The organism is Paracoccus benzoatiresistens (assembly GCF_026913015.1).
GTDB lineage: Bacteria > Pseudomonadota > Alphaproteobacteria > Rhodobacterales > Rhodobacteraceae > Paracoccus > Paracoccus benzoatiresistens.
Window position 1 is genome coordinate 1 of sequence record NZ_JAPTYD010000024.1, and the last position, 53,852, is coordinate 53,852.

Sequence of the window (53,852 nt, forward strand, 5' to 3'; positions counted from 1 at the left end):
CCCGTGAACGGCGAGCGCTCGATGCACTCGATGGTATCCGCGGGAACAGGTAGCAAGCGTCAGATTCAGAACACTAGCGCCCCGCCCGAAGACTGAAGGGCAGATAGCTCGAAAGGCTCACGTCATCGCGGATAAAAGACCAATGTCAGGTCAAGGTCATGCACAAGTAGTTTGGGTTCGTCTGCCCGAACGGGGTGAGCGCCCAGGCTCACCCCTAGGTTTGGAATATTCAGGCTTGATCAATCAAAGAACGCAAAATCATTCTTGGTTAGACCGTTTATGGAGTTAAGCGTTCCGATAAGAACAGCGTCGATGTTGGTGTCGATGAGCCCGTCGCCATCAGTGTCCTGACCTCTGCCGTCCTCATCAAACCAGAGCCGGTGCGCATCCGTTTCGAACACGAAAGTCGGGCCGTTCGTGGCGGCAACATGGCTCATTTGGTTGAGAAGCCTGAAGTTGAAAGAGTCCACATCAAATTCCGACTCCAGGACCGCAAGCTTGTCTACACCCTTCTGGAAGTCCGTAATGACATCATGCGGCCAGTACGGGTCATGCGAAAGGAAGCCGTCATCTTGTTCGAGCACGAAATGATCTTGGCCAAGCCCGCCCGTCATGTTGTCGGCGCCGGCGCCGCCTTCCAGAACGTCATTGCCGCCGCGGCCGTTCAGAACGTCGTCCTGGCCTCCGCCACGGAGCGTATTGGCAGTGGCATTCCCAAGAAGGTAGTCATCATGGCCTGAACCGGTGATGTCCTCGATATTGAAGATCCGGTCGTTGCGGGCTGCGCCGGCGTTCGCGGCTTGGCTGACCAAGTCGATGTAAACCGACAGATCCGCATCCGTGTAATCAAGCTGGTCATAGCCAAGCCCGCCATCCACGGTGTCGCCCAGATAGTCCTCCTCCCGGAAATAGGAGCCAAGATGGAAGACATCCTGGCCTTCATTCCCGTAGAGCTTGTCTGCGCCATAGCCGTCGTTGAACACGTCGTTGCCCGCTTCGCCATAGGCGGTATCGGACATCCGCAAGTCCGTGTCGTCACTGTCGTTGAAGGTGTCATCGCCTGCACCGCCCCGGAGAATGTCAACGCCGCCTTGACCATCCAGAGCGTCGTTGCCGGCACCCCCGACCAAGACATCGCCGCCGCCGCCGCCGCTGAGGATGTCATTAAGACTGCCGGCAGTCACCCGGTCCACCCCGTCACCGCCATAGAATTCCAGAACTTCGAACCCATCGACTTTCGTGCCATTGGCCAGGGTGGTCAGGGTCTGACCCTGGGTCGCCAGGTTGTAAGTGACGCCGATATTGCTGTTCCACACATAAGCGAAGGTCATGCGGATCGTGTCCACGGTCCCTGCAAAGTCTCCCCCAATCGCTCTGTCGCCAATACCCGCCCAGATGATGTCGCTGCCGGCCCCGCCCTCCAGGTTGTCCCATTCAAGGGTGTTGTCAAAGTCGAGGAAGGCATCAGAGTACAGTTCGTCTGCTTCTGCTCCACCAAGAATGGTGTCCGACCCGGCTCCCCCCTCGAGCGTGTCGCGGCCTCGGGCCCCGTCAAGAAAATCATTGCCGGTTTCGCCCTTCGCACTGTCGTGGCCGTCTTCTCCGAAAAGCCGGTCATTCAGGGCTCCGCCGGCGATGGCGTCGTCTCCCAGGCCGCCATGGATCACGTCATTGCCCCTGGGATTCCAGTAATAGTCGCCCTCGTCCCAGTCGATATAGCCCACGAGATCGCCATAAAGGGAGTCGTTGCCATTGCCGCCCTGAAGCGTGTCGTTTCCATGGCCCCCGAAAAGACTGTCCTCCCCGCCGCGACCATTCAGGAGATCCGAGCCCAACCCGCCCTGAAGCTCATCCTTCATCTCCCCGCCGCTCAGCTGATCGTTGAAATCCGAGCCGCGGATTTCATAGCGCTCAACATTCTGTATGATGATGTTGCCCGGCGCAGTGTAACTGGTAAGATAGTCCTTCGCATTGAAGACTATTCTGCTCGTCGCCAGCTTGTAGCTGGCCTCGAGCAGGTCGATGCCTGCGCCTCCGTTGATTCTGTCGCCCGACATCTCGCTGAACGACCCGACAATAAACGTGTCATCGCCGTTGCCGCCGTCCAGAATGTCACCGCCGGATCCGCCATAAAGGCTGTCGTTGCCCTCGCCGCCATAGAGTGCGTCGCCAAGATCTGCCCCGGACGAATAGTATCCATCCCCGTAAAGGCGGTCATCACCATAGCCGCCATAGAGCGTATCGGCACCGGCTTGCCCTTCAAGGTAATCGTCGCCAAAACCACCGCGCATCGTGTCTTGGCCCGCGTCACCTTCCAGGCTGTCGTTGCCATATCCGCCGTCGACGACATCATTGCCGGTTCCGGCATTAGCGTAATCGTCTCCATCGAGAAGATTTATGATGTCATTTCCGGTCGTATTGTTCCCGTAGTACTGGCCGATTGCATCTCTGTCGGACCAGCTATTCTTACCTGTAAACACAGCCATGGTGCACCTTTTGATCTGTGGATGTTACTTCAACATGTATTCAAGGCCCTGACCTGCCGCCCGCTTGACAGGAAGTTCGGCCAAGTAGAGGCGTCGGCATTTGCTCCGCGCGAGTAGCGCTGCAAGACTGTGGCTGGCAAAGATGAGCGCCCTGCCATTGATCGCTACTGGCGATTAAGCGGGATCATCGGCAACTGGGCCGTAGCCTCCTGCAGGCGGAGATTGCTGGTGTGGCCTGCAGCCACGGACATGCAATAGCCGAAGTTGAAGCTCGTTTCGGGAAGGTTGGACAAAGACAGCCAACCAGTTCCGGCAGTTGGCCGCTGCTTTCAGCAAATGAAGAAATTGGCGGGACAGTTGACCAGTTCTGACTCTCCGGACCCGCGCCAGGGCTCCCGAATGAAGGCTGCAGATGCCAACCCAAACGTGCTGAATTGCTCGTCGTGATCCGTCCGAGCCGATCAGTTGTTGGTCGGCTCTCTGCCCCAAGCCTGGCACATAGTTGGCACCTTCGAACACGTGGGACCTAGGTCCACATCCGGGTGTTGCGCCAAACGGACTGAAGAGGATTTGCGACAGGTGCAAATCTTTTCCGTGGAAACCTCCACTGCTCTGCCGGATTGCACAGAATTCGTTTGGACAGATGACCCCGGACATATCCGAGCTTGTTTGGGTGCCCTTCATCCCTGGATCAACACGAATGACCAAATTCACCGCCTGAACCGCCGCTAAAGGCTACCCTGAAGAAAAGAATCACATTGCGATCAAATATCACGTAAAAAAAACATTTGTGATCAGTCTTCGCAGTAACTTAACTATTTTTTCCTGATCCTGAAGTTCAAGCGAGAAGTAAGAAGAGTAGCCTGTTACTTGAGGTGGTCGCGCTGTGATTGCTTTATGACGGGTGACGGTGAACCTATGCTGACCGTGCCGCAGATCATGTCAACTTAGCTGCCCACCACCCGGCAACAGTGCGGCATGCAGACGAAGAGGGCATCGAGCGACGGCACCTGACCGAACTCGCCATAAAGGTTGGTGGTATCCAAATACTGCTTTGGCCCAAGCACCCTAGATGCTCTGGGACCAACGCTGTTACCGCCAGCTTCAACTGCTTCAATCAGCCGTTGCAGAGCCTCGCTCACTGCCGCCCCTCTTCGACCCACCGGCGCGCGGCTTCGTCCTCGGGATGCTTCCTGTCTATCATTCCCCTGCCCTCCAAGGCGCCATAGGCGGCAGCGCGTCCGTCAGCTCGATCCCATGCAGGCAGCCCCGCAGGCTGGCCTGCAGGTGCAGCAAGGCGCCCACCCAATCCAGGTAGTTGCGGCGCTTGGCTGCGATCATGCGAGCCGTGCCGGTGTAGCTGACCGGGCAGACCTCGCCGGTCTTCACCCGCTTGCGGCTGCGCTCATCGCGCCAAGTCCAGATGCTGCCGGTCTTCTCCGTGGCGGCGGTGAAGATCGCCGCGCGCTTCTCCAAGTCCCATCCGCATGGCTCCCACCCACACGGCACGATGGCCAGCCGCTCGCCCTGTCCCCAATCGGGCACGCTACGCAGGCGCGCCAGCTCGGCTACCTGCGTAGCCATGCGAGCGCCGCCGAGACCAATCGGCAGGGTCTCAACGTACGAGGCGATGATCTGCGCATCGGCTGCCGGGTCGCTGGTACCGCCGCCGTCGACGGCTGTGCCGAGGATCGCCATCTGCATGCCGCGCCACAAGGGGTCCAGGCCCACGCGGTCGAATTCGTGGGCGCCGTACTGGTCAAAGTCGATCTGCGCCTTCTCAGTCAGGAAGGCCCATTCCAACGCGGCTTGGATCGACATGACGCGCGGGCCTGCCTGGTCCGAGCGGTCGCTCGTGCGGATCCGCGGCGCGTTGGTCGTGGCCTCGGCCTGCGGCTCGACCTGCGCAGCCCTGCGACGGGCTTTCCGCGCCGGCTGCCGGAACTGCGACGGGCATACCGTAACCGGGTGCCTTTCGAGGTACACGTCGATCAGCGCGCGGTCGGGATCGTTGATCGGCCGGTGAATGCTCATGCCTGCACCTCAATGATATCGACCGGCCCCCCAGCGATAGCGTCATCGAAAACTCCGATGCAGAGGCGTCCGAAAAACACGGCCCCACAATCAAGATTGGTCCGGTGAATGTAGCGCTCAGGGCCGTGTCGCTGCGGTGTGTGCCCGTGAACAACATGCTTGCCGCGATAGCCAACATCAGCACCCTTGGGATAGCGGGTCCAGAGCACAGTGCGATCTGGCGCTTCCGCAAGGTCGTATTCCTCGGGAGCGAAGGCGTGGACATAGACGCGGTGCTTGTCCTGGTGGAATGTTGGCAGTGCTTTCATCCAAGCAGCGTCAGACATCATGTCCTCGTCACCGTAGCTGTCGATCGTCTCGGCTCCGCCATTCATCAACCAGCTTCCCGCCATCATCTGATCTTGGTCGATGAGAGCTGCAGCCATGAAATCCTCATGGTTGCCCTTCAAAGCCACCCACGGCAGACCGTTCTCAACACCGTTGCGAATGCGCTGGACGACCTGCGCCGATTGCGGCCCTCGGTCGATATAGTCGCCCAGAAAGATGATCTTGTCCGCACGACCCGCAGAGCGCACGGCAAAGAGGCCGTCGCAAAGAAGGTCAAAGCGGCCATGAAGGTCCGGAAATACATAGGTTCTGCTCATGCGTCCTCTAGCCCCATTTCGCGGTTGGCGCTCACCCGTGGGGCGGGCGGGTTTTCGATCAGGTCTTGCAGGATGGTCAGGCCACGCGGCTTGCGGATCTGATAGCGGCCAATGGCAACTACGGTTTCCACGCCACACCTCTTGCACTGCGCGTCCAGCCCTTTGCCCCACTCCGGCTCCTCCCGGGCGATGCCTTCGGCGAGATGGCGGCAGGAGCAACCCTTTGACTCCATGCGGACATACATGCCGATACACGGGCAGCCCTTGCCGTCATGCTCAACCCAAGGGCCCCACTCCTCACGCTCACTCATCGCTGGCCCCCGTGCTGGCTTTCGCAGCTGCATCGCGCCGCGCTTGTTCGCGGCGAACCGCCGCCATGATCGTCGTGTGATCCCGCCCGAAGGCCCGGCCGATCATCGAGAGGGACATGCCGTTGCGGTGCGCGATGAAGCAGACCAGGTCGCGGACGCGGCAGTCATCGGCGCGCTGGCTGCGGCCCATCACGGCGAGATAGCTGTGCCCGGTCCACTCGCAGACCTCCTTGGCAATGGTGCGAACAGTGGCGCGGGTTGGGTTGAGCCGGCCGGCCGACAGCTTGTCGGCGTCAGTCATGAAGTTGGCGACAGGGGCGGTCATTGTGGGGTTCCTTCTGTCAGGCGGTGGTCAGGCTGTGGGGTGTGGGTCAGGCGCTGCGCATTTCGGCTTGGATGGCGTTGATCTCCTCGGCCGAGGCCTGTTCCTTCAGCGGCTCGATGCGCTTCACGGAGAATCCAAGCTCCACCAGGATCGCGTTTGCGCGCTCGGCGCTGATAGGCTGACGCTTCTCAGGTTGAGTGCTTTGCTGGGCGGCCCGTCGTGCCATTTCCGCCTTGCCGCGCTCGGCCTTGAGGATGGCCAGCACATCGGCTGCGTTCGGCTTGCGGCGGGGATTCTCGCGGCGCCATTCGCGCAGGCCCCAGCGGACTTGCTCGAGGTGCCAGTCTTCCAGTTCATCAGCCCAATCGGCCAGGACCGCGGCTTTCATCTGCGGCGCCAGTTCTGCCTGCCAGTAGCCCTGCAGGATCACCTCGACCTCAAAAGCAATCCTTGCTCGATGGTCTGCGCATTGTTCCGGCGACATGGAGCGCGTCACGCAGGGCGTCGGATGCGGCAGCTTGACGATTTGTGCGGGTAGGTTGGACATCTTGCCCTCCTTCGATCGGTGTCAGCTTGGGTCGAGATTTCAGTTCGCCAGCGAGGCGGGCGAGGGGTTCGGTGAAGTAGGCGAGGGTCTTGGGTGGACCGTCCCGCTTGGATCGGGTCAGGCGATCAACCTCGGCGACGACTTGATCCTCAGTCAGCTCCAGGTCGTCGCGCCATTGCATGACCAAGGCGCATTCGGCTTCGTCCGGCAGGAATGTCTTTCCGCGGACGGAGACTGATCCGAGGGGTTTTCCAAAAGCTGCGCAGACCCGTTCGAGATAGGTCTGATCGGCGGCTTTGTTATCGCCCCCATCACCACCACCACCACCACTACTGTTGGGTTGTTGGGAAGGATGGTTCCCCGGTTCATCCGTGGTTATATCCGTGGATGATGGCGGCTCATTATCTTTCAGTGGGTTACAGGATTTTTCGCCCGTTTTACGGTAGGACTGTTGCTTAACCTGGCGTTCGACGTAAGTGGCTTCTTCTTGTAACCGCTTTGAGAAGACGGCCCCATCCTCGGCGATCAGAAATTCCCGAATGACCGGGCCAATGCGTGATTTCCAAAGCCGAGACGACACGCGAGACACGCGCGCAAGGCGGTTGTCGTCGTCGGGGAAGTCGCAGCTTTCCCGAGTCCACATCGCCATGAGAATGAGGAAGTACGCGCCAATCTCGTCGGCCTCCAAGTGCTGCGTGTCACGCTGGAACGCGTCCACCCAGATCGGACAGGGGCGCTTGGCGCGCGCGGCTTTGGCGTTGAAGCTCACCCCAGTGCCTCGACCTGCACATAGGTTTCGTCGTACCGGCCCCACCGCTTCACGCAGCGCACGTCGGCGACCTGGCTGTCATCACGCCAAGCGATGCGGTTCAGGCCGTCCTTGATGGCTTTCGCGAGGTTGTCCGAGTCCGGCTTCTGGATGTGAAAGCCGCCCTCCAAGGCAGCCTTCTTTTTCTTGCTCCACGATGCCGAGACGGCGAACACGGCCACGATGCGCAGCTTCACTGGACCCTCGATGGGATCCGGGAAGTGCGGCCGCGCAATCTCTGCGACCTTGCTTTCGAAGCTGACGGTTTCCTTGGGCGTATAGACCCGTGCCCGGCCGGCGACGATCGCCGCCTTTGGACGCTGCTTGGCAAAGGGCCGTCCCGGTATCGTGAAGTCTGCCATCACTCGAAGTCCTCGGGCTTCGGCAACTGGCAAGGCTCGTCTTCCTCCGCGGACTCGCCCTCATCATCCGGGGCGCCGGCGAACATATCGCCTTGGTCGGGCTGGATGTCGGCAGCCTCGCGCTCGCCCATGAACTTGTCGCTGTCGATCATCACGATCTGAACCATCTCGCCGACATGATCGCCCAGGACGTTGCGGTTCAGCTCGATGTTCGGACAGGTGATCTTGGCCTCGATCCCCTTGGTACCGCCGATCTTGACCTCGCCGAGGGTAACGACGGCATGCGGAAACTCGTGGGCGATCAGCTCGCGCACCACGCCGCGCACCAGGTTCTTCGCGGCAAGCTCGAGGCCATTGACGATTTCGGCCTGCTCGGCCTCGGTCAGGAGAGCCCAATTGGTTTTCATGTGCCGGATGCGGCTCAGCATCGCGTCGCGGATATCGCCGCGTAGGGTGTCGAGCTGCAGGTCGGCTTCCTCGCCTTCCATGTCGTGGTGAATTTCGGCGTGTGCATTCATGGGAATTGGTCCGGTGCAGGTTTGCCGCTGGACGCCGCGGCCGCGTGGGGCGCGCGAGGCTGATTGCCCCGCGCAGGGGGTTCACTTTGCCGCCTTCATCAGCCGCGCCTTGGCGGCCCTGATTGCCCGCTCAGCGTCCTCGAGCTGGCAGATCGCATCAGCCCGCAGGCCTGCGCAGTCCGACTGGCCCGCCTGGATCAGCGCCGCGATAGCCTCGCCGTTTTCCTTTGAGATCACGGCGGCATCGTTGATCGGGCTGATGTTGTTGCCGGTCACGGCGGCGGCGATGTTACGGCGGGCCAAGGCCTGGGAAACCGGATCGCATCCAAGGGCATCCTCCAGCGCGACGACGTCGAACACGTCCCAGTTTAGCGTACCGTTGGCCTTGCGGCTGATCGTGCCCTTGACGGTGTGGCAGCCCCAGCGTGCGTTGATGGTTTCGGCTACGGCATCGAAGCAACCGAGGCGGCCAACCATCGCGCGCATGTGCGATCCAACGATCAACTTGAGGTCAGCCATGGGAAACCTCGATTTCTTTGAGCAGCCTCACGCCCGTGGTACTTTCTCGGCGTGGGGACTGGAGGTGTTCAGAGTGGAGTGGGTGGCGTGTCATCAGTCTCGCCTGCGTGCCGTGTGGGGCGGATGTGGAAATGCGAGGAAAGGGCGCGGCGGCGGTTAGGCTGCTGCATCCTCTTGAGATTGGTCGGCGGGCAGAAAGTCCGGGAAGAAGTGGTTCGGAGTCAGGGGAAACCCGCGCCTGATGGCCTCAGTAAGCAGCTGAGCCTGAATGTCCGCGGGAATGAACCCTCCGGTTCCACCCCGATCTTTCGGATAGGTCCAGCGATGGATGCGAGACACATCGCGACCCGTCATGTCTGCCACGGCTTGAAAGCCGCCGCAGAGCTTGATGATGGTTTGTGCAGGTTCCATACTCGTAATTATTGCGATTATCGCAAATTAAGGCAAGGGCATAGTTTGCGGTTATCGCAGTATTATGCTGTTGCGATTTGCGCAACATAGCCCCATGGAAACGATTGACGCTAAGTGGATCATTGACCGGTTGACCGGTAAGCGCGGCGAGAAGAGCGCCTTGGCTAAGGCCATGGGCGTGAGTGCCGCTGAGGTTAGTAAAATACTGAAAGGCGAACGGCGAGTTCAACCAGAGGAGATGGCTAAGGTTAAAGCATTCTTTGACGGTCCCGATGCTCCTGCCAGGCCAGCAGAGAAGCGGTTAGCGGACCGCCTGAAGCTGCTAACCGATGAAGAGCTTGATCTGATGTCAGGCGCTGTAGACGGGCTGATCGCTCGTCGCCGTGAGGGAGGTTGATGATAGCCTCTACCTCCACCAAGACAGCTTCCGCGTCATCGTTCATCTTTCCTCGAATCCCTTTCGTATAATGAGAACAATACAGGAACATCGCGAGCGTTGGAACACCCCTTGAAGCCCGACTTTTTGCGCGTTTGTGCCTTAAAATCATGCGTTACCAATATCTTGTGCTTAACCATACACAAAAACGCTTTAGTTGACCGCTATGCTAGCAGCTCGCGCGTTGTTAGTTGTTCTGCAGGTCAATTTTGCAGGTGTTTTGCCCGTTGATAAACGTCCGAAAACTAACTCTTTGGACAGGTCAAGACTTCCGGTCGCTCCATAGATCTCCGCCTGACGACACCTTTGCCGGCTGTGGTGCGGCCACGCTGTGATAGGCATGGCAGGAAGGGCCAGCACCGGTGGGAACGCTTCATCGAGATTGCGGGGATAGACCCTGGTCCATCAGCCTTGCTGCCCTTCGCTGGCGCAGCAGGTTGCTCTGTGGCACTCAAGTAGACTTACCACTCCAGGGATGTAGGGCTTCTCATCTCCCATCATAAGCGGCCTTCTGGCCGTTACGCAGGAGGATGTCAGGCGAGTAGTGTCACAGCAGCCCAATCTCCCGATGCCCAAGCAATACCTACTTCAACCCTTCGAAGTGCGGGGTGTCTTATGCCAAGACCTTAGTCTGATCAGACGGGCGCGGTCATTGCATGATACGCGGAATGAGCATACCAGCCGGCTGCAATGCAATCTTCACTTACCCCAGATTGCATACTCACCCCCGGCGCCACGACACGCCGGGGGTTTTTCCATGGGGCTTGTTAAAACTTCCCAACCAGCGCTAACATCTTGGTGCCCTACCTATGACGGTAGGGTTGTAGTACTGAGTACGCCCCGCCACGAGCGGGGCTTTCTCATGCGTTGACGGCTAGTTTCTCGGTCAGTGCCTCCAGACCCGCAATCGCGACGTCATAGCTGGACCCGGCCTTCGGGAAATCGGCTCGCTGCTTGCGGTAGAACGTCAGCCATTCGTCCAGTTTATTTAATGGTACGTCCCTGCCCACTGCTGGCCGGTGACCGTGAATGTCTTGTTGTCGTGCGTGATCTTCATAGCGCCGTGATGGCCGGATCGGGACCGAGTCGCAAGCGCCGCCGTTCGACGCTGACATGAGCAGCATGGCAGGCTCGAATCATGAGTGCGGCATGTTATTTGCGATTATCGCAATATTTAGGCTTGCGCTACTTTTGCGATTAACGCAATATTTCTCTCAACAGCACATCCCGTGCTGGATGGAGAAAAGCCCCAATGCTTTCGCATGAGACGTTTCAAAACCCCATCACGAACGAGGCCCTCGGCCAGACCATCCTGCACCTGATTTACGCCCAGCTTGTTCTGCTGGCCTCGGCTGAACTGACGAGGTTGCGCTGATGGGCCGCCTCGATCCCCTCAACTGCATCGCGTGGGGCAGCATCGGCCTCGGCATCATTCTGTTCTGGGTCTGGCTGGCACTGCCTCTCCTGCCCCCGAGTGCGGAAGCGCTGCAGGCCGCGTGGGAGGCTGTGGAAGCAGCTGGCACCCTCAACGGCTGCAAAACACTATCGCTTCTACCGGGCGAATGCGTCGCCTGGGCTCAGGAGGCGCGCTGATGTCTCCCGAACGCCTCCACGAACTCGGCAGCGCGCTTGAAGCGGCCGCCACCATGGCCCCCCGGCAGCCCCATCAAGATGAACCCCCTCGAAATCGCCCACGCGCTGATGAGCGCCGTGGCGCAGCTCAAGGAGATGCAGCGCCATGGCTGATCTTCCCCGCATGATCCGCACCCCTATGCCCCCGATCCTCTACCTGGTGGTGCAGGACTTCGGCCCCGGCTTTGGCATCGGCAGCGGCGACGTAACCGGCTGCCGCGACACGGCCTATGACAATTTCGCGGACGCGGCAGAGAACGGCCGCCCGGTCGCAGTCTGGGAAATCGCCACCCATGGTGGCCTTCCGGTCTGCCTCAAGGACGACACCGACACCTTTGAACGCGAACTGCAGGAAGTCTGCATCGCCCGCGATCTCGACTGGCCGACCGTGCGCCGGATTGAGGACGCGCCATTCCCCATCGCAGCGGAGTAATGACTATGAACCAGATCGTGGGAAGGGATTTCCTGGCGCGCCGCCGCCATGGCATCGGCGGGTCGGACATTGCGGCCATTGTCGGCCTGTCCAAGTTCGCCACGCCCTATGACGTTTGGCTGTCGAAGCGCGGCGAGGCCGTCGAGGAAGATGGCGACAAGCCCTGGCTCTATTGGGGCTCGATCCTCGAGGATGTGGTCGCGAAGGAATACGCCCTGCGCACCGGCGCCAAGGTTCAGCGTGTCAACGCGCAGCTGATCCACCCCGAGCATTCCTTCGCCATGGCGAACATCGACCGCGCTGTCGTGAACCCGAATATTCGCGGCAACGTCCGCTGGATCGACGGGCGCCTGACCACCGACCGGATCCTCGAGTGCAAGACGGCCAACGGCTTCGCGGCCAGTGTCTGGGGCGCCGATGGCACCGACGAAATCCCCGAAAACTACCTCTGCCAGGTGCAGTGGTACATGGGGATCACCGGCGCGCGCTACGCCGACTTGGCAGTGCTGATCGGCGGCAGCGATTACCGCAGCTACACGATCGAGGCGCACCCTGAACTGTTCGCGGACCTGCTGACTGAGGCCGCGGTGTTCTGGAAGCTGGTCGAGGAAGGCATCGCACCTGACCCGGAAACCGTGGCTGACGCGCAGGCCCGCTGGCCGCAGCACCTGAAAGCCAAATCGCATATGGCCAGCGGCGCGGCCGCGCGCGCCGTCGATGACCTTGCCGAGATCAAGGAACAGATGGCGGACCTTAAGCGCCGCGAGGACGAGCTGAAGCTGGTCATCATGGCCGACATGCAGGACGCCGAAGTCCTGACCGACATGGGCGAGCCGATCGCCACCTGGAAGATGCAGGTGTCCGAGCGGATCGACACCAGGGCGCTGCGCAAAGACCACCCCGAAATCGCTGCTCTCTACAGCACCGAATCCACGACGCGCGTCCTGCGCCTCAAATCCAAGAAGGACTGACTATGAATACCATGACGCATCAATCGAGCGCGCTGGCGATGGCACCCGAAGGGCAGGCCATCGCGCCGCAGAACCGCCCTTCCATGGGCATCCTGAACCCGACCAACTTGGCCGAGGCAATGGAAATGGCGAAGCTCCTAGCCGACTCCTCGATCGTCCCGAAGGACTTCGTGGGCAAGCCAGGCAACGTGCTGGTTGCCGTCCAGTGGGGCGCGGAACTCGGCCTGGCACCGCTGCAGGCCATGCAGTCGATCGCTGTCATCAATGGGCGCCCGTCGATCTGGGGCGACGCCATGCTGGCGCTGGTCCAAGGGTCCGGCGTGCTGGAATCCATCGATGAGGTGATCAGAGAAGACGGACAGATTGCGACCTGCACCATCCGCCGTCGCGGTCAGGCCAACCCGGTTGTGCGTCAGTTCACCATGGACGAGGCCAAGAAGGCGGGGCTGGTTGGTAAGGCTGGCCCTTGGCAGCAATACCCGCGCCGGATGCTGCAGCTCCGCGCCCGTGGCTTCGCGCTGCGGGATGCCTTCGCAGACGTGCTGCGCGGCGTCGCCATCGCCGAGGAGGTGCGCGACACGCCGGTCATGCGGGACGTGACGCCCGAGGAAGGTGTGATCGAAGGTCCCGCCACAGCGAGCGCCAAGGTGCGGAACAAGATCGCCGAGAAGAAGGCACCGGCTGTCACCCTGAGCGACGTGAAGGACCGGATCGCCGCGGCCAAGACCGAGGACGAGTTGCAGAAGGTCGGCGCTGACTGCACGAAGTTGTCAGGCGATGAGAAGGCCGAAGCCCGCAAAGCCTATTCCGACCGGCTGGCGGCACTCAAGACGCCCGCCGAGGAGCCCAAGGCTGGCACGTCGCTGACCGACCTGATCCAGAACACCGACAAGGGCATCCGCCGCGAACTGACCAACGGTGCGCCCTACAAGGCCACGCTGGATTTCTACGGCACCGAGCTGGCGCAGATCCTCGAAGGCGCGCCGGATGAACACGCCGCGATGATGGCCGAATACGAGCAGATCGCCGCGGAGCGCGACGGCGCCGACGCCTGATCCTCCCGCCGCAACCCGCCGTCAGATCGGGTCGCGGCCACCTCCCCGGCTGGTCCTGCACGCCAGCGCCAGCCGGGGCTTTTCCCCAGACCAGGAGCGATGACATGAATAACGATCGCGGCATGATGCGCGTCCTGATCGGCTGTAAAACCTCCGGCATTGCCCGCCGCGCCTTCGCCGCCCTCGGCCATGATGTCTGGTCTTGCGACATTGAGGCAGCCGAGGATGGCAGCAACCGCCATATTCGTTGCGATATCCGCGACGGGATCCTGAACGAGGGGTGGGATTTGCTCGCCGTCATGCACCCGCCCTGCACGCGCCTGTGCCGATCCGGCCGCCAGTGGATGAGCGGCCCCGACAAATGGACAGAGCCCTAGAAGCTGCCGCAGGACAGGACATGGGACGATATCCGGGTCGAGTTTGAGCTTGGTGTGTCGATCTTCACCGCCTGCTGGACGGTGCCGATCGAGCGCGTGGCTGTCGAGAACCCGGAAATGAACGACCTGGCGCGCGACCGCATGCCAATCGACCTGCCCAAGCCGCAGATGGTGCAGCCCTTCTGGTTCGGGCATCCCGAGTACAAGGCGACGGGTTGGTATCTGCGCGGCCTGCCGAAGCTGTCGGCGACCGATATCCTTCCTGAGCCAGAGCGTGGATCTGGTGAATGGAAGCGCTGGAACCGCGTGCATCGAATGCCGCCTGGTCCCGAGCGGGCTCGCCTGCGCAGTCGGTCGTTCCCGGGGATGATGCAGGCCGCTGCGGTTCAGTGGACGGGCTATGCCCTGCGGAAGGCGGCAGCATGAGCGCCCCTGCCCTCCCCAAGTCCAACACCAGCAAGGCGCTGTTCCGCGCGCAGGCGGGACGCAGCCGCGCCTCAGCACCGACGCTCTGTGACGACCTGCCGACGCAGCGAAAGCCCGACAGCGACCGCCGCGCCCATGACTACTACCCCACGGGCCAGCCCGAGGCGATCCGGGGCTTGCTGGACCGCGACGGCGACGTGATCCGGGCGTGCGGGTCGTTGTGGGAGCCGGCCTGCGGCGAGGGCGCGCTGGTGAAGGAAATCCGGAACGCCCGAATCCCCTGCTGCGCGTCCGACCTGATCGACCGGGGATGCCCCGACAGCTGGATGGCCGACTATTTCACCTGCATGTGCAGCCGCGCCCGAGCAATCATCACCAATCCGCCTTACAACCTGATCAACGCGCGCGATGGGCACGGCCGCTGGTTGCGCCATACGCTGCAGATGCCGGGTTGGGATTATCTCGCCCTGCTGCTGTCGTGGGATTGGCCGGCGGCCCGCGCCAATGGCCTCGGCAATCTGCTGGACTCGCAGCCCTTCTCATACTGCTACCTGATGCGGTGGAAGCTGGACTTCACCGGCGAAGGCTCGCCCCCGCAACGCAACGTGTGGTTCGTCTGGGACAAGCGCGATCCGCGCGGCCCCTCTCACCCAAAGCAACACCCTGATTTCCGGTGGATGGACCGGATCGGCGCTCGGCAGGAGGTGCTATTTTGACGGCACATCCACGAATCATAGACACCGGCGACAACGGCAGCACAATTGGCCCCGATTTTTGGCAGGTAGCGCGAGCCTATGCCGCGAAATGCAAGGCCAGAAAGGCCGCACAGGACAACGAGGATCCAGAATGCCCCGCGCCGCGCTCTACGCCCGCTTCTCGACAGACATGCAAAGCGACCGATCAGTCGATGACCAACTGTCCCTCTGCCAGGAATTCGCGGGCAAGCAGGGCCTCGACATTGTCGCGCGCTACAGCGACCGGGCGCGATCGGGAGCAACCGTCCACGGACGCGACGGGCTATGGAGCCTTCTGGACGACGCCCGGGCAGGACGCTTCGACACAGTGGTCGTCGAAGCGTTAGATCGTCTCAGCCGCGACCAGGAAGACCTCGCGGGCATCCACAAGCGGCTGACCTTTGCGGGCATCGACATCGTCGCCGTGCATGACGGCCGGGCCGATGCGATCCAGGTCGGCATCCGAGGCCTGGTCTCGACCCTCTTCCTGACCGACCTGAAGCACAAGATCCGGCGCGGGATGACAGGTGTCGTGGCAGACGGCCGCATCGCTGGCGGTAAGGCCTACGGCTACCGGCCAGTGCCGGGTCGCCCCGGCGAACCCGAGGTCAATCCTGAAGAGGCACAGGTCGTCCAACGCATCTTCCAGGCCTATGCTGAGGGCACATCCCCGCGTGACATCGCCCGGGCCCTGAATGACGACAGCATCCCTGCCCCTCGGGGCAACAGGTGGAACGCCAGCACCCTGAACGGCAACGAAGGCCGCGGCTATGGCATCCTGACCAATCCCATCTATGCCGGCGAGATCGTCTGGAACCGCGTGCGGATGGTCCGCGACCCCGACACGGGCAAACGCGTCAGCCGTCCGAATCCCCCCTCCGAATGGCGCCGATCCGAAGCGCCAGAATTGCGAATCATCGATCCCGAGCTATGGGAAGCTGTGCAGGCCCGTAAGCAAGGACGAATCATCGTGCGCAAGCCAAAGCAATCCGACCCGCGATCGCGCCGGCTGCTGACCGGACTGGTGAAGTGCAGCCAGTGTGGCGGGGGTCTGACCATGCATGATCGGCGCGGCGGCGCGATCCGGGTCACGTGCTCCACTGCAAAGGAAAGCGGCTCATGCGACAACCGCCGACGCTACCGCCTCGACAAGATCGAGCGGGCCGTTGTCGACGCGGTGATCGCCCGCCTGCGGGAGCCTGATGCGGTCAGGTCGTGGTTGGAAACCGTGCAGGCTGAGTCGCGCGATGCTTCGAAGGTGCGGGCCAAGGCTGAAAGGGCACTCGCAGCTGCGCAAGGCAAGCTCGATCGACTGCAGATGAACCTGGTCGATGGCCGCATCGATGCCGAGTTCTTTGACCGTCAGGTAGGGCCGATCCGTGCCGAGGTTCAGGCCGCGAAGGAACTGCTGGAGCGGGCGCCGTCCGCCCAGGTCGTTACCCTGCATCCAGCCGCCTTGGCGGAAATGACAGAGCTGCTGACTGTGCTGGCCGAGCACCTTCCCGACCTCGACCCCCGTGAAGACCGCGCAATGTTCGACGCATTCCGGTCACTGATCGACCGCGTCGTGATTCACGATCGCGAGGACAACCACGTAATTTGCGAGATCATCGGGACCGTCGCGCCATTGTTGGGGGGGAAACGGGGGGTTTCGGTGGTAGCGGAGGAGGGATTTGAACCCCCGACACAAGGATTATGATTCCTCTGCTCTAACCAGCTGAGCTACTCCGCCACGGGTGCAGGCGATTTACGGGCTGGCGCCGGGGGCGTCAAGCGGTTTCCGCAGGTTTTTTGCGGCCAGGGCGCCGGAACGAAAAACGCCGCCCCTGGTCCGGGACGGCGCGGCAAGCCTGAGGGCGCGACGTCTCAGCCGCGGGCCTTGACCACCTGCAGAAGCGGCATGACCTGCGCCATGTCGGGGCCATGGGCCTGGCCGGTTACGGCCTTGCGCAGCGGCATGAACAGGCCCTTGCCCTTGCGCCCCGTCGCCTCCTTCACGGCAGCCGTCCACTCGCCCCAGGTCGCGTCCGTATAGGGGGGCGGCGGCAGTAGCGGCATGGCCTGGGCGATGAAGTCGGTGTCCTCGGGATCGATCTGCGGCTCGGCCCCTTGGCTGAAGATCGCCCACCATTCGGCCAGGTCGTCCAGCTTCGTGATGTTCTGCGAGGCCACCTGCCAGAAGCGTTCGGCCAGACCTTCCGGCACGCCAAGCGCAGTGATGCGGTCGCGAACCGCGTCGAAGGGCAGCGCCTGGTTCCGCTCGCGCGTCAGGGGCCACAGATCCTCGGCATCGAACTTCGTGGGCGAGGCGCCGAACTGCGACAGGTCGAAGTCTTCGGCCAGATCGTCCAGCGTCATCTTCAGCTCGACCGGCTGGCTCGATCCCAGGCGGGCCATCATCGACAGCAGCGCCTCGGGGGCGACGCCCGCTTCGCGCAGGTCGCGGATCGACAGGGCGCCGATGCGCTTGGACAGTTCCTCGCCCTGCGCGCCGGTCAGCAGGCTGTGATGGGCAAAGGACGGCGGCGTGCCGCCAAGCGCGCGGATGATCTGGATCTGGGTTGCGGTGTTGGTCACATGATCCGCGCCGCGCACGATGTGGGTGACGGCCATGTCGGTGTCATCGACAGACGAGGCAAAGGTATAGAGCACCTGCCCGTCATGACGGATCAGCACCGGGTCGCTGACGGACGCGGCGTCAATCGAGATGTCGCCCAGGATGCCATCGGTCCATTCGATCCGCTCCTGGTCCAGCTTGAAGCGCCAGTAACCCTCGCGCCCCTCGGCGCGCAGGCGCTCGCGGTCGGCATCCGTTAGGGCCAGCCCGGCGCGGTCATAGACCGGCGGCTTGCCCATGTTCAGCTGCTTCTTGCGCTTCAGGTCCAGCTCGGTCGGTGTTTCGAACACCTCGTAAAGGCGCCCCGCAGCGCGCAGCTGGTCGGCGGCCTCGCCGTAACGGTCCAGGCGCAGCGACTGGCGTTCGACGCGGTCCCAGTGCAGGCCCAGCCATTCCAGGTCGCGCTTGATGCCGTCGGCATATTCTTCCTTGGACCGTTCCTGGTCGGTGTCGTCCAGCCGAAGGATGAATGTCCCCCCGGCCTTTCGGGCAATCAGATAGTTGAACAGCGCGGTCCGCAGGTTGCCGACATGGATGTGGCCCGTGGGCGACGGGGCGAAGCGGGTGGTGGTCATGGCACGTCTCCTGTTCGCCTTGCTCTTTCACAGACGGCGATTCTTGTCCATATCAGGGCCGGTATGCAGGAGAAGCGGATGACCGACTGGAAAGACCTGACCGCCCCCGATGCAGGCCGGATCGAGACGATGGCGCGCGACGCCGTGGCGGCTCTGCCGCCGGAATTCGCGGGCCATGCCCAGAGCATCGCCATCCGCGTCGCCGAATTCGCCCCCGAGGAGGTGCTGGACGAACTCCAGATCGACGATCCGTTCGAGTTGACCGGCATCTATGACGGCATTCCGCTGACGGAAAAGTCGGTCCTGGATCAGCCGGGCCAGCCCGACATCATCTGGCTGTACCGCCGCCCGTTGCTGGACGAATGGGCCTCGCGCGGGAGCGTCACCCTGGGCGAACTGGTCGCCCATGTGGTCACCCACGAGATGGCGCATCACTTCGGCTGGTCGGACGACGACATCGCCCGCATCGACAGGTGGTGGGAATGACCGCGCAGGCATTGGCGGGGCAGGCGCCGATCCTGACGGTCACGCTGAACCCGGCCCTGGATCTGTCCACCCAGACGGACGAGGTCCGGCCCGAACTGAAGCTGCGCTGCGACAAGCCCGAGGCCGATCCGGGCGGCGGCGGCATCAATGTCAGCCGGGCGATTCAGCACATGGGCGGGCAATCCACCGCGATGGTGGCGCTTGGCGGCGCGACCGGCACCCGCATCGCCGAGATGCTGAAGGCCGACGGGCTGTCCGTGGTCCGCCTGACCGCGCCCGGCGAGACGCGGCAGTCGCTGGCCGTGACCGACCGTTCCACGGGCGGCCAGTACCGCTTCGTCATGCCCGGCCCCGAATGGCACAAGGCGCATGTCGCCGACATGACCCAGGCCATTGCCGAAAGCACGCGCCCCGGTGGCTGGGTGGTCGTGTCGGGGTCGAACCCACCGGGCGTGCCCGCCGGGTTCGAGCAGATGCTGACCGTGCGGCTGAAGAACAGTGGCGCGAGGCTTCTGGTCGATACCTCGGGAGAGGCCCTGCGGGTGCTGGCTGGATCATCGACCCCCGTGGACGTGCTGCGCATGGACAGTCACGAGGCCGAGGATCTGGCGGGCCGCCTCCTTCCCACGCGCAATGACAGCGCGGCATTTGCAGCCGGCCTGGTCAAGGACGGCGCGGCGCGGTCGGTGATCGTGGCGCGCGGGGCCGACGGATCGGTCATCGCCGGGCCGGATGGCGCCTGGCACGCAGCAGCCGCGAAGGTCAAGGTTGTCAGCGCGGTCGGCGCGGGCGACAGCTTCGTCGCAGGCTTCGTGCTGGCCATGGCGCGCGACTGGCCGGTCGAGGAAGCGCTGGCCCTTGGCGCGGCCGCGGCATCCGCCGCCGTCATGACGCCCGCGACCGATCTGTGCCGGGCCGAGGATGTCGAACGCTTCTACGCCGAACGGGCCATCTCGAAGCTGTGACCCCGAAACAAAAAAGAGCCGCCCCGCAGGGCGGCTTCTTTGATGCGAAGGCGGCGCCCTCAGGCGGCTTCGGCTTCCTCGGCCTCGGCGGCCATGCGGCGCTCGCTTTCCTCGCGCGACAGCGCGACCGAGGTGCGAACCCCCTTGGACACGAATTCCATCAGGCCCTTCACGACCCGTTCATTCGGGTCGATGCCCGCGCAGGACAGCACCTCGCGCCCGTCCCGCGACCGCGCCCAGCGGGCGATCTGCTCGGGGCCGTTGCCGTATTTCTTGTCATCTGCAATCGCGTCATCCAGCGCGGCCAGAACCACGGCTGCAAAGAGCTTGCGGGCCCGCTGGCCCTGTTCGAAATTGAAAGCCGATCCGTCGACAAAATCGCGCATATCGTTCGTCCATCTTCTTGGGCCGCGAAGGCGACCATGTGGGAGGCAACATGCCAACCCATCGTTTTTCGTTTCCGTTTCTCTGACGGTGCTGCTGCTTAGCCCAGATGCCCGTCGATTCGTTATTCCCCAGAATGCATATCACCCATGCGGAATACGCATGTCCTGTAAAAAACAGGTGAAACCTGCACAGACACCTTGCGATCGGGGTCTCAGCACCCCGGTTCGCGCCTTGACAACACGGCAAAGCCGATTTGGTTGCCTCGCCTCGAAGGCCCCGATATAGGGGCGGCGCAGCGCCGTTCAAAGACGAACGGCACGAATTCCCCGAATCCCGATAGGTTTCCCAATGCCCAAGATCAACGGCAACGAAATTCGCCCCGGCAACGTGCTGGAGCATGACGGAGGCCTGTGGGCCGCCGTGAAGGTCAACCATGTCAAGCCCGGCAAGGGCGGCGCCTTTGCCCAGGTCGAGCTGAAGAACCTCCGCGACGGTCGCAAGCTGAACGAACGCTTCCGCAGCGAAGACAAGGTCGAGCAGGTCCGCCTGGAACAGAAGGACCAGCAGTTCCTCTACGAATCCGACGGCAAGCTGGTCTTCATGGACAGCGAAACCTTCGAGCAGACCGAACTGGATTCCGACCTACTGGGCGACCGCCGCCCCTTCCTGCAGGACGGCATGACCGCCACCATCGAATACTACGGCGAGGAAGCCCTGTCGGTGTCGATCCCGCAGAAGGTGACCTGCACCGTGTCCGAGACCGAGCCGGTCGTGAAGGGCCAGACCGCCGCCAACAGCTACAAGCCCGCCATCCTGGACAACGGCGTGCGCATCATGATCCCGCCCTTCGTGGGCGAGGGCGAGAAGATCATCGTCAACACCGAACTGTTCGAATACAGCGAACGGGCCTGACCCTGCCTCCTGCGCCCCGGCCCGCCCGGGGCGTCTTCACCCCAGCCAGCCGGTGTCGCCCATGACCGCCACGACCCTTCCGCAGGCCACGTCCGAGGACCTGGCGCACGCCCTGCCCCATGTCCTGGCGGCGCCGAGGGACGATGCGCCGGTCGAATGCCTGTGCTTTCGGCCCGGCTTCAACCAGCGGAGCTTTCCCGACCGCCTGACGCTGACCCGCGACGAGGGCGTCCCCGGCGAACGCTGGATGGCCGCGCCCTGGCTGAAGCTGCCGGACGGATCGCCCGACCCGCGCATCCAGGTCTCGATCCTGCCGCGCCGGGTGATGGACGCCGTTTGGCGGGACCGCAAGAACACGCCCCATCCCGGGGACACGATCATCTGCGACCTGGACACCAGCGAAGCGAACCTGCCCGTCGGCACGCTGCTGCAGGCGGGAACGGCGGTGCTGCGGGTGTCGGATGTCTTCAACGACGGCTGCGTCAAGTGGAAGGTCCGCTATGGCACGCCCGCCAAGGACTGGATCACCGCCCCCGGCCACCCGGCCCTGCGCCTGCGCGGCATCCTGTGTTCGATCGAGCGGGACGGCGAGGTCGCCCTGGGCGACCGCATCCGCAAGCTGGCCTAATCCGCCGACAGCCGCGCAGCACCCGCCTGCATGTCCGGCCCGAGGCGGTCAAAGCGGACATGCGCCAGGGCATGGCCGCCCGACTGGGTGAACAGGGTGCCGACCTCTTTCCCGTCGGCCGTGATCGGCGTGCCGACGGGGGCCTCGCCCTCGATCCGCAGCCGGGCCAGGCCCTTGCGCAACTCGGTCTTGTGCTTCATGCGGGCCGTCACCTCCTGGCCGACATAGCAGCCCTTGCGGAAATCGACGCCGTGCAGGCGCTCAAACCCCGCTTCCAGGATGAAGGTCTCGTTCGGGATCAGTTCGACCAGCGTTTCGGGGATGACGTTCCGGACGCGGATCGCGTCGAAGTCGGTTCCGTCGTCGCCGGTGCCGCCGTAAAGCCGCCAGCCAAGCGCCGGGTGCCGGGGATCGGCAATCGCGCCCTCGGGCGCGGGTCCGGTGCCGCGGCCTACGGTCATGGGGGCGACCTCGATGGCAACCCTGGAGCGCAGCTTGTACATCGTCAGCCGCCGGACCAGATCTTCGGCCAGCCGCGCGTCCACGTCGATCAGCAGCGCCTCGCCATCGGGAACGATCAGGAAATCGGCCAGATACTTGCCTTGCGGCGTCAGCAGCGCGGCCCAGCAAGGCGCGCGGGTCACGTCGTTGCTGACCAGGCCCTGGAGGAAGGCCAGGCGATCCTCTCCGGTGACGCGGATGATCTGGCGGGTCATTGGCTTTCTCCGAATTGCAGGGCGACAAGGCGGGCATAGACGCCGCCCAGGGCCATCAACTGTGCATGGCTGCCTTCCTCGACAACCCGGCCCTGTTCGATGACGACGATCTTGTCGGCAGTGCGGATGGTGGACAGCCTGTGTGCGATCACCAGCGTCGTGCGGTTCTGCGACAGCGTCTCCAGGGCGGCCTGGACCAGCCGCTCGCTGGCGGTGTCCAGCGCGCTCGTCGCCTCGTCCAGCAGCAGGACGGGTGCGTCGCGCAGCACCGCCCGGGCAATGCCGATGCGCTGCCGCTGGCCGCCCGACAGCGCCGATCCGCGCGGGCCCGCCGCGCTGTCCAGCCCCCTGGGCAGGTCGGCCACGAAGTCGCTGACATGGGCCGCGTCCATCGCGCGCCTGAGCGCCGCGTCATCCGCGCCGGGGCGCCCCATCAGGATGTTGTCGCGCAAGGTTTCGTCGAACAGGGCGGAATCCTGCGTCACGGTGGAAAACTGGTCGCGCAGGACGCCCAGGTCGAAATCCTGCACCGGCACCCCGCCAAGGGTGATCCGGCCCCCGTCGGGATCGACCATGCGCGTCAGCAGGTTGAAGACGGTGGACTTGCCCGCCCCCGAGGGGCCGACAAGCGCGGTGGTCCTGCCCGCCTCGGCGGAAAATGTCAGCCCCTGCAGCACCGGCTTGCCGTCATAGGACAGCCAGACGTCCTCCAGCCGAACCGAGGTATCGGCAGGCGGCTGGAGCCGGGACCCCGAGGTGATGGCGGGCTTGGTGTCGATCACCTGATAGACCCGCTCCAGGCTGGCCGCCGCGGTCTGCCAGGTGCCCGCCAGTCCGCCAAGCCGCCGCATGGGCTGGAAGGCCAGCGCCAGGGCGGTGAAGAAGGACATGAAGTCGCCGATGCTGCGCTCTCCTTCCATCACCTCCCGTCCGCCAAGGGCCAGAACGGCGACAAAGCCGATGCCGGTCACGATGTCGGTCAGGGCGGGCACCAGGCTGCTCATGGCCGCGACCTTGACCTGGGATCTCTGGATACGGGCGACGATGCTGGCGAAACGGGCGTTCTGATGGGCCTCGGCCCGGTTCAGCTTGATCGAGGCGATGCCGTGCATCACCTCGTCCAGGCGGGTGGCGCGTGTGCTGGCATCGGCGCGGTTCTGGCGCACCTTGCGGCGGATATAGCGCTGCACCAGCGCTGCGGGTGCGATCAGGATCGGCGCGCCGATCAGCGCGGCCAGCGTCCAGGCAGGGTCGATGGCCACCGCCACCGCAAACAGCATCACCAGCGAAATGACATCCCGCGTGGCACCGGTGATGAGATTGGCCCAGACCCCCTGGACGGCGATGGTGTCGCCCTGGATCCGCTCGATCATGGCGCCGGGGGGGTTGGCCTGGAAGAACCGCCCGTCCAGCGTCATGATATGGGCCAGCAGATCGCGCTGCATCGCGCTCGATATGCCCAGCGAGATGCGGCTGAGAAGCGAGCGGCTGGCCACCAGCGTCGTGGCGCGCAGCAGGAAGATCCCCATGATCGCGCCGCCGACCCACCAGATCGCGCCAGCCTCCTTGCCGACGAAGACGCGGTCGAACAGCGGCTTCAGCATCCAGGAAATCAGCGCCAGCGTCGATCCCTCGGCCATCATCAGAACGAAGGCCCCGGCCATGGGGCCGCGGTGAATGCGCAGGTAATCGGTCCAGAACCGGCGCAGCAGGCTGGTGGCCGAAGGATGCGGGGTTTGGGACTTGGTCACGGGCAGCGACGCCTTTCCTTTGTTCGCGCTGCGACAGCCTTAGCCCGTCCCGTCCCGCCGCCGCAAGGTCGGGGGAACCGTTGACCTTGGCCCGCGCGGGCACTAGCGATCCTTGCAGCATGTGAAGGACAGTTGAACGCCATGAGCCTTGCCGCCGGTCGCCCCGTCATCGCCATTCCCGGACCCTCGCCCGTTCCCGAGCGGGTGCTGGCCGCCGCGCATCGGGCCTCGCCCGACATCTATGGCGAGGAACTGGCGGATCTGAACCTGCAGGTCATGGAGCAGTTGAAGCGGCTGGCCGGCACGCAGGCGCATCTGGCGCCCTATATCGGCAACGGCCATGCCGCGTGGGAGGCCGCGGGCGCCAATATCTTCAGCTCGGGCGACCGGGCGCTGGCGCTGACATCGGGCCATTTCGGGCGGTCCTGGGCGCAGCAGATGGAACAGATGGGCATTGCGGTGGAGCGGCTGGATTTCGGCAGCCTGCCCGCCGACCCCGACATGCTGGCCCGCCGCCTGGCCGAGGACAAGGCCGGCGCGATCAAGGCGGTCATGGTATGCCAGATCGACACGGCGACGGGCGTGATGACCGACATCCCGGCGCTTCGCGAGGCCATGGGGGATCACCCGGCGCTGCTGGTGGTGGATGCCATCGCATCGCTTGGCTGCGCGCCGATGATGATGGACGACTGGGGCGTGGACGTGCTGATCGCGGCCAGCCAGAAGGGGATGATGGCCCTGCCCGGCACCTGCTTCGTCTGGTATTCCGGCAAGGCCGCCGCGCGCGGGCGTTCGCAACTGACCACGCCCTATTGGGACTGGCACGCCCGCGCCAATGCCGAGGCCCTGTGGCGCTTCTGGGGCGGCACGCCGCCCGTCCAGCAGATCTTCGCCCTGGACGAGGCGCTGCGGATGATCCTGGACGAGGAGGGCCTGTTCGCCGTTTGGGCGCGCCACGCGGCCCTGGCCCGCGCCGTCTGGGCGACGGTCGACGAATGGGGCCAGGGCGATACCGGGATCCGCCTGTCGGTCAAGGATCCCACGGCGCGGGCGGCCTCGGTCACGGCGCTGGCACTGCCGGGGGCCGATGCGCTGCGGTCCTGGGTGGCGGCGAATTGCGGCGTGACGCTGGGGGTGGGCCTTGGCGCCGAGCAGCCTGAAAACGCACTGCGGATCGGCCATATGGGCCATGCCAATGCGGCCATGATCCTGTCGGCGCTTGGCGCGATGCAGGCCGGAATGGCGGCGCTTGGCATCCCCTACGGGCCGGGAGCGCTGGATGCCGCAGCGCGGGTGCTGGCGGAACCGGCGTGAGCCGGTCGCCCTGCCGGGCGGCGTTCCCTCGGGATCCACTGCATCTCGGCCTTTCGCGCGGCCCGGGCATCACATCCCGCTACGCCCCGGGCAGCCGCGCCAGCGTGACGAGCGTATCGCCATAGCGCCTTTGGTCGATCTGCACCAACGGAGCGGGCACAAGCGGCGGCCGGCTTTCTTCCCAGACCACCACCGCACCGGGGGCGACCCAACCGCCAGCTAGCGCCGAGGCGATGGCTTTTTCACCAAGACCCTGCGCATAGGGCGGGTCGAGGAAGACCAGCCCGCAGGCTGCGCCGCGATTCTCGCCCAGACGGGTCGCGTTGCGCCGCAGCAGGTCCGTCGCACCCTCGGCCCTGGCCTTGGCGATGTTGCTGCGGACCAGCGCCTGCGCCTTGGCGCCGTCATCGACAAAGGTCACATGGGCCGCGCCGCGAGACAGGGCCTCCAGCCCCAGGGCCCCGGTTCCGGCGAACAGATCGAGCACGCGCGCGCCCGGGACGGGGTTGCCATGCGTGCCATTGACCAGCAGGTTGAAGATCGCCTCGCGCACGCGGTCGGTGGTGGGGCGCAGATGGCCGGTGGCGTCGCCTTCGCCCACATCCGCCAGCTTCAGGCCGCGCAGGCTGCCGCCGACGATCCTCATGCTTGCGTCCCGCGATCACGGGGGGCCGTCTGCCCCCCGGCCGCTGCGCGGCTCCCCCCGAGGATATTTGAGTGAAGAAGAAACCTCATGCGAGCAGTGCCTTGAGGTCGCTCGCCGCTGCGATGGCGCCGGGGTCGGGGCTGCGCCCGGCCTCGATCAGGCGCTTGCCGATCATGTAGGCGCGGGCGTCGTTCAGCGCGTCCACGGCAATCAGGCGGTCGCCGCGGAAATACCAGACGGATCCGCCATGCTGGCCGTTGCCCGGACGCGTGACGATCCGGTCGTGACCAGTTCCAAGGCCGGCGATCTGCAGCTTGGCATCGAACTGGTCGGACCAGAACCAGGGCTTCGGCTGATAGGCCTTGTCCGCGCCCAGGATGTTGTCGGCCACCGCCTCGGCCATGTCGATGGCATTGCCGACGCTTTCCAGCCGCAGCCGTTCGTCCTGCCAAGGAAAGCTGGCGCAATCCCCCGCCGCCCAGATCGCCGGATCCGAGGTCCGGCCCAAGGCGTCGGTGGCGATCCCGTTGTCCAAGGACAGCCCGGCGGTCTGCGCCAGGGTGGTTTCCGGCAGGACGCCGATGCCGGTGACGATCAGGTCGGCGGGCAATTCGCGCCCCTCGGTCAATGCCACGCCGGTCGCGTGATCGCTGCCGCTTATCCGGGAGATGCCGGTGCCCTCCAGGATTTCCACGCCGTGCGCCAGATGCAGGGCGCGGATCATGTCCGCCGTCTCGGGCGCGGCCACGCGGCCCAGGATACGCGGCGCGGCCTCGATCAGCGTGACGATCAGGTCCAGCTTGCGGGCGACCGCTGCGGCCTCCAGCCCGATATAGCCGCCGCCGATCACGATCAGGCGGCGGCCCGGCTGCATTTGCGGGGCCAGGGCGTCCACGTCGGCCAGGTTGCGGATCACGTGGACGCCCGGCAACTCGCCCCCCATGGCGGCGGGAAGGCGGCGGGCTGACGCGCCCGTGGTCAGGGCCAGGACGTCATAACCCACCTGCCCCTTGTCGGTCGCGACCACCCGCCGCGCCGGGTCGATGGCAGTCGCCGTTTCGCCCAGCCGCAGGGTGATGCGCTGATCGTCCCACCATTCCGGCGACCGCAGCACCAGGCGGTCCAGCCCCATCTGGCCCAGCAGATAGGCCTTGGACAGCGGCGGGCGCTGATAGGGGGCCGCGGATTCCGCGCCGATCACCACGATCTCGCCCTCATGGCCCTTGGCGCGCAGCCGCGCCGCCATGGACGCCGCCGCCTGCCCTGCCCCGACGATCACGATCTTCATGGCCATCCCTGCCTGTTGCGGCCCGCTGGCCTGTCACCGGACGGCACCCTATAGTCGCGGCGAATCCGTTGCAATTCCAAGGAGGACAGGATGACCATCACCGTCGGAGACCGGCTGCCCCAGGGCAAGCTGCTGCGCGTGGGCGCCAATGGCCCCGAGGCCGTGGACACCGCCGACCTGGCCCGGGGCCGCGTGGCCCTGTTCGGCGTGCCGGGCGCCTTTACCGGCACCTGCACCAATGCCCACATGCCCAGCTTCGTGCGCAATGCCGATGCCTTCCGCGGCAAGGGCGTGGACCGGATCGTCTGCGTGACCGTGAACGACCCCTTTGTCGCCGATGCCTGGGCCAAGGCCACCGGCGCCCAGGACGCGGGGATCGAGGTTCTGGCCGATGCCGACGGCAGCCTGACCCGCGCGCTTGGCCTGAACTTCGACGCGCCGCCTGCCGGCTTCTACGGCCGCTCCAAACGCTATGCCGCGCTGCTGAAGGACGGCACATTCGAGGCCCTGGACGTCGAGGACAGCCCCGGCCAGTGCGGCGTCAGCGCGGGCGAGGCGCTGCTGGAGAAGGTCTGACCCAAGCGGGACCGGCCGCCAGCCGGTCCCTAGCCCTTGCGGAAGGGCGTGAAATCCGCAAGGGCCTCGATCTCCTCGCCCATCGCCATGCGTTCGCGGTCCAGATAATTGGCCAGGGCGCGCAGGAATCCCTTGTCAGCCACCCAGTGAAGCGAATGGGTGGCGACGGGTTCATACCCCCGGGCCAGCTTGTGTTCGCCCTGCGCGCCGGCCTCGACCCGCGCCAGCCCGCGCTCGATCGCGATGTCGATGGCCTGATGATAGCACAGTTCGAAATGCAGGAAGGCATGGTCCTCGATGCAGCCCCAGTATCGGCCGTAAAGCGCATCCGGCCCGATGAAGTTCAGCGCCCCCGCGATGGGTCGCCCGTCCCGTTCCGCCAGGACCAGCAGGATGTCGTCGCGCATGGTCTGCTGCAGGCAGTCGAAGAAGGCCCGCGTCAGGTAGGGCCGGCCCCATTTGCGGCTGCCGGTGTCCTGGTAGAAGGCCCAGAAGGCGTCCCAATGCTGCGGCTTCAGGTCATCGCCGGTCAGGTGCCGGATCGTGCCGCCGAAAGCCTGCGCCCGGGCGCGTTCCTTGCGCAGATCCTTGCGCTTGCGCGAGGACAGCGCCCCCAGGAAATCGTCATAGCCGGCATAGCCCCGATTCAGCCAATGGAACTGCTGCGTGACGCGGGGCAGAAGGCCGGTGGCGGACCCGGCCTCGGCCTCGGCTTCCGTGCAGAAGGTGACATGCAGGCCCGATGCCCCGACCCGTTCGGCCAGCCGCGTCATGCCGGCCAGCAGCGACTGCCGCATGGCCGGGTCCTCCGTCAGCAGCCGGGCGCCGGTCACCGGGGTAAAGGGCACCGCCGCCTGCAGCTTGGGATAATAGCGACCGCCCGCGCGCCCATAGGCCTCGGCCCAGGCATGGTCGAAGATGTATTCGCCCTGGCTGTGCGACTTGGCGTAAAGCGGCGCGGCGGCAACCACCGTGCCGCCATCCTCCAGCGTCACATGCAGGGGCTGCCAGCCCGTCCCACGCCCGACCGAGCCGGATTCCTCCAGCGCCAGCAGGAAGCGGTGCGTGGTAAAGGGATTGCCATCCCCAAGCGCGTCCCAGGTGTCGGCCGGGATCGCGGCGATGCTGGCATGGGTGGACAGGGTAAGCGCGCTCATGGCTGGCAAGCTAGGCGGTCGGGGCGGGTTTGTCAGCGGTCCCCTGCTCACATTCGCGCAGGCTTTTCACTTTGGCTCAAATATCCCGCAGGGGGACTTCGCCGAAGGCGAATGGGGGACGCGAAGTCCCCCGGCTAGGTTGCAGTCGGGCGATAGCCTTCAAAGGTGATGTTGTCCGCGACGCGGCGGGCCAGCACCTCCTCCTCCGCGCTGCGGATGGTCCAGCACAGGATCGGCACGCCCTGTGCCTTCAGCGCATCAAGGCGCGGATTGGCCAGGTCATGCTTGTCATGCGAAACGAAGCAGGCGCCGGAACGGTCGAAGTCGTTGATCCCGGCCAGGTGGCTGCGCGTTTCCTCGGGGATGCCGGGCCAGTCCTGTTCCGCGTAGCCGCAGGTGGTCAGCCCGACGGGGACATGCGGCGCAAGCCTGTGGAAGGCCTCGACCACATGCGGGTTGAAGGACATGACCGCGACGGGGCCGCCGTAATCCTGCAAATCCGCCGCGACACGCTGATGCAGGGTGCCGATGTCGGGGCCAAGCGACATGTCCTGGTCCTTGATCTCGATCAGCAGGGGCACGCGGCCCGCGACCAGATCCAGGAACTGCCGCAGGGTCGGGATGGGCTGGTCGGTGCCCAGCAGCCGCATCCCCGACAGCGCCGCCGGGTCAAGGCCCGCGATGAAGCCCTCGGCACCCGCGAGGCGGCGCAGGTCATAGTCGTGGAACACCATCGCCTCGCCACCCCGGGCCGGCTGGATGTCCAGCTCGATCGCATAGCCCGCGTCGATCGCGGCCTGCGCGGCGACCAGGCTGTTTTCCGGGACGCCGGGACCATGCAGGCCCCGGTGCGCGACCGGCATGCTCAGGAAGGCCCGCGGCAGGGCCATCATCACGCGACCTCGAAGATTGCTTCGATCTCGACCGCGACGCCCAGGGGCAGCGCGGGGGCGGAAACGGCGGCGCGGGCATGGCGGCCGGCATCGCCGAAGACCTCGACCATCAGGTCGGAACAGCCGTTGATGACCTTGGGCTGGTCGGCAAAATCGGGGGTCGAGTTCACGAAGCCCGTCAGCTTGACCACGCGACGCACGCGGTCCAGATCGCCCACGGCGGCCTTCAGCTGCGCGATCAGCGACAGCCCGCAGCGGCGGGCGGCGGCGGCGCCATCTTCCACCGACATGCCATCGCCCAGGCGGCCCTTGATCTGCCCGCTCTCATCCTGGCTGATCTGGCCCGACACGAAGACCAGATTGCCCGTCTGCACGAAGGGCACATAGTTCGCCGCGGGCGCAGGCGCTGCGGGAAGGGTGATGCCCTTCTGGGCCAGGGTGGCTTCGATGCTCATGATGTCCCTCGTATGGCTTGCGGATTCGGGCGGCACCGTAACAAGGCGGGCGTCAGGCGACCAGAGCCTCGGCGCGCTTCAGATCCACGCTGACAAGCTGGCTGACGCCCTGTTCCACCATGGTGACGCCGAACAGCCGGTCCATGCGCGACATGGTGACGGCGTGGTGGGTGATGATCAGGAAGCGCGTGTCGGTGCGGCGCGTCATCTCGTCCAGCAGGTCGCAGAAGCGGCTGACATTGGCGTCGTCCAGCGGCGCGTCCACCTCGTCCAGCACGCAGATCGGCGCCGGGTTGGCCAGGAACACCGCAAAGATCAGTGCCATGGCCGTCAGGGTCTGTTCGCCGCCGGACAGCAGCGACAGCGTGGACAGCTTCTTGCCGGGCGGCTGGCACATGATTTCCAGCCCGGCGTCCAGCGGATCGTCGGATTCGACCAGAACCAGCCGCGCCTCGCCGCCGCCGAACAGGGTGGTGAACAGCGTGCCGAAGTTGGCATTCACCGTGTCAAAGGCCGCCAGCAGCCTTTCGCGCCCTTCGCGGTTCAGGCTGGTGATGCCTGCCCGCAGCTTGCGGATGGCTTCCTCAAGGTCGGATTTCTCGGCGGCAAGGCGGTCGCGCTCGGCCTCGACTTCGCGCTTGTCCTCGTCGGCGCGCAGGTTGACGGCGCCAAGCCCGTCGCGCTGCGTGCGCAGCCGGGCGATCTGGTCCTCCAGCACGGCGGCGGGCGCATCGGGGGGCCGGTCGCCAAGCGAGGCCAGCAGCGCCTGCGGCGTCGTCTCGGTTTCCTCGAGGATGCGCGCCCGGGCAGCGGCCTCGGCGTTCCGCGCGGCCTCGGCGCGCGCTTCGCGGGTGGCGCGGGTTTCGCGGGCCTCGGAGGCGGCGCGCTCGGCTTCGCGCTCGGCATGGGCTGCGCTGCGGGCGGCGTCCTCGGCGATCGCCAGCGTGTCGCGGGCGGCGGTCAGGCGCGTGTCGGCATCCGCTTCGCGCGCCCGAAGGCTGGCGCGGCGGTCGGCCAGCACGGCAGGCTGCGCCTCGGCATCCGTCAGTTCGGCGGCGGCGGCATCGCGGCGGGCGGTCAGTTCCGAGGCCCGCGTGCCTGCCTGCTGCAGGCGCAGCTTCCAGCCGGACTCCTCCTTGGCGATCTCCTGCAGGCGCTTCGTCCGTGCATTGGCCTCGCGCTTCAACTCGTCCAGCGCGGCGCGGCGGGTCATCGTGGCGATGCGCGCGGCCTCGACCCCGGTGCGGGCATGTTCCAGGGCCGTGGCCGCGTCCGCCCTGTCCGGCAACTCGGCCAGCGCTGCTTCCGCCTGCGCCAATCGCCCGCGCGCGTCCAGCGCATCGGCCTGGTGCCGCGCCAGTTCGCCCCCAGCCGACTCGGCGCGGCTGCGCGCCATCGACAGGTCGGATTCGGCCCGCGTCAGGGCACGTGCCGCATCGGACAGCTGCCGTTCCGCATCGCGCCGGGCATCCCGGGCGGATTTCTCGGTCGCCGTGGCATCCGACAGGGCTGCGCGGGCGTCCTCGTGGCGCTCGATCGCGACAGCGGCCCTGGCCTCGGCCTCGGCGGTCTGGTCCGACAGTTCGGCCAGCTGGTTGACCTTCTGAAGGTGCAGGGCGGCGGCCGACAATGCCTCGCCCGCCATGACCCGCATCCCGTCCCAGCGGAACAGATCGCCCGCGGGCGTGACAAGCCGCTGGCCGGGCCTCAGCGCCGGCTGCATGGTCGCGGCAGTCGCCGCATCGGCGACAAGCCCCACCTGCGACAGCCTGCGCCCCAGGGCTGCCGGGCCATCGACATGTGGTGCCAGGGACGCCGCGCCAGCCGGCAAGGGCTGCGGATCGTCCCATGGGGCCAGCAGATGCCAGCCGCTTTCGCCATCCGCCGCAAGGCCCGCGCGCAGATCGTCGCCGAACGCCGCGCCAAAGGCCACCTCATGGCCCTTTGCCACGGTCACCTGGTCGAGGATCGACTTGCCCCCCGACTGGCCGCGTTCCACCAGCCGGCGCAGCGCGGCCATTTCGGCGGCCAGCGCGCTGGCCTCGCCCTCGGCCTCGGCCCGGGCTATTCGGGCGCCGGCCTCAAGGGCTTCGGCCTCGGCCCGGGCTGCCTCGGCGGCGGCAAGCGCATCCTCGGCGGCCTCGGCGCGCTCGGCGGCAGCCTCCTGCGCCTGCTCCGCGATGGCAAGCGCGTCCTCGGCGGTTGCACCCGCCTCGGCGGCGCGGGCGACGGCGGCCTGCGCCTCGGTGCCGGCCCGTTCCGACCGATCCAGCATCGCGCGCAGGTCGGCGGCCAGCCGTTCCGCCGACTGGTGCCGCGCGGCAAGGCGAGCCGCCTCGTCCGTCAGTTCCGCCAGCCGCGCCTCGACCTCGCGCAGCGCCTCGGCGGCTTCGTCGGCGGCATGGGCGGCCGCGTCCAACCGCGCGTCATGGCCCTGCCCGGCCTTTTCCAGTTCCGCCTGCTCCCAAGCCAGCCGCTCGACCACCTCTCCGGCGTCGCGGTTCAGCGACTCCTCGCGCTCGATGTCGCGGGCAAGCTGGCTGATGCGGGCCTGAAGGCCGGCGATGGCCTGTGCCGCGCGGATGTCAGCCTCGTCCAGGGCTTCGCGTTCGACCACGATGCGCGACAGGATGGCGGCGGCGACCTGTTCTTCTTCACGCAGGTCCGGCAGCGCGGCCTCGGACGCTTCGCGCCGGGCGGATGCCTCGCGCGATGCCGCCTCGGCTGCCGCGGCATCGCGGATGGCTCCGGTCAGCGCCTCGGCCGCGGCCAGCCGCGCCGCCTCGGCCTCGGACCAGCGGCGATAAAGCAGCGCGCCCTCGGCCAGCCGAAGCGCCGCGCCGATCTCGCGATAGCGGGCGGCGGTGCGGGCCTGCCGGGTCAGTGACACCACCTGGGTGGACAGCTGGTCCAGCGTGTCCTCGACGCGGGTGAGGTTCGATTCCGCCGCGTTCAGTTTCAGCTCCGCCTCGTGCCGGCGCTGGTAAAGGCCGCTGATCCCCGCCGCCTCCTCTAGGATCCGGCGGCGGCTTCGCGGCTTAGCGCTGATCAGCTCGCTGATCTGGCCCTGCCGGACCAAGGCAGGCGAATGCGCGCCGGTCGAGGCATCCGCGAACAGCATCTGCACGTCCCGCGCCCGCACGTCCTTGCCGCCGATCTTGTAGGCGGACCCCGCGTCGCGGGTGATCCGGCGCACGATGTCGAACTGGTCGTCGCCGTTGAAGCCCGCAGGCGCCAGCCGGTCGCGATTGTCCACCGTCAGCACCACCTCGGCATGGGCGCGGGCGGACCGGCGCGCGGTGCCGGCGAAGATCACGTCCTCCATCCCTTCGCCGCGCATCGCGGTCGGGCGGTTCTCGCCCATGACCCAGCGGAGCGCCTCGAGCAGGTTCGACTTGCCGCAGCCGTTTGGGCCCACGACGCCGGTCAGCCCCTCGCGGATGACCAGGTCGGTCGGGTCCACGAAGCTTTTGAAGCCGTTCAGTCGCAGCCGGTCGAAGCGCAAGCGAGTCCCTTTCCAAATCCCGTGGGGATTGTCGCATCGCGCGGGGGCAAGTCAACCACCACCCGCTATATCTGGAGAGCGGCAAGACAGTTTCCACAAGATCGGCATGGTGGATGGGCCGATTTCCGCTACCATCGGTGCCATGATCACCGCGCTGTCCCTGATTCTGGCCTTCCAGCTTGTCGGAGAGATCCTGTCCCGCGCGCTGGACCTGCCCCTGCCCGGCCCGGTCGTGGGCCTGTGCCTGCTGGTCGCGGCCTGCATCCTGCGCCCGCCGTTGGCCGACCGGTTGCGTCCGGCGGCCCAGGGGCTGCTGGCGCATCTGTCGCTGTTCTTCGTCCCGGCAGGGGTGGGGGTCGTTGCCCATTGGCCGACCCTGCGCGACCAGGGCATCGGGCTGGCGGTGGCGATCATGGGCTCCACGCTGCTGGCCATCGCGGCGGGGGCGCTGGCCTTCCAGGCCGTGGCGCGCTGGACCGGGTCGGTCGATCCATCCGCGCTGAAGGAGGATGCCGATGGCTGATCCCGCGCTGATCTGGTCCTATCTGGCGCAGGGCCCGCTGCTGTGGCTGACGGCGACGCTGGTGGCCTATGTCATCGGCGACGCGCTGTTTCGCGCAGCCGGGCGGCAAAGCTGGGCCAACCCGGTGCTGATCGCGGTGATCCTGCTGGCGGTCCTGCTGGCCGCCACGGGCACCGACTACGCCACCTATTTCGAGGGCGCGCAGTTCGTCCACTTCATGCTCGGCCCCGCGACGGTCTGCCTGGCGCTGCCGCTTTACGACAACCTGCCGAGGGTCCGCCGCGCCGCCTGGCCGATGCTGGCGGGGCTTTGCGTGGGGTCGGGCGTGGCGATCGTCTCGGCCCTGCTGATCGCCCGCGCCTTCGGGATCGGCGGCCCCGTGCTGGCGTCCCTGGCGCCCAAGTCCACGACCGCCCCCGTCGCCATCGGCATCGCCGAGCGGATCGGCGGCCAGCCCACCCTCACCGCCGCCCTGGTGCTGCTGACGGGGATCTTCGGGGCCATCGTGGTGACGCCGCTGCTGAACGCGCTGCGCGTGCGGGACTGGCGGGCGCGAGGCTTCGCCGTGGGCGTTGCCGCGCATGGCATCGGCACCGCGCGGGCGTTCCAGGTGAACCAGACGGCGGGGGCATTTTCAGGGATCGGGATGGGGTTGAACGCGGTGCTGACCGCGGTGATCGCGCCGATGGTAGTGGGGTGGATGGGGTGAAAGGGTCCCTCAGGATCCGGGCCGAAACGCCTTCACCTTCCCTGCATCCGTCTCGATCCGCGCGGCACCGATCAAGTCCAGGCAATAGGGCACCGCGGCAAACACCGCGTTCAGGCAGGTCGCAATCGCCGCGGGCTTGCCCGGCAGGGTGATGATCAGCGTCGCATCCCGGACCACCGCCGTCTGTCGCGACAGGATGGCGGTCGGGACCTCGGCCAGAGATGCGCGGCGCATTTCCTCTCCGAAGCCCTCCAGTTCCTTTTCGGCCACGTCCATCACCGCCTCGGGGGTCTGGTCACGGGGGGCGGGTCCGGTGCCGCCGGTCACCAGGATCAGGTCGGCGCCGCCCTCCACCAGTTCGCGCAGCGTCGCAGCCACGCCCTCGCGCCCGTCCGGGATGATGGTGCGGGTGATTTCCATGGGGGAAACCACCACGTCGCGCAGCCAGGCCTCGGCGCCGGGGCCGCCCTTGTCCTCGTATTCGCCGCGGGCGGCGCGGTCGCTGACGGTGACGATGCTGATACGGGCGGGACGGTCGGTCATGGGACGGGCCTTCTGCTGGACCGGGCCACTGTGGGACAGGCCCGGGCAAAAGAAAAGGCCGCGGGGATGCCGCGGCCCATGGGTCGTGATGCGGGCGGCTTACTTGTTCCGCGCGTTCCGGTTCGCGACCAGCTTCAGGCGCAGGGCGTTCAGGCGGATGAAGCCCGCGGCGTCCTTCTGGTCATAGGCGCCGGCATCGTCCTCGAAGGTGACATGCGCCTCGGAGTAGAGCGACTGGTCAGACCAGCGGCCGACGCAGGTCGCCAGACCCTTGTAGAGCTTCAGCCGCACCGTGCCCGAGACATGCTCCTGCGACTTGTCGATCAGGGCCTGCAGCATCTCGCGCTCGGGGCTGAACCAGAAGCCGTTGTAGATCAGTTCCGCATAGCGCGGCATCAGGCTGTCCTTGAGGTGGCCCGAACCGCTGTCCAGCGTGATCTGCTCGATCCCGCGATGGGCTTCCAGCAGGATCGTGCCGCCCGGCGTTTCATAGATGCCGCGCGACTTCATGCCGACGAAGCGGTTTTCCACGAAGTCCAGGCGACCGATGCCGTGCTTGCCGCCCAGTTCGTTCAGGCGGGTCAGGATCGTGGCGGGCGACAGCGCCTCGCCGTTGATCGCCACCGCATCGCCGCGTTCGAAGGTGATCTCGATGAATTCGGGCTGATCGGGCGCGTCCTCGGGGTTCACGGTGCGCTGATAGACATAGTCGGGCGCGGCCTCGGCCGGGTTCTCCAGCGCCTTGCCCTCGCTGGAGGTGTGCAGCAGGTTCGCGTCCACGCTGAAGGGCGCCTCGCCGCGCTTGTCCTTGGCGATGGGGATCTGGTTCTGCTCGGCAAACTCGATCAGCTTGGTGCGCGAGGTCAGGTCCCACAGCCGCCAGGGCGCGATCACCTTGATCGACGGGTCCAGCGCGTATGCCGACAGCTCGAACCGCACCTGGTCGTTGCCCTTGCCGGTCGCGCCATGCGCCACCGCATCCGCGCCATGCTGGTGCGCCAGTTCGACCAGGCGCTTGGAGATCAGCGGGCGGGCGATCGAGGTGCCCAGCAGGTACAGCCCTTCGTAAAGCGCGTTGGCGCGGAACATCGGGAAGACGAAGTCGCGCACGAATTCCTCGCGCAGATCCTCGATGTGGATGTTTTCGGGCGCTATGCCCAGCAACTCGGCCTTCTGACGCGCCGGCTCCAGTTCCTCGCCCTGGCCCAGGTCGGCGGTGAAGGTGATGACCTCGCAGCCGTATTCGGTCTGCAGCCATTTCAGGATGATCGAGGTGTCGAGCCCGCCCGAATAGGCAAGGACGACTTTTTTCGGCGCGTCGGTCATGCGGTTAACCCTTCGGCAAAGTTTCCGGCGCAATAAGGCAGAAGCCGCGTTGTCACAAGGGTGTGGGGGCGGATAAGAGGATGGGGTTGCTCAGGGGTCTTTGATGCAGGCATTTCGCATCCTGCTGCACGCGCTGCGGCAGGTTCTTGGAAATCTTCGGCAGGCGTTGCTGTTGTCGGTGCTGCCGTTGCTGATTGCCTTCGGCGTCGTGGCCGTCGTGATCATGACGGGGCAGTACTGGGCAAGACCGTCCAGCTTCGGCTTCCGGCTCGTTTTCGCCGCCCTGGCGCTGACATATGCTTTCACCTTCGCCTGGCTCGCGGTGCGGTGGCACCGCTTCGTGCTTCTGGACGATCGCGGGAATCTCATTGCCCCGCCGCCGGGCCCGGCAGTGGGGCGCTATGTTTGTGTTCCTGCCTGTTGTCCTCATCCTGGCGTCCGCCGTGCTTGCGTTGATGGCAATCGTGTATGCGGTGTTTCAGGGCGGCGGCAATACATTGACGGTGCTTGTCGGACTTGTGCTCAGCTATCTTTTCTATGCCTTGGCGCTGATCCTGGGGACCGCTTTGCCGGGGGCGGCCATTGGCGCGGCCCGCCCCATCCAGAGCGCCTTGCATAGCCTCAAGCCTGCGGCGGGGTCTATCCTGCTTCTGACCCTGATCGCGCTTGTCAGCTACGAAATCGTCGAAATAGCGACAGCAGCGCTGCTTGCCGCCGAGTCGCTGAAGATCGTTGCGCTGATCGTGTCGGGCGTCCTCCACTGGCTGACCACCCTTGTCGGCTTGTCCGTCCTGACGACCCTCTGGGGCCACTATGTCGAAGGGCGCCCGCTGCGCTGACCCTTGCCAAACGCCCGCTTTCGCGTCATGCGCTGGCGCATGGAAAACTCCGCTCCCACCTTCGCCGCCCCCTCCTTCGCCGCCCTGGTCCGCAACGCCGAAATCGCGATCCGCGACCTGTTCGAGCCGACGCCGCTCCAGCGCAACGACCACCTGTCGGCCAGGTTCGGGGCCGAGATCTGGCTCAAGCGAGAGGATCTGACCCCCGTGCGCAGCTACAAGCTGCGGGGCGCGTTCAATGCCATGCGCAAGCGGGTGACGCCCGGGCAGGCGACGAACGCGCATTTCGTCTGCGCCAGCGCGGGCAACCACGCGCAGGGCGTGGCCTATGCCTGCCGCCATTTCGGCGCGCGCGGCACGATCTTCATGCCGGTGACGACGCCCAAGCAGAAGATCGACAAGACCAAGGTCTTTGGCGGCGACGCGATCGAGATCGTTCTGACGGGCGACTATTTCGACCAGACGCTGGCCGCCTCGCAGGCCTTTGCGGCCGAACACGGCGCGCAGTTCCTGGCGCCCTTCGATTCGGCCGACGTGATCGAGGGTCAGGCCACCGTGGGGCTGGAGATGCTGGAACAGCTTGGCGGCGCACCCGATCTGGTGGTGCTGCCGGTGGGCGGCGGGGGGCTCGCGGCCGGGGTGACGCGGTATTTCGCGGAGATGGCGCCCGATGCGCAGTTTGCCTTTGCCGAACCGCTTGGCGGCGCCAGCCTCCAGGCCGCGCTTCAGCAGGGCGCGCCGGTCGCGCTGCCCGCCGTGGACAATTTCGTGGATGGCGCCGCCGTTGCGCGCATCGGCGCCCTGCCCTTCGAGGCCTTGCGCCGCTTCTCGCCCCAGGACGTGCATTTGGCGCCCGAGGATCGCATTTGCGGCACCATGCTGGAGATGCTGAACCACGAGGGGGTGGTGCTGGAGCCCGCCGGCGCGCTGGCCATCGACGTTCTGGAAGACCTGGGCGATCTGACTGGCAAGCGGGTGGTCTGCGTCTGCTCGGGCGGGAACTTCGATTTCGAGCGTCTGCCCGAAGTCAAGGAGCGCGCGCAACGCTTTGCGGGCGTCAAGAAATACTTCGTCCTGCGTCTGCCGCAGCGTCCCGGCGCGCTGCGCGATTTCCTGGAGCTTCTGGGCCCCGACGACGACGTGGCGCGGTTCGAATACCTCAAGAAATCGGCGCGCAACTTCGGCTCGATCCTGATCGGCATCGAAACCTCGGCGCCGCAGAACCTGATCGCGCTCAAGGCGCGGCTGGACCGCGCGGGCTTCGTTTATCGCGACATCACCAACGACGAGATCCTGTCCGAGCTGCTGGTCTGATCCGTCGCGCTTAACCGCGCCTTTACCGCCAGCGGGTTATCACCGTGGCATGAAAAGCGCGAATCGTTCGACCTCTCCCCCGCCCAAGAAGCCCGCGACGCGGCTCGTGCGCCGCGTCCTGGTCGTCAGCCACAATGCCGCGCAACGCCGCATCTTCGCCATCCAGCTGAAGCGCGCCCATTACGAGGTGCTGGAGGCCGCGTCGGTCGAGGACGCGCTGGCCCTGTGCCAACGCGTCGATCCCGACATCGTGCTGTCGGACTGGGTCATGCCGGGTCAAAGCGGGCTGGATCTGTGCCGCGCCTTCCGGGCCAACGAACGCAGCAACTACGGTTACTTCGTGCTGCTGACCTCGGCCCGCGACACCGAGGACATTTCCCGCGGGCTGGAGGCGGGGGCCGACGACTTCCTCCCCAAGCCCGTGACGCAGCAGGAACTGCTGGCGCGGCTGGCCGCAGGCGAGCGCATCCTGCGGGTCGAGGAGGACTTGCGCGCCAGCAACGCCCAGCTGCGCGCGGCCCTTGACCGGCTGCGGGAAACCCAGGCCGCCATCGACCGCGACCTGCGCGAGGCGCGGAAGCTGCAGCAGGGGCTGGTCAAGGAACGCTCGGGCCGGTTCGGCTCGATCCAGCTGTCGCTGCTGTTGCGCCCGGCGGGCCATATCGGCGGCGATCTGGTAGGATTTTTCCCGATCGGCGATGACCGGGTCGGCATCTATGCGCTGGACGTGTCGGGCCACGGTGTCACCGCCGCCCTGCTGACGGCGCAGTTGTCGGTGCATCTGTCGGGGTCGGCCGACCAGAACGTGGCCCTGCGCGCGGCCCAGACCGGCACCGACGCGGTCAGCCCCGCGGCGCTGGCCCATTTCTTCAACAACATGATGCTGGAGGAGATGGCGACCGACACCTATTACACGATGATCTATGCCGAACTGAACCATGTCACGGGCCGGCTGCGGATGGTGCAGGCGGGCCATCCCCATCCGGTCCTGCAGCGCGCCGATGGCTCGGTCCGGCCGCTGGGCAATGGGGGCATGCCCATCGGCGTCTTCGAAAGGCCGGTCTTCGACGAGATCGATCTGGTGATGGAGCCCGGCGACCGGCTGCTGATCTGCTCGGATGGCATCACGGAAGCCACGAACCCCGCGGGCCGCCTTCTGGGCGATGACGGGGTCGAGGCGATCCTGCGCACCAATGCCTTCCTGGGCGGGCACGTGTTCCTGGAATCCATGGCCTGGTCGGTGTCGGAATATTGCCGCGGCGAACGCCAGGACGACATGTCGGCCGTGCTGATCGAATACCTGGCCCCGGCCGAGATGGTGGCCCTGTCCGGCCGCTAGGGCGAAGCGCTTTCCCGCGGCCCCGCTAGATCAGTGCCCGGAACCGCGCCAGGAAGGCCCGCGCACCGGGATCGGCCAGCAGTTCCATTGCGTCCGGCGGGCTTGCCCAATGCGCGCTGTGATGCGCCTCGGTCGGAGGGGACAGGCGTCGGATCGGGCGGGCCAGCCAGACATGACACAGCTTTTCGGCCCACCGGCCGTATTCCGGCATGAAGGCAAAGCGGCGATAGGCGCCAAGCCAGCGGGCATTGCCGATGGTCCAGCCGGTTTCCTCGAAGACCTCGCGGTGCAGGGCGCGAAGGCCGTTCTCTCCGGCGTCGATGCCGCCGCCGGGCAGCTGGAATTCAGGCTCAGGGCGGGACTGGTGGGTCAGCAGCAGTCGTCCGTCGCGGACCAGCAGGGCATAGGCGCCCGGGCGCAACCTGTGACGCTGTCCGCGCCGGGGGGAGTTGCCGTATCGGCGGATCATGGGGCCTCCGGGTCTTCGGATGCCATCCTTAGCGCGGCCGGGGACGCCGGGGAAGCCGCCCCTTGGGATCGGCGCGGAAGTCCCTATATTGTGCGCGACCTGGCCTGCCGCGCGTGGGCCTGCCCAAGGAATCTCAGGAATATCGCATGAGCAAGATCAACCAGATCGCGTGGGACGACACGGTGTTGCCGTTCCAGCTTGACCGTTCCGACATTCGCGGACGCGTCGTCCGCCTGGACGGGGTGCTGGACCACATCCTGTCGCGTCACGACTATCCGGCGCCGGTCAGCGCCATGGTGGCAGAGCTGGCGCTGCTGGTTGCGCTGATCGGCCCCACGGTCAAGCTGCGCTGGAAGCTGAGTCTGCAGGTCCGCGGCAACGGCGCGATCCGCACGCTGGCCGCCGATTACTATGCGCCGGAAAGCGATGGCGCGCCTGCCCGGATCCGGGCCTGGGCCAGCTTCGATGCCGAACGGCTGGACGGCCGCCCGCCCTTCCAGCAGATCGGCGAAGGGTATTTCGCCCTGCTGATCGACCAGGGCGAGGGCACCCTGCCCTATCAGGGGATCACCCCCCTGGCGGGCGGGTCGCTGTCGGCCTGCGCGCAAACCTATTTCGCGCAATCCGAACAGTTGCCGACGCGATTCCAGCTGGCCAGCGGCTATTCCCGCGTGATGGGCGAGGACGGCCATTGGCGCGCCGGCGGCATGATGCTGCAGACCCTGCCCGCGCAGCCGATGCACTCGGGCGAGGGCGGCAGCGGCGACGGCGGGCTGATCGAGGCCGCCGACATCCTGCAGGGCGCCGAATCCGAGGACTGGAACCGCGCCAACCTGCTTCTGGACACGGTCGAGACGCTGGAACTGATCGGCCCCTCGGTCGGGCCGACCGACCTGCTCTTGCGCCTGTTCCACGAGGAAACGCCGCGCGTCTTCGATACGCAGCGGGTGGAATTCGGCTGCTCGTGCACCTCGGACCGGGTGCGCGACACCTTGTCGATCTATTCGGCCAAGGACATCGCGCACATGACCACGGATGCGGGCATCGTCACCGCCGATTGCCAGTTCTGCGGCGCGCATTACGAATTCGACCCGCAAAGCCTTGGCTTCGAGGCGACGGTGGATGCCGACGGCCAGCCGCTGGCCGGCAGGGCGGCCGAGTGATCGCGGGCTGGTCCGAGGATCGCTTGCGCCAGGCCCTGTCCGTCGAGGCGGGGCCGACATCGGATTACGACCTGAACCCGGATGTCGCCCCGCCGGCGGGCAGCCTGCGGGCCGCGGGCGTGCTGGCTGCCTTTCACGAGGATGACGGGCGGCTGATGCTGACCAAGCGCGCCTCCGGGCTGCGCCATCATCCCGGCCAGATCGCGCTGCCGGGCGGTAAGGTCGATGCCATGGACGCCGACGCGATCGCCGCCGCCCTTCGCGAGGCGCGCGAGGAGGTGGGTCTGGACAGCGCCCAGGTTGACCTGCTGGGCACCCTGCCCCCGCATCGCACCGTCACCGGCTTTGCGGTCACGCCTGTGATCGGCATCATCCGCGGCCCCTTCCAGCCCCGCCCCGAACCCGGCGAGGTCGAGGAAGCCTTTACCCTGCCCTTCGGCCATGTCGCCGACCCTTCGCGCTATCGCGTCGAACGGCGGCGCTGGCGCGAGGGCTGGCGCAGCTATCACGCGGCGCCTTTCGGCCCCTATTACCTGTGGGGCGCGACAGCCCGCATCCTGCTGGGCCTTGCCAGAAGGATGCAGGCGTGACGCAGCTTCCCCCCCGGCTGTTGCAGGATCCGGCCCTGCAATCCGTCCTCGACGCGATCGAGACGGATGGCCATCGCGTCTGGCTGGTCGGCGGCGCAGTCAGGAACGCGCTTCTGGACATGCCCGTCGAGGACGTGGATCTGGCAACCGATGCGCTGCCGGAAACGGTCGTGGATCTGGCAAGGGCAGCGGGGTTGAAGCCGGTGCCCACCGGGATCGATCATGGCACCATCACGGTCGTCGCCCAGGGCCGGGGGTTCGAGGTGACGACGCTCCGCCATGATGTCGAAACCGACGGGCGCCGCGCCGTCGTCGCCTTTGCGGACGATCTGGCGCAGGATGCCCGCCGGCGCGACTTCACGATGAACGCGCTTTATGCCGACCGAAGCGGAACGGTCATCGACCTTGTGGGCGGGCTGGAGGACCTGCGGGCCGGACGCCTGCGCTTTGTCGGCGATCCCGCGCAGCGCCTTGCCGAGGATTACCTGCGCATCCTGCGCTTCTTCCGCTTCCTGGCCTGGTATGGCCGCGATGCCGACCCGGACGCGGTGGCCGCCTGCCGCGACGGGCGCGACGGGTTGGAGGGCATCTCGCGCGAACGCATCGGGCAGGAGTTGCGCAAGCTGCTGATGGCCCCGGATCCGGTGCCTGCCGTCCGCTTGATGCAAGACAGCGGCGTGCTGGACAAGGTCCTGCCCGAGGCCACGCCAGAGCGGCTTTATGCCCTGCAATCCCCCGCCCCCTGGCTTGCCCGGCTGGCGGCGCTGTCGCAGGCCGATCTGTCTGACACCCTGCGCCTGTCGCGGTCCGATGCCCGCGACCATCGCATCCTGGTCACGGCCCTGACGGAAAGCTGGTCCTTCAACCGCATCGCCTATCGCTTGGGGGGCGATCTGGCCCAGGGGGCGGCGGCCCTGGTGCAGACCGGCCCTTCGGGCCTGCGTGACGGCTGGCCCGATGCGCAGGCCGCCGCCTGCCCGCTCCCCATCACCGCATCCGACCTGCAACCCCGGCTGCAGGGTGCAGCCCTTGGCCGCGCGCTGAAGGCTGCTGAGGATGCCTGGATCGACGCGGGCTTCGCCTTGCCGCCCCCCGCGTTGATCGACATCGCCCTTCTGGCCGGAGAAACCCCATGACCCTGCATCATCGCCTCGGCCGCCTGATCGACGCCTTCCGCCCGGCCGACGGCCCGCCGCCCGACCGGCTGCTGGCATTCTTCCGGTGGTGCCTGTCGGGGGCCTGGGGCGGGCTGGTGCTGGCCGCCATCGCCTCGGCCCTGGGTGGGGTCGCCGACGTGGTGGCGGCAGTCCTGCTGGGCTGGGTGGTCGATGCCGTCGCGACCGGCAGCCCCGAAACGCTGTGGGGCCAGAACGGGCTGCTGATCGCGGCCTTTGTCGGCTTCTTCCTGCTGCTGCGGCCGCTGATCTTCGGGTTTTCGACCGCCACCTCCAGCGTGATCATCGGGCCGAACGTGCTGCCGCTGGTCCTGTCGCGGATCCACCGCTGGACCATGGGCCATTCGGTCGCCTTCTTCGACAACGATTTCGCCGGGCGGCTTGCGCAGAAGCAGATGCAGACCGCCCGCGCCGTGACAGATGTCGCGTCCGAGATGGTGAACGTGGTGGCCTTCGCGCTGGCCTCGGTCCTGGGTTCGGCGGCTTTCCTGGTCTCGGTCGATACCTGGGGCGCGGTCGCTTTGATCTTGTGGATGCTGGCCTATCTGGGGCTGATCCGGTTCTTCCTGCCGCGCATCCGGGCGAAATCCGGCGCGCGCGCGTCGGCCCGGGCGATGATCACCGGGCAGGTCGTCGACACCATCACCAACATCAAGACCGTCAAGCTGTTCGCCCATTCCGAGCACGAGGATCGCGCGGCCTTGGGCGCCATGGCGGGGTTCCGCGAGCGCGCCCTGGATTTCGGCGTGGTCAGCAGCACCTTCCGCATGTCGCTGATGGTGATCGCGGGCGTCCTGCCGGTGATCCTGGTCGGCGGCTCCATCATGCTGTGGCGGCAGGGGCAGGCCACCCCGGGCGACGTGGCGGCGGCGGGGGCCATCGCCATGCGGCTGTCGCAGATGACCGGATGGGTCAGCATGGCCCTGATGGGGATCTGGGGCAGCGTGGGCGAGGTCGAGGACGGCATGAAGACCCTGTCCCCGGCCCACAGCCTGACCGATGCGCCTGACGCCGTGGCCCTGGACCGGGTCGCGGGGCGCCTCGACTTCGACCATGTGGGCTTTGCCTATGGCCGTGACGAAGGCGGGCTGGATGGCATCGACCTGCATATCCGCGCGGGCGAGAAGGTCGGCATCGTCGGCGCGTCGGGCGCGGGAAAGTCCACCCTGGTCGCGCTGCTGCTGCGGCTTTACGACGTCGAAAAGGGCGCGATCCGCATCGACGGGCAGGATCTGCGCCATGTCACGCAGGAAAGCCTGCGCCGCCAGATCGGCATGGTCACGCAGGAAACCGCGATGTTCAACCGCTCGGCCCGCGACAACATCCTGTATGGCCGCCCCGGCGCCAGCCAGGACGACATCGAGGCCGCGGCAAGGGCCGCCGAGGCGCATGACTTCATCCTAACCCTGCAGGATCATAATGGCCGCAAGGGCTATGACGCGCATCTGGGCGAACGCGGCGTGAAGCTTTCGGGCGGCCAGCGCCAGAGGATCGCGCTGGCCCGTGCCTTCCTGAAGGACGCCCCGATCCTGGTTTTGGACGAGGCGACAAGCGCGCTGGACAGCGAGGTCGAGGCGCAGATCCAGGATGCGCTGGTCCGGGCCATGAAGGGCAAGACCGTGCTGGCCATCGCGCACCGGCTTTCTACCATCGCCGAACTGGACCGGATCATCGTCATGGATGCGGGACGGATCGTGGAACAGGGCACGCATGACCAGTTGCTGGCGCGCGGCGGGCTTTACGCGCGCTACTGGAACCGGCAGTCGGGCGGCTTCCTGGGCACCGAGGAGGCGGCGGAATGAGTTTGTGGCGGGTCGAACGTCTGGGCCGGCGCGGCGATGGCGTGGCGATCGGCGATGGGGGCCGCGCGCTTGCCGCCCTGTCCCTGCCGGGCGAGGAGATCGAGGGCGAGGCGCAGGACGGCCGCATTTCCACGCCGCGCATCGTCACGCCATCCTCTGACCGGGTGCGGCCCCGGTGCGGGCATTACCGCGCCTGCGGGGGCTGTTCGCTGATGCACGCGTCCGAAGGCTTCACCACCGCCTGGAAGCGGCAGGTGGTCGAGGCGGCCCTGGCCGCGCATGGCCTGCCCGCGCCGGTGGAGGGGGTGCATGTCTCGCCGGCCCGGTCGCGGCGCCGGGCGGTGCTGTCGGGCAGGCGGACGAAGAAGGGCGCGCTGGTGGGCTTTCACGCCCGTGCGTCTGACGTGATCGTGGATCTGGCCGAATGCCACGTCATGCGCCCCGAGATCACCGCCGCCCTGCCCCTGCTGCGGCGGATCACCGTGGCGGGCGCCTCGCGCAGCGGCGAACTGGCCATGACCGTCATCCACGGCCCCTCCGGGCTGGATCTGGCGGTGACGGGCGGCAAGCCGATGGAGCCCGACCTGTTCCAGACCCTTGCCGCCCTGGCCGAGGAAGGCGATCTGGCGCGGCTGACCTGGCAGGATCAAACGGGGGACGCACAGTCGATCACCCGCCGACCCCCCGGCTTGCCGATGGGCCGCGCGCAGGTCGTCCCCCCGCCCGGCGGTTTCCTGCAAGCGACCGCCGAGGGCGAGGCGGCGCTGGTCGGTGCGGTCCGCGATTTCACGGCAGGCGCGTCGCGCATCATCGACCTGTTCTCGGGCTGCGGCACCTTTTCCCTGCCGCTGACGGAAACCGCGAGCGTCCATGCGGTCGAGGGGCTGGCCGCGCCGCTTGCGGCGCTGGACGCGGGCTGGCGCGGTGCGGCGGGGCTGGACGCGGGCTGGCGCGGTGCGGCGGGGCTGAACCGCGTCACCACCCAGATTCGTGACCTGGCGCGCCGTCCCCTTTTGGCCGATGAGCTTGATCCCTTTGACGCAATCGTGATCGACCCGCCCCGTGCCGGGGCCGAGGCGCAAGCCCGTGAAATCGCAACGTCGCGCGTGAGGAAGGTGGCCTTCGTCGCCTGCGACCCGGTGACTTTCTCAAGGGATGCGCGAATTCTTGCTGACGGCGGCCTTGCCCTGACGCGGCTGCTGGTGGTCGATCAGTTCCGCTGGTCGCCGCATGTGGAAGTTGTCGCGGACTTCGTCAGAACCTAGTCAAATCACGTTGGTTTATGGTATCCAGCCTCCATAAAAACCAGAAACGTCAGAGGCAGTGATGTTCAAGGCAACCCGCCGCACCGTAACATTTTCCATGCTCGCCTTCCTGGCGGCATGCGGCAAGCCCCCTAGCAAATTCCGGGCCTATAACGGTCCAGCCGTGACCCAGGTCGTGGTGAACAAGGGCGCCCGCAAGATGTATCTTCTCCACGGGTCCACCGTGCTGAAGTCCTATGACGTGGGCCTGGGCAACCGGCCCATCGGCCACAAGCAGTTCGAGGGTGACGGCAAGACACCCGAGGGTGTCTATTTCATCGACCGCTTCAACCCGCGCAGCCGTTATCACCTGTCGGTCGGCGTGTCCTATCCGAACCAGCGCGACGCCGAGCTTGCCACCGCCCTGGGCCGCCAACCGGGCAGCGACATCTTCATCCACGGCCGCGGGCCGGAAGGCAATCGCTTCGCGCAAAGCAACCGCGACTGGACCGCGGGCTGCATCGCCGTCAAGGACGAGGAGATCGAGGAAGTCTATGCGATGCTTCGGCCCGGCGTGCCGATCGTCATCAATCCCTGATCCTGAAACGCGCAAGGCCCCGGTTGATCCGGGGCCTTTGACCTTGCGGCTTCAGCTGCCGGTCAGCAGCGTCCACCAGACCTTGCCCGAGGGCTCCTGGTACCAGGCAAAGCCCAGGTTCGTCGCCGCCGGGTCCATGATCACGTCGCGCGTGTCCCGCGTCCCCATCCAGGCGCTCAGCGTCTGGATGTCGTTCTCGTAGGATTCCGAGATGTTCTCGCCGATGACCGTCCCGAAATACCCCGCCCGCCGGGCGCGATCCAGCGGCGAGGATCCGTCCGATCCCCAGTGCCAGGCGCGGTTCTGCGCCGACATGTCGCGCGAATGGGCCAGGGCCGCAGCCGACAGTTGCGGGTTCAGCGCCAGGGGCGGGGCCGCGATGTTTCCACGCAACGTGTTGATTTGCTGCAACACCCGGATCGGAATCTGCTGCTCTTCGGCGGCGCTGATCTGGTGCGCGACCGGCATGTCCTGCCCGCCCGGGGCGACCGGCGGCAGGCTGCGCGGCTGGCAGGCGGCCAGCGCCACCAGCGACAGCGCCGCGATCACCTTGTAATTCGGCATTTTTTCGCCATCCCTCTTTTTTATTGCGTCCAGATCTATCGAAGGACGCCTGACCGATCAAACCCAAGAATCCGTGATGGACGGGGGCTGTGGCATGATGGCCTCTGACATCTCTTTGAGTTGCCGGAATCGTCCTTCGCGCGTAGTGAATCTGACTGCCGCATGAGGCAGAGTGGTCAAGGCCGTCCTCCAAGAACGGCCATCCGTCAAAGGACATCTGATGATGAGAACGTCATCCGCAATCAGCCGCCGGACCTTTCTGGGCTCGGCTGCAGCACTTGGCGCCGCCGGGCTGGCGATGCCGTCCCTGGCGCAGCAATACGATCCCTATACGGGCCAGCCGATCCAAGGCGCGGTCCCCGGTGCCGTTCCCGGTGCCGTCCCTGGCGCCACGCCCGACGCAGGGGCGGTGCAATACGATCCGAACGCCGACCAGCGCCACAACATCTCCAGCTTCTCGGGGCAAAGCTGGCAGCCGCATTTCCAGAACCTGACCAACGGCGCGATCCTGTGCGACCTCACCTCGCGCGCGGTGCATTTCTGGTCCGAGGACGGCAGCACCTACAAGGTCTATCCCTCGTCCATCCCGGTCAGCCAGGACCTGACCCGCACCGGCCGCACCGAGATCATCAAGAAGGTCGAAGGCCCCAGCTGGGCCCCCACGCCCGAGATGAAGGCCCGCAATCCCGAATGGCCGGATTTCGTGCCGCCGGGACCGGACAATCCGCTGGGCACCCACGCGCTGTGGCTTTCCTGGCAGTACTACCGCATCCACGGTACGCACGATACCCGCAAGATCGGGCGCAAGTCGTCGAACGGCTGCATCGGCCTTTACAACGAACACATCAAGGAACTGTATGACCTGACCAAGGTCGGCACGCAGGTTCTGGTGATCTGAAAAAGGGGGGCCGCCAGGCCCCCTTTCCCGTTGCGCGGGGCGGGCTAGACCCAGCCCGTGATGTTGTCGCGCACCACGTTCAGCATGACTTCGATATGCTCGGGGTCGTCGTTCAGGCAGGGGATATAGGTGAACTCCTTGCCCCCCGCATGCTCGAAGCTTTCGCGGATCTCTCCGTTGATCTCCTCCAGCGTCTCGATGCAGTCCGACGAGAAGGCCGGAGAGATCACGGCGATGTCCGTGATGCCCCTCTGCGCAAGCTCGGCCACGTGTTCGACGGTATAGGGCCGCAGCCACTCCTCGCGGCCGAAGACCGACTGGAAGGTGGTGTCGATCACGCCGTCGGGCCAGCCCAGGGCCTCTTTCAGCAGGCGCGAGGTCTTCTGGCACTGGCAGTGATAGGGATCGCCCTCCAGCAGATAGCGCTTGGGCATGCCGTGATAGCTGGCGACCAGCTTGGCGGGCACCTTGTCGCCCAGCGTGCGCCGGACCGACGCCGCAAGGGCCGCGATATAGTCGGGCCGCTCGAAATAGGGTTCGACCGTGCGGACGGCGGGCTGCCATTTCTGCTTCATCAGCGCGCGGAACATCTGGTCGTTCGCCGTGGCCGAGGTCGCGCCCGCGTAATGGGGATAAAGGGGCAGGAACACGATCCGCTGGCAGCCCGCCTTGACCATGCGGTCCAGCACCGCGTCCGTTGAGGGGTTTCCGTAGCGCATGCAGAACTCGACCATGACCTGATCGCCCCATTCGGACCGGGCGCGTTCGCGCAGGGCCTCGGTCTGGGACCTGGTGATCGTCATCAGCGGGCTTTCGTTCCTTTCCTCGTTCCAGATCAGCTTGTAGTTCTTGCCCGAGGTGAAGGGCCGCTTGGTCAGGATGATGCCCTGCAGCAGCGGCTGCCATTTCCAGGCCGGGAAATCGATCACCCGCCGGTCGGACAGGAATTCGTTCAGATAGCGGCGCATCGACCAATAGTCATAGCCATCCGGCGTGCCCAGGTTGGCGATCAGGATGCCGGTCTTCTTCGGCGGAATCGAAGGGTGGTTTGCGGGCATGGCTGCTGGCGTCATGTCTTCTTGGTCCTGAGTTCTTTAAGCGCGTCTTCAAGGCGTGTGGTGGCCGACCCCGGCCGCAAGGGTTTCTGCTGCGTGTCCGAAGGCGCCCATCCGGTCAGGAAGACCAGATCGAAGGTGGCGGCGATACGGGACGGATCGTCGCGGTCGGCGTGATGCGCCGCCATGATCGCGCTTGCGCGGGCAAAGATGTCGCGGCGCGTGGGCTGGCGCAGCCGGGCGGCCATGGCGTTCCCCTCGCCCATGGCGCGCAGGTCATGGGCGAGGTGGATGACATCGCGATAGCTGGCCTTCTGCGCGACCAGATCGGCCACCGGCAGGGCCAGCCCGGCGCGGTGCAGAAGCTGGCCGATGTCGCGGATCTCGCCCATCGGCAGGATGCGGGGTGACAATCCGCCCGTCACCTCGGACTCGGCCTGGGCCAGGGCGGCGCGCAATTCATGCAGGGTCTGGCCGCCGAAGCAGACGGCGATGAACAGCCCGTCCTCGCGCAGGGCGCGGGCGGATTGCACGATCTGGCCCACCGGATCCTCGGCCCAGTGCAGGGCCATGGCATGGATCACCAGGTCATGCGCGCCGGGTTCGAGATCCAGCACGGGATCGTCGGGAACGATGCGGGCATCCGGAAAGAATTCCGACCAGAGCGCCGGAAAACCCGTCACCACGGCGGGCGCGGTAAACCTTCTGTTAATGTCCGACAGCCTATCCTGAATCTCGTCGGCGGCGAGCCGGTGCAGCACATCGACGAAGCCCTGGCGAATCGCGCGGTCGCGCTGGCGCAGCAGCGCGGAACGGTCGGTCAGGGCGGGACGGTCTGGTGCGGGCGTTCTCATGGAGGTGGAACATAGGGTGCTTCAAGGGGCGATGAAAGGCGCGTTGCGCCTGCTTTATCCGCCGCAATGCGTGGCTTGCGGCGCGCCCGTGGCGGGCGGGGCCGAGGATCCGGGCCAGCTGTGCCCCGGCTGCTTTCCCGAGACCCGCTTCATCACGGGCGCCGCCTGCACCCGCTGCGGGGTGCCGCTGCCCGACGATGGCATGGGTGCGGACGATCCGCTGCTGTGCTGCGACGACTGCCTGTCGATGGCCCGTCCCTGGCAGAACGGGCGGGCGGCGATGGTCTATTCGGGAACCGGGCGCCGGTTGGTGCTGGCGCTGAAGCATGGCGACCGGCCGGACCTTGCGCCCGCCCTGGCCGCCTGGCTGGCGCGCGCGGCCGCCCCGCTGATGCAGCAGGACACGATCGTGGCCCCCATCCCGCTGCACCTGCGGCGCCTGCTGAAGCGGCGGTACAACCAGGCGGCGCTGATCTCGGGGCGGGTGGCGCGGGTCCATCGGGCGCTGCATCTGCCCGACCTGCTGCTGCGCCGCCGCCATACGCCGGGCCAGGACCACCGCGGCGTCGGCGACCGTTTCGCCAATGTCGCGGGGGCAATTGCCGTCAATCGGCGGCGCGTGGACCAGCTTGCCGGGCGGCCGGTGCTGCTGGTCGATGACGTGATGGCCTCGGGCGCGACGATGGCGGCTGCGACGGAGGCGCTGCTGGCGGCCGGATCGGGTCCAGTTTCGGTCGCGGTTCTGGCGAGGGCGGTCAAGGATGACTAGGTAAGGGGCCAGTCGAAAAGGAGCACCGCCCATGACCAAGCCCGCGATCACGATCTATACCACCCGCACCTGCCCCTTCTGCATCCGCGCCAAGGGCCTGCTGCACGAGAAGAACGCCCAGTATGACGAAATCGACGTGGGCACCGATCCGTCCATCCGCGCGCAGATGACGCAGCGCGCCAATGGCCGACGCACGGTGCCGCAGATCTTCATCGGCAACCGGCATGTCGGCGGTTGCGACGACCTGTTCGACCTGGAACGGCAGGGCAGGCTCGATGCGCTTCTGGCAGGCAACGCTGCCTGATCCGATGCACTGACGCAGGGTTTGGCCAGGTCGGGCTTGACCGGGGCCGCCCGGCGAGGCACGGTTTCGACTTCGCCCTGCCTCGCGACCACATATTCCGCCCCTTGGGGAAAAATGCCCGTATCCGCGACCTCCGAACGTCCCCCGGCCAATGACCGGCTTGCCGCAAGCCTCTTTGCCGAGGTTCTGATTGCGGAACAGCTGTCGCGCAACCTGATCAGCAAGGCCCTGCCGCGCGGGATGCAGATCTCGCATTTCTCGGTCCTGAACCTGCTGGCCCATGTGAACGAGGAACGGACTCCGGCCCAACTGGCGCAGGCGTTCCATGTCACGCGGGGTGCCATGACCAATACCCTGTCGCGCCTGGAATGGGCGGGCCATGTCCATATCCGTCCCGACTGGGACGACGCGCGGCGCAAGTTCGTGTCGATCAGCCCGGCCGGGCGGGTCGCCCGCGACGCGGCGCTTGCGGCCTTCATGCCCCTGATCGCCCAGGTCGTGCGCGACATCGGCGCCGACCGCGTCCGCACCGCCCTGCCCGTGCTGCGCGAATTGCGCATCCGGCTGGAGGAAAGCGACGACTAGTCGTTGCGCCCCGCGGTCAGGATATAGTTCACCGACAGATCCCGGTCGGACAGCGACCAGCTGAAGCTGAGGGGGTTGAAGACCATACCCCTGCGGTCGGCCACGCTCAGGCCCGCGCCTGCAACCATTCCCGCCAGCTCGTCGGGGGTGATGAAGCGGTTCCAGTCATGCGTGCCGCGCGGCAGCCAGCGCATGATCCATTCGGCGCCGATGATCGCCGCGCCGAAGCTTCTGGCCGTCCGGTTCAGCGTGGACAGGATCACCAGCCCGCCGGGGCGCACCAGGTCGCGGCAGGTGGCGATGAAGGCTGCGGGATCGGCCACATGCTCGACGATCTCCAGCGCAAGCACCGCATCGAAACGCTCGTTCGCCGCGGCCAGCGCCTCGGCGGTCGTCGCGCGATAGTCGATGGCCAGCCCCTGCTGTTCGGCATGGAGGCGGGCGACAGCGATGTTGCCTTCGGCCGCATCCGCCCCCACCACATCCGCGCCAAGCCGGGCCATGGGTTCGGACACCAGCCCGCCGCCGCAGCCGATGTCCAGGATGCGCAAGCCTTCGAAGGGGCGCAGGTCCCGTCGGTCGCGGCCGAATTCGGCGGCGATCTGGGTGGCGATGTAGTCCAGCCGGACCGGATTCATCAGGTGCAGCGGCCTGAACTTGCCCTTCGGATCCCACCATTCGGCGGCCATCGCCTCGAACTTGGCGATCTCGGCGGGGTCGATGCTGGTCATGTTCTGGTCCTTCTGGCGGGCGCGTCCGTCTGGCCTTATACTGGGGCGATGGACCGATTGGCAGGACAAATCGCCGCATCGCATGGCCGCCTTCACGTGGCCGCCGAAGCCTTTGCACGCCACACCCTTGATGTGGGGGACGGCCACTCGATCTATGTCGAGGAAAGCGGCAACCCCGAGGGCCGGCCGGTCCTGGTGCTGCACGGGGGCCCCGGCGGCGGTTGCAGCCCCTTCATGCGCCGCTTCTTCGACCCCGACCATTACCGCGCGATCCTGTTCGACCAGCGCGGCTGCGGACGGTCCCGTCCCGCGGCCTCGGTCCATGCCAACACGACTCAGCACCTGATCGCCGATATCGAGGTGATCCGCCGGTCGCTTGGCCTCGAATCGGTGCTGCTGTTCGGGGGCAGTTGGGGGGCGACCCTGGCGCTGGCCTATGCACAGGCGCATCCCGACCGTGTAACCGGGCTGGTCCTGCGCGGCGTCTTCCTGGGCACGCAGGCCGAACTCGACTGGTTCTATGGCGGCGGCGCGGGGCGGTTCTTTCCCGACCTCTGG

Annotated in this window: 59 protein-coding genes and 1 tRNA gene (1 of these 60 running past the window's edge); 31 read left to right on the forward strand and 29 right to left on the reverse strand. The window is 66.3% G+C overall.

The genetic code is table 11. The features are described from left to right. Window positions 1-239 precede the first annotated feature (239 nt). The 10 genes from OU682_RS14620 to OU682_RS14665 all read right to left on the reverse strand — a co-directional run bounded on the left by OU682_RS14620 (window position 240) and on the right by OU682_RS14665 (window position 8,554). Complete coding sequence (locus OU682_RS14620) at window positions 240-2,486, reverse strand: calcium-binding protein (RefSeq protein WP_268942903.1); 2,247 nt, start codon at window positions 2,484-2,486, stop codon at window positions 240-242. 1,200 nt (window positions 2,487-3,686) lie between these two features. After that, window positions 3,687-4,520, reverse strand: coding sequence for a hypothetical protein (locus tag OU682_RS14625; RefSeq protein ID WP_268942904.1), 834 nt, complete (start codon window positions 4,518-4,520; stop codon window positions 3,687-3,689). Beyond that, the gene (locus OU682_RS14630; RefSeq protein WP_268942905.1) at window positions 4,517-5,164 is read right to left on the reverse strand and encodes a metallophosphoesterase; all 648 of its coding nucleotides are present in this window, start codon (window positions 5,162-5,164) and stop codon (window positions 4,517-4,519) included. The genes OU682_RS14625 and OU682_RS14630 overlap by 4 nt, the downstream gene beginning before the upstream one ends. Beyond that, window positions 5,161-5,475 carry a hypothetical protein gene (locus tag OU682_RS14635; RefSeq protein ID WP_268942906.1) on the reverse strand — a complete coding sequence of 105 codons (315 nt, stop codon included), beginning with the start codon at window positions 5,473-5,475 and terminating at the stop codon, window positions 5,161-5,163. The genes OU682_RS14630 and OU682_RS14635 overlap by 4 nt, the downstream gene beginning before the upstream one ends. Next, entirely contained in the window at window positions 5,468-5,800 is a 333-nt protein-coding gene (locus tag OU682_RS14640) for a helix-turn-helix domain-containing protein (protein WP_268942907.1), read from the reverse strand. The genes OU682_RS14635 and OU682_RS14640 overlap by 8 nt, the downstream gene beginning before the upstream one ends. Before the next feature lie 46 nt (window positions 5,801-5,846). Beyond that, entirely contained in the window at window positions 5,847-6,284 is a 438-nt protein-coding gene (locus OU682_RS14645; RefSeq protein ID WP_268942908.1) for a hypothetical protein, read from the reverse strand. After that, a complete protein-coding gene (locus OU682_RS14650) occupies window positions 6,238-7,116 on the reverse strand; it encodes a YdaU family protein (protein WP_268942909.1) in 879 nt (292 codons plus the stop codon). The genes OU682_RS14645 and OU682_RS14650 overlap by 47 nt, the downstream gene beginning before the upstream one ends. Beyond that, complete coding sequence (locus OU682_RS14655; RefSeq protein ID WP_268942910.1) at window positions 7,113-7,517, reverse strand: RusA family crossover junction endodeoxyribonuclease; 405 nt, start codon at window positions 7,515-7,517, stop codon at window positions 7,113-7,115. Before OU682_RS14655 ends, OU682_RS14650 begins: the two co-directional genes overlap by 4 nt. Continuing rightward, window positions 7,517-8,035, reverse strand: coding sequence for a hypothetical protein (locus OU682_RS14660; protein ID WP_268942911.1), 519 nt, complete (start codon window positions 8,033-8,035; stop codon window positions 7,517-7,519). Before OU682_RS14660 ends, OU682_RS14655 begins: the two co-directional genes overlap by 1 nt. Window positions 8,036-8,116: 81 nt before the next feature. Further along, window positions 8,117-8,554 carry a hypothetical protein gene (locus OU682_RS14665; protein WP_268942912.1) on the reverse strand — a complete coding sequence of 146 codons (438 nt, stop codon included), beginning with the start codon at window positions 8,552-8,554 and terminating at the stop codon, window positions 8,117-8,119. Between the two features lie 505 nt (window positions 8,555-9,059). Here OU682_RS14665 and OU682_RS14670 point away from each other — a divergent pair. After that, window positions 9,060-9,362, forward strand: a complete 303-nt coding sequence (locus OU682_RS14670) for a helix-turn-helix domain-containing protein (protein ID WP_268942913.1) — start codon at window positions 9,060-9,062, stop codon at window positions 9,360-9,362. An 899-nt stretch (window positions 9,363-10,261) separates the two neighbouring features. Here OU682_RS14670 and OU682_RS14675 read toward each other — a convergent pair. Beyond that, on the reverse strand, window positions 10,262-10,525 hold the full coding sequence (locus OU682_RS14675) for a hypothetical protein (RefSeq protein WP_268942914.1): 264 nt from the start codon (window positions 10,523-10,525) through the stop codon (window positions 10,262-10,264). 250 nt (window positions 10,526-10,775) lie between these two features. Here OU682_RS14675 and OU682_RS14680 point away from each other — a divergent pair, with 250 nt between their 5' ends. The 8 genes from OU682_RS14680 (at window position 10,776) to OU682_RS24265 (ending at window position 16,728) form a co-directional block, all read left to right on the forward strand. Beyond that, window positions 10,776-10,994 carry a hypothetical protein gene (locus OU682_RS14680; protein ID WP_268942915.1) on the forward strand — a complete coding sequence of 73 codons (219 nt, stop codon included), beginning with the start codon at window positions 10,776-10,778 and terminating at the stop codon, window positions 10,992-10,994. Between the two features lie 145 nt (window positions 10,995-11,139). Beyond that, on the forward strand, window positions 11,140-11,466 hold the full coding sequence (locus OU682_RS14685) for a hypothetical protein (protein WP_268942917.1): 327 nt from the start codon (window positions 11,140-11,142) through the stop codon (window positions 11,464-11,466). A gap of 5 nt (window positions 11,467-11,471) precedes the next feature. Then, the gene (locus tag OU682_RS14690) at window positions 11,472-12,437 is read left to right on the forward strand and encodes a YqaJ viral recombinase family nuclease (protein WP_268942918.1); all 966 of its coding nucleotides are present in this window, start codon (window positions 11,472-11,474) and stop codon (window positions 12,435-12,437) included. A 2-nt stretch (window positions 12,438-12,439) separates the two neighbouring features. Continuing rightward, window positions 12,440-13,492, forward strand: coding sequence for a recombinase family protein (locus tag OU682_RS14695; protein WP_268942919.1), 1,053 nt, complete (start codon window positions 12,440-12,442; stop codon window positions 13,490-13,492). Window positions 13,493-13,596: 104 nt separating this feature from the next. Beyond that, complete coding sequence (locus OU682_RS24255) at window positions 13,597-13,869, forward strand: hypothetical protein (protein WP_371832250.1); 273 nt, start codon at window positions 13,597-13,599, stop codon at window positions 13,867-13,869. A gap of 117 nt (window positions 13,870-13,986) precedes the next feature. Continuing rightward, window positions 13,987-14,295, forward strand: coding sequence for a hypothetical protein (locus tag OU682_RS24260; RefSeq protein WP_371832251.1), 309 nt, complete (start codon window positions 13,987-13,989; stop codon window positions 14,293-14,295). Then, window positions 14,292-15,011: a hypothetical protein gene (locus OU682_RS14705; RefSeq protein WP_268942920.1), complete on the forward strand. Its 720-nt coding sequence runs from the start codon at window positions 14,292-14,294 to the stop codon at window positions 15,009-15,011. The genes OU682_RS24260 and OU682_RS14705 overlap by 4 nt, the downstream gene beginning before the upstream one ends. A 169-nt stretch (window positions 15,012-15,180) precedes the next feature. Next, the gene (locus OU682_RS24265) at window positions 15,181-16,728 is read left to right on the forward strand and encodes a recombinase family protein (RefSeq protein WP_371832253.1); all 1,548 of its coding nucleotides are present in this window, start codon (window positions 15,181-15,183) and stop codon (window positions 16,726-16,728) included. Here the strand turns inward: OU682_RS24265 and OU682_RS14720 are convergent. Both OU682_RS14720 and gltX read right to left on the reverse strand, forming a co-directional pair. Further along, window positions 16,685-16,761 (reverse strand) — tRNA-Met (locus OU682_RS14720). The two genes, OU682_RS24265 and OU682_RS14720, sit on opposite strands and share 44 nt — an antisense overlap. Window positions 16,762-16,895: 134 nt before the next feature. Next, window positions 16,896-18,221, reverse strand: coding sequence for a glutamate--tRNA ligase (gene gltX / locus OU682_RS14725; RefSeq protein WP_268942924.1), 1,326 nt, complete (start codon window positions 18,219-18,221; stop codon window positions 16,896-16,898). 78 nt (window positions 18,222-18,299) lie between these two features. On the opposite strand from gltX, the gene OU682_RS14730 reads away from it, so the two are divergent. Together OU682_RS14730 and OU682_RS14735 are read left to right on the forward strand one after the other, a co-directional pair. Then, window positions 18,300-18,707 (forward strand): metallopeptidase family protein, encoded by a 408-nt coding sequence (locus tag OU682_RS14730; RefSeq protein WP_268942926.1) that lies wholly within the window; start codon window positions 18,300-18,302, stop codon window positions 18,705-18,707. Beyond that, window positions 18,704-19,672: a 1-phosphofructokinase family hexose kinase gene (locus OU682_RS14735; protein ID WP_268942927.1), complete on the forward strand. Its 969-nt coding sequence runs from the start codon at window positions 18,704-18,706 to the stop codon at window positions 19,670-19,672. Before OU682_RS14730 ends, OU682_RS14735 begins: the two co-directional genes overlap by 4 nt. 59 nt (window positions 19,673-19,731) lie before the next feature. On the opposite strand, the gene OU682_RS14740 is transcribed toward OU682_RS14735, so the two are convergent. Further along, window positions 19,732-20,058: a DUF6280 family protein gene (locus OU682_RS14740; RefSeq protein ID WP_042251710.1), complete on the reverse strand. Its 327-nt coding sequence runs from the start codon at window positions 20,056-20,058 to the stop codon at window positions 19,732-19,734. A gap of 349 nt (window positions 20,059-20,407) precedes the next feature. On the opposite strand from OU682_RS14740, the gene efp reads away from it, so the two are divergent. Together efp and OU682_RS14750 are read left to right on the forward strand one after the other, a co-directional pair. Further along, complete coding sequence (gene efp, locus OU682_RS14745) at window positions 20,408-20,971, forward strand: elongation factor P (RefSeq protein ID WP_268942928.1); 564 nt, start codon at window positions 20,408-20,410, stop codon at window positions 20,969-20,971. Between the two features lie 61 nt (window positions 20,972-21,032). Then, entirely contained in the window at window positions 21,033-21,599 is a 567-nt protein-coding gene (locus OU682_RS14750; protein WP_268942929.1) for a hypothetical protein, read from the forward strand. Here the strand turns inward: OU682_RS14750 and ygfZ are convergent. Next, a complete protein-coding gene (gene ygfZ, locus OU682_RS14755; protein WP_268942930.1) occupies window positions 21,596-22,315 on the reverse strand; it encodes a CAF17-like 4Fe-4S cluster assembly/insertion protein YgfZ in 720 nt (239 codons plus the stop codon). The two genes, OU682_RS14750 and ygfZ, sit on opposite strands and share 4 nt — an antisense overlap. After that, window positions 22,312-24,072, reverse strand: a complete 1,761-nt coding sequence (locus tag OU682_RS14760; RefSeq protein ID WP_371832254.1) for an ABC transporter ATP-binding protein — start codon at window positions 24,070-24,072, stop codon at window positions 22,312-22,314. The genes ygfZ and OU682_RS14760 overlap by 4 nt, the downstream gene beginning before the upstream one ends. A 135-nt stretch (window positions 24,073-24,207) precedes the next feature. On the opposite strand from OU682_RS14760, the gene OU682_RS14765 reads away from it, so the two are divergent. Beyond that, the gene (locus OU682_RS14765) at window positions 24,208-25,380 is read left to right on the forward strand and encodes a pyridoxal-phosphate-dependent aminotransferase family protein (RefSeq protein WP_268942931.1); all 1,173 of its coding nucleotides are present in this window, start codon (window positions 24,208-24,210) and stop codon (window positions 25,378-25,380) included. Between the two features lie 79 nt (window positions 25,381-25,459). On the opposite strand, the gene rsmD is transcribed toward OU682_RS14765, so the two are convergent. Together rsmD and OU682_RS14775 are read right to left on the reverse strand one after the other, a co-directional pair. Beyond that, the gene (rsmD, locus tag OU682_RS14770; protein WP_268942932.1) at window positions 25,460-26,026 is read right to left on the reverse strand and encodes a 16S rRNA (guanine(966)-N(2))-methyltransferase RsmD; all 567 of its coding nucleotides are present in this window, start codon (window positions 26,024-26,026) and stop codon (window positions 25,460-25,462) included. 85 nt (window positions 26,027-26,111) lie between these two features. Continuing rightward, on the reverse strand, window positions 26,112-27,314 hold the full coding sequence (locus OU682_RS14775; RefSeq protein WP_268942933.1) for an NAD(P)/FAD-dependent oxidoreductase: 1,203 nt from the start codon (window positions 27,312-27,314) through the stop codon (window positions 26,112-26,114). 90 nt (window positions 27,315-27,404) lie between these two features. Here OU682_RS14775 and OU682_RS14780 point away from each other — a divergent pair, with 90 nt between their 5' ends. Then, entirely contained in the window at window positions 27,405-27,890 is a 486-nt protein-coding gene (locus OU682_RS14780; protein ID WP_268942934.1) for a peroxiredoxin, read from the forward strand. 29 nt (window positions 27,891-27,919) lie between these two features. Here OU682_RS14780 and OU682_RS14785 read toward each other — a convergent pair whose 3' ends face one another. From OU682_RS14785 to OU682_RS14800, 4 genes are all read right to left on the reverse strand, one after another. Then, window positions 27,920-29,047, reverse strand: a complete 1,128-nt coding sequence (locus tag OU682_RS14785) for a GNAT family N-acetyltransferase (RefSeq protein WP_268942935.1) — start codon at window positions 29,045-29,047, stop codon at window positions 27,920-27,922. Between the two features lie 134 nt (window positions 29,048-29,181). After that, on the reverse strand, window positions 29,182-29,940 hold the full coding sequence (locus tag OU682_RS14790) for a glycerophosphodiester phosphodiesterase family protein (protein WP_268942936.1): 759 nt from the start codon (window positions 29,938-29,940) through the stop codon (window positions 29,182-29,184). Next, window positions 29,940-30,395, reverse strand: coding sequence for a RidA family protein (locus OU682_RS14795; RefSeq protein WP_268942937.1), 456 nt, complete (start codon window positions 30,393-30,395; stop codon window positions 29,940-29,942). Before OU682_RS14795 ends, OU682_RS14790 begins: the two co-directional genes overlap by 1 nt. Before the next feature lie 52 nt (window positions 30,396-30,447). Further along, complete coding sequence (locus OU682_RS14800) at window positions 30,448-33,900, reverse strand: chromosome segregation SMC family protein (RefSeq protein ID WP_268942938.1); 3,453 nt, start codon at window positions 33,898-33,900, stop codon at window positions 30,448-30,450. A gap of 142 nt (window positions 33,901-34,042) precedes the next feature. On the opposite strand from OU682_RS14800, the gene OU682_RS14805 reads away from it, so the two are divergent. Both OU682_RS14805 and OU682_RS14810 read left to right on the forward strand, forming a co-directional pair. Further along, entirely contained in the window at window positions 34,043-34,423 is a 381-nt protein-coding gene (locus tag OU682_RS14805; protein ID WP_268942962.1) for a CidA/LrgA family protein, read from the forward strand. Continuing rightward, window positions 34,416-35,132: an LrgB family protein gene (locus OU682_RS14810; protein WP_268942939.1), complete on the forward strand. Its 717-nt coding sequence runs from the start codon at window positions 34,416-34,418 to the stop codon at window positions 35,130-35,132. The genes OU682_RS14805 and OU682_RS14810 overlap by 8 nt, the downstream gene beginning before the upstream one ends. Window positions 35,133-35,141: 9 nt before the next feature. Here OU682_RS14810 and mog read toward each other — a convergent pair whose 3' ends face one another. Next, window positions 35,142-35,675: a molybdopterin adenylyltransferase gene (mog, locus tag OU682_RS14815; RefSeq protein WP_268942940.1), complete on the reverse strand. Its 534-nt coding sequence runs from the start codon at window positions 35,673-35,675 to the stop codon at window positions 35,142-35,144. A 99-nt stretch (window positions 35,676-35,774) separates the two neighbouring features. After that, window positions 35,775-37,034 carry an argininosuccinate synthase gene (locus tag OU682_RS14820; protein ID WP_268942941.1) on the reverse strand — a complete coding sequence of 420 codons (1,260 nt, stop codon included), beginning with the start codon at window positions 37,032-37,034 and terminating at the stop codon, window positions 35,775-35,777. A 422-nt stretch (window positions 37,035-37,456) separates the two neighbouring features. Here OU682_RS14820 and OU682_RS14825 point away from each other — a divergent pair, with 422 nt between their 5' ends. From OU682_RS14825 to OU682_RS14835, 3 genes are read left to right on the forward strand one after another with little or no spacing between them, the layout of a single operon-like run. Next, the gene (locus OU682_RS14825; RefSeq protein ID WP_268942942.1) at window positions 37,457-37,840 is read left to right on the forward strand and encodes a hypothetical protein; all 384 of its coding nucleotides are present in this window, start codon (window positions 37,457-37,459) and stop codon (window positions 37,838-37,840) included. A gap of 39 nt (window positions 37,841-37,879) precedes the next feature. Then, window positions 37,880-39,154: a threonine ammonia-lyase IlvA gene (ilvA, locus tag OU682_RS14830; RefSeq protein ID WP_268942943.1), complete on the forward strand. Its 1,275-nt coding sequence runs from the start codon at window positions 37,880-37,882 to the stop codon at window positions 39,152-39,154. A 49-nt stretch (window positions 39,155-39,203) separates the two neighbouring features. Further along, complete coding sequence (locus OU682_RS14835) at window positions 39,204-40,493, forward strand: PP2C family protein-serine/threonine phosphatase (RefSeq protein ID WP_268942944.1); 1,290 nt, start codon at window positions 39,204-39,206, stop codon at window positions 40,491-40,493. A gap of 25 nt (window positions 40,494-40,518) precedes the next feature. Here OU682_RS14835 and OU682_RS14840 read toward each other — a convergent pair whose 3' ends face one another. Next, window positions 40,519-40,962, reverse strand: a complete 444-nt coding sequence (locus OU682_RS14840; RefSeq protein WP_268942945.1) for an NUDIX domain-containing protein — start codon at window positions 40,960-40,962, stop codon at window positions 40,519-40,521. Window positions 40,963-41,108: 146 nt separating this feature from the next. Here OU682_RS14840 and hslO point away from each other — a divergent pair, with 146 nt between their 5' ends. The 6 genes from hslO (at window position 41,109) to OU682_RS14870 (ending at window position 47,534) form a co-directional block, all read left to right on the forward strand. Next, window positions 41,109-42,125: an Hsp33 family molecular chaperone HslO gene (gene hslO / locus OU682_RS14845; protein ID WP_268942946.1), complete on the forward strand. Its 1,017-nt coding sequence runs from the start codon at window positions 41,109-41,111 to the stop codon at window positions 42,123-42,125. Then, window positions 42,122-42,715 (forward strand): NUDIX hydrolase, encoded by a 594-nt coding sequence (locus OU682_RS14850; protein ID WP_268942947.1) that lies wholly within the window; start codon window positions 42,122-42,124, stop codon window positions 42,713-42,715. The genes hslO and OU682_RS14850 overlap by 4 nt, the downstream gene beginning before the upstream one ends. After that, a complete protein-coding gene (locus tag OU682_RS14855; RefSeq protein ID WP_268942948.1) occupies window positions 42,712-43,851 on the forward strand; it encodes a CCA tRNA nucleotidyltransferase in 1,140 nt (379 codons plus the stop codon). Before OU682_RS14850 ends, OU682_RS14855 begins: the two co-directional genes overlap by 4 nt. After that, window positions 43,848-45,692 (forward strand): ABC transporter ATP-binding protein, encoded by a 1,845-nt coding sequence (locus OU682_RS14860; protein WP_268942949.1) that lies wholly within the window; start codon window positions 43,848-43,850, stop codon window positions 45,690-45,692. The genes OU682_RS14855 and OU682_RS14860 overlap by 4 nt, the downstream gene beginning before the upstream one ends. Next, a complete protein-coding gene (locus tag OU682_RS14865; RefSeq protein WP_268942950.1) occupies window positions 45,689-46,957 on the forward strand; it encodes a class I SAM-dependent RNA methyltransferase in 1,269 nt (422 codons plus the stop codon). The genes OU682_RS14860 and OU682_RS14865 overlap by 4 nt, the downstream gene beginning before the upstream one ends. A gap of 61 nt (window positions 46,958-47,018) precedes the next feature. Next, window positions 47,019-47,534: a L,D-transpeptidase family protein gene (locus OU682_RS14870; protein ID WP_268942951.1), complete on the forward strand. Its 516-nt coding sequence runs from the start codon at window positions 47,019-47,021 to the stop codon at window positions 47,532-47,534. A 51-nt stretch (window positions 47,535-47,585) separates the two neighbouring features. On the opposite strand, the gene dalA is transcribed toward OU682_RS14870, so the two are convergent. Then, a complete protein-coding gene (dalA, locus tag OU682_RS14875; protein ID WP_268942952.1) occupies window positions 47,586-48,098 on the reverse strand; it encodes a divisome-associated lipoprotein DalA in 513 nt (170 codons plus the stop codon). 220 nt (window positions 48,099-48,318) lie between these two features. Between dalA and OU682_RS14880 the strand changes: the two genes are divergently transcribed. Then, on the forward strand, window positions 48,319-48,996 hold the full coding sequence (locus tag OU682_RS14880; protein ID WP_268942953.1) for a L,D-transpeptidase: 678 nt from the start codon (window positions 48,319-48,321) through the stop codon (window positions 48,994-48,996). Window positions 48,997-49,040: 44 nt separating this feature from the next. Here OU682_RS14880 and hemH read toward each other — a convergent pair whose 3' ends face one another. Then, window positions 49,041-50,069 carry a ferrochelatase gene (hemH, locus tag OU682_RS14885; RefSeq protein WP_268942954.1) on the reverse strand — a complete coding sequence of 343 codons (1,029 nt, stop codon included), beginning with the start codon at window positions 50,067-50,069 and terminating at the stop codon, window positions 49,041-49,043. Continuing rightward, window positions 50,066-50,905, reverse strand: coding sequence for a methyltransferase domain-containing protein (locus OU682_RS14890; protein WP_268942955.1), 840 nt, complete (start codon window positions 50,903-50,905; stop codon window positions 50,066-50,068). Before OU682_RS14890 ends, hemH begins: the two co-directional genes overlap by 4 nt. A 31-nt stretch (window positions 50,906-50,936) precedes the next feature. On the opposite strand from OU682_RS14890, the gene OU682_RS14895 reads away from it, so the two are divergent. The 3 genes from OU682_RS14895 (at window position 50,937) to OU682_RS14905 (ending at window position 52,563) form a co-directional block, all read left to right on the forward strand. After that, the gene (locus OU682_RS14895) at window positions 50,937-51,674 is read left to right on the forward strand and encodes a double zinc ribbon domain-containing protein (protein WP_268942956.1); all 738 of its coding nucleotides are present in this window, start codon (window positions 50,937-50,939) and stop codon (window positions 51,672-51,674) included. Window positions 51,675-51,705: 31 nt separating this feature from the next. Beyond that, on the forward strand, window positions 51,706-51,978 hold the full coding sequence (grxC, locus tag OU682_RS14900) for a glutaredoxin 3 (protein WP_268942957.1): 273 nt from the start codon (window positions 51,706-51,708) through the stop codon (window positions 51,976-51,978). A gap of 114 nt (window positions 51,979-52,092) precedes the next feature. Next, complete coding sequence (locus OU682_RS14905) at window positions 52,093-52,563, forward strand: MarR family winged helix-turn-helix transcriptional regulator (protein ID WP_268942958.1); 471 nt, start codon at window positions 52,093-52,095, stop codon at window positions 52,561-52,563. On the opposite strand, the gene ubiG is transcribed toward OU682_RS14905, so the two are convergent. Continuing rightward, window positions 52,560-53,294, reverse strand: a complete 735-nt coding sequence (ubiG, locus tag OU682_RS14910; protein ID WP_268942959.1) for a bifunctional 2-polyprenyl-6-hydroxyphenol methylase/3-demethylubiquinol 3-O-methyltransferase UbiG — start codon at window positions 53,292-53,294, stop codon at window positions 52,560-52,562. The two genes, OU682_RS14905 and ubiG, sit on opposite strands and share 4 nt — an antisense overlap. 48 nt (window positions 53,295-53,342) lie before the next feature. On the opposite strand from ubiG, the gene pip reads away from it, so the two are divergent. Beyond that, window positions 53,343-53,852: the 5' portion of a prolyl aminopeptidase gene (pip, locus tag OU682_RS14915; RefSeq protein ID WP_268942960.1), read on the forward strand. Its footprint extends 465 nt past the window's final position; 510 of the gene's 975 nt are visible here — the first part of the coding sequence; the start codon lies at window positions 53,343-53,345; its stop codon lies beyond the right edge, outside the window.

What these genes read in the sequence shown, in the direction of transcription:
- OU682_RS14870 (WP_268942951.1), top strand. Translation starts at nt 47,019, where the DNA reads ATGTTCAAGGCAACCCGCCGCACCGTAACATTTTCCATGCTCGCCTTC.
- dalA (WP_268942952.1), bottom strand. Translation starts at nt 48,098, where the DNA reads ATGCCGAATTACAAGGTGATCGCGGCGCTGTCGCTGGTGGCGCTGGCC.
- OU682_RS14640 (WP_268942907.1), bottom strand. Translation starts at nt 5,800, where the DNA reads ATGACCGCCCCTGTCGCCAACTTCATGACTGACGCCGACAAGCTGTCG.
- OU682_RS14775 (WP_268942933.1), bottom strand. Translation starts at nt 27,314, where the DNA reads ATGAAGATCGTGATCGTCGGGGCAGGGCAGGCGGCGGCGTCCATGGCG.
- OU682_RS24260 (WP_371832251.1), top strand. Translation starts at nt 13,987, where the DNA reads ATGAACGACCTGGCGCGCGACCGCATGCCAATCGACCTGCCCAAGCCG.
- OU682_RS14660 (WP_268942911.1), bottom strand. Translation starts at nt 8,035, where the DNA reads ATGAATGCACACGCCGAAATTCACCACGACATGGAAGGCGAGGAAGCC.
- OU682_RS24255 (WP_371832250.1), top strand. Translation starts at nt 13,597, where the DNA reads ATGAATAACGATCGCGGCATGATGCGCGTCCTGATCGGCTGTAAAACC.
- OU682_RS14765 (WP_268942931.1), top strand. Translation starts at nt 24,208, where the DNA reads ATGAGCCTTGCCGCCGGTCGCCCCGTCATCGCCATTCCCGGACCCTCG.
- ubiG (WP_268942959.1), bottom strand. Translation starts at nt 53,294, where the DNA reads ATGACCAGCATCGACCCCGCCGAGATCGCCAAGTTCGAGGCGATGGCC.
- gltX (WP_268942924.1), bottom strand. Translation starts at nt 18,221, where the DNA reads ATGACCACCACCCGCTTCGCCCCGTCGCCCACGGGCCACATCCATGTC.
- OU682_RS14620 (WP_268942903.1), bottom strand. Translation starts at nt 2,486, where the DNA reads ATGGCTGTGTTTACAGGTAAGAATAGCTGGTCCGACAGAGATGCAATC.
- grxC (WP_268942957.1), top strand. Translation starts at nt 51,706, where the DNA reads ATGACCAAGCCCGCGATCACGATCTATACCACCCGCACCTGCCCCTTC.
- OU682_RS14740 (WP_042251710.1), bottom strand. Translation starts at nt 20,058, where the DNA reads ATGCGCGATTTTGTCGACGGATCGGCTTTCAATTTCGAACAGGGCCAG.
- OU682_RS14860 (WP_268942949.1), top strand. Translation starts at nt 43,848, where the DNA reads ATGACCCTGCATCATCGCCTCGGCCGCCTGATCGACGCCTTCCGCCCG.
- OU682_RS14690 (WP_268942918.1), top strand. Translation starts at nt 11,472, where the DNA reads ATGAACCAGATCGTGGGAAGGGATTTCCTGGCGCGCCGCCGCCATGGC.
- OU682_RS14905 (WP_268942958.1), top strand. Translation starts at nt 52,093, where the DNA reads ATGCCCGTATCCGCGACCTCCGAACGTCCCCCGGCCAATGACCGGCTT.
- OU682_RS14675 (WP_268942914.1), bottom strand. Translation starts at nt 10,525, where the DNA reads ATGCTGCTCATGTCAGCGTCGAACGGCGGCGCTTGCGACTCGGTCCCG.
- OU682_RS14750 (WP_268942929.1), top strand. Translation starts at nt 21,033, where the DNA reads ATGACCGCCACGACCCTTCCGCAGGCCACGTCCGAGGACCTGGCGCAC.
- OU682_RS14890 (WP_268942955.1), bottom strand. Translation starts at nt 50,905, where the DNA reads ATGAGAACGCCCGCACCAGACCGTCCCGCCCTGACCGACCGTTCCGCG.
- ygfZ (WP_268942930.1), bottom strand. Translation starts at nt 22,315, where the DNA reads ATGACCCGCCAGATCATCCGCGTCACCGGAGAGGATCGCCTGGCCTTC.
- mog (WP_268942940.1), bottom strand. Translation starts at nt 35,675, where the DNA reads ATGACCGACCGTCCCGCCCGTATCAGCATCGTCACCGTCAGCGACCGC.
- OU682_RS14880 (WP_268942953.1), top strand. Translation starts at nt 48,319, where the DNA reads ATGATGAGAACGTCATCCGCAATCAGCCGCCGGACCTTTCTGGGCTCG.
- OU682_RS14805 (WP_268942962.1), top strand. Translation starts at nt 34,043, where the DNA reads ATGATCACCGCGCTGTCCCTGATTCTGGCCTTCCAGCTTGTCGGAGAG.
- OU682_RS14780 (WP_268942934.1), top strand. Translation starts at nt 27,405, where the DNA reads ATGACCATCACCGTCGGAGACCGGCTGCCCCAGGGCAAGCTGCTGCGC.
- OU682_RS14865 (WP_268942950.1), top strand. Translation starts at nt 45,689, where the DNA reads ATGAGTTTGTGGCGGGTCGAACGTCTGGGCCGGCGCGGCGATGGCGTG.
- OU682_RS14695 (WP_268942919.1), top strand. Translation starts at nt 12,440, where the DNA reads ATGAATACCATGACGCATCAATCGAGCGCGCTGGCGATGGCACCCGAA.
- OU682_RS14680 (WP_268942915.1), top strand. Translation starts at nt 10,776, where the DNA reads ATGGGCCGCCTCGATCCCCTCAACTGCATCGCGTGGGGCAGCATCGGC.
- OU682_RS14665 (WP_268942912.1), bottom strand. Translation starts at nt 8,554, where the DNA reads ATGGCTGACCTCAAGTTGATCGTTGGATCGCACATGCGCGCGATGGTT.
- OU682_RS14705 (WP_268942920.1), top strand. Translation starts at nt 14,292, where the DNA reads ATGAGCGCCCCTGCCCTCCCCAAGTCCAACACCAGCAAGGCGCTGTTC.
- efp (WP_268942928.1), top strand. Translation starts at nt 20,408, where the DNA reads ATGCCCAAGATCAACGGCAACGAAATTCGCCCCGGCAACGTGCTGGAG.
- OU682_RS14735 (WP_268942927.1), top strand. Translation starts at nt 18,704, where the DNA reads ATGACCGCGCAGGCATTGGCGGGGCAGGCGCCGATCCTGACGGTCACG.
- OU682_RS14785 (WP_268942935.1), bottom strand. Translation starts at nt 29,047, where the DNA reads ATGAGCGCGCTTACCCTGTCCACCCATGCCAGCATCGCCGCGATCCCG.
- OU682_RS14840 (WP_268942945.1), bottom strand. Translation starts at nt 40,962, where the DNA reads ATGATCCGCCGATACGGCAACTCCCCCCGGCGCGGACAGCGTCACAGG.
- hemH (WP_268942954.1), bottom strand. Translation starts at nt 50,069, where the DNA reads ATGACGCCAGCAGCCATGCCCGCAAACCACCCTTCGATTCCGCCGAAG.
- OU682_RS14790 (WP_268942936.1), bottom strand. Translation starts at nt 29,940, where the DNA reads ATGATGGCCCTGCCGCGGGCCTTCCTGAGCATGCCGGTCGCGCACCGG.
- ilvA (WP_268942943.1), top strand. Translation starts at nt 37,880, where the DNA reads ATGGAAAACTCCGCTCCCACCTTCGCCGCCCCCTCCTTCGCCGCCCTG.
- OU682_RS14625 (WP_268942904.1), bottom strand. Translation starts at nt 4,520, where the DNA reads ATGAGCATTCACCGGCCGATCAACGATCCCGACCGCGCGCTGATCGAC.
- OU682_RS14825 (WP_268942942.1), top strand. Translation starts at nt 37,457, where the DNA reads ATGGCAATCGTGTATGCGGTGTTTCAGGGCGGCGGCAATACATTGACG.
- OU682_RS14655 (WP_268942910.1), bottom strand. Translation starts at nt 7,517, where the DNA reads ATGGCAGACTTCACGATACCGGGACGGCCCTTTGCCAAGCAGCGTCCA.
- OU682_RS14730 (WP_268942926.1), top strand. Translation starts at nt 18,300, where the DNA reads ATGACCGACTGGAAAGACCTGACCGCCCCCGATGCAGGCCGGATCGAG.
- rsmD (WP_268942932.1), bottom strand. Translation starts at nt 26,026, where the DNA reads ATGAGGATCGTCGGCGGCAGCCTGCGCGGCCTGAAGCTGGCGGATGTG.
- OU682_RS14795 (WP_268942937.1), bottom strand. Translation starts at nt 30,395, where the DNA reads ATGAGCATCGAAGCCACCCTGGCCCAGAAGGGCATCACCCTTCCCGCA.
- OU682_RS14835 (WP_268942944.1), top strand. Translation starts at nt 39,204, where the DNA reads ATGAAAAGCGCGAATCGTTCGACCTCTCCCCCGCCCAAGAAGCCCGCG.
- OU682_RS14635 (WP_268942906.1), bottom strand. Translation starts at nt 5,475, where the DNA reads ATGAGTGAGCGTGAGGAGTGGGGCCCTTGGGTTGAGCATGACGGCAAG.
- hslO (WP_268942946.1), top strand. Translation starts at nt 41,109, where the DNA reads ATGAGCAAGATCAACCAGATCGCGTGGGACGACACGGTGTTGCCGTTC.
- OU682_RS14630 (WP_268942905.1), bottom strand. Translation starts at nt 5,164, where the DNA reads ATGAGCAGAACCTATGTATTTCCGGACCTTCATGGCCGCTTTGACCTT.
- OU682_RS24265 (WP_371832253.1), top strand. Translation starts at nt 15,181, where the DNA reads ATGCAAAGCGACCGATCAGTCGATGACCAACTGTCCCTCTGCCAGGAA.
- OU682_RS14645 (WP_268942908.1), bottom strand. Translation starts at nt 6,284, where the DNA reads ATGTCGCCGGAACAATGCGCAGACCATCGAGCAAGGATTGCTTTTGAG.
- OU682_RS14685 (WP_268942917.1), top strand. Translation starts at nt 11,140, where the DNA reads ATGGCTGATCTTCCCCGCATGATCCGCACCCCTATGCCCCCGATCCTC.
- OU682_RS14670 (WP_268942913.1), top strand. Translation starts at nt 9,060, where the DNA reads ATGGAAACGATTGACGCTAAGTGGATCATTGACCGGTTGACCGGTAAG.
- OU682_RS14810 (WP_268942939.1), top strand. Translation starts at nt 34,416, where the DNA reads ATGGCTGATCCCGCGCTGATCTGGTCCTATCTGGCGCAGGGCCCGCTG.
- OU682_RS14895 (WP_268942956.1), top strand. Translation starts at nt 50,937, where the DNA reads ATGAAAGGCGCGTTGCGCCTGCTTTATCCGCCGCAATGCGTGGCTTGC.